We start from the raw sequence: 55,935 nt of genomic DNA on the forward strand, positions 1-55,935 counted from the left end.
CAGGTGGTGGCCGCGATCGTGCGCAGTTCGCCACGCGCGAGCGCCGGCTTGAGCAGATTGGCCGCATCGTTCTGACCAGCCTGACCGCCCGCGCCGATGATCGTATGCGCCTCGTCGATAAACAGCACGATCGGCTGCGGGCTCTTCTTGACTTCATCGATCGCGCTTTTCAGGCGGTTTTCGAACTCGCCCTTCACGCTCGCACCGGCCTGCAGCAAGCCCATATCGAGCACGCGCAGCGCGACGTTACGCAGCGGCCCAGGCACGTCGCCTTCGGCGATACGCAGCGCAAGACCTTCCACCACGGCGGTTTTACCGACACCCGGCTCGCCTGTGAGAATGGGATTGTTCTGGCGGCGGCGCATCAGGATGTCGATGGTCTGGCGAATTTCGCCCTCGCGGCCAATCACCGGATCGACCTTGCCCTCGCGCGCGCGTTGCGTGAGATCGGTCGTATACGTGTCGAGCGCGGGCGATTTCGACGGGCCGGCGGCAACTGGCGCCTGCGCCTGCTCTTCCTGCGCGCTGCCGGGTTCGGCATCGCGCGGCGCGGCTTCGACGGAGCCTTCGGTCAGTTCGTCGAAACGATGCTTGAGTTCGGCCACCGGCACTTGTGCCAGACGCGACGACATGCGCTGCGCGAACTGCGCGAGATCCGGTGCGCTCAGCAGCGCAAGCAACAGGTGCCCCGAACGGATGCGGCCAATCTGCGTATCGAGCGAAGCAATCAGCCAGGCCTGTTCGAACAGCGCGATCAGATGCGGCGAAAACACCGGCGTGCGAGTGTTGCCGGTTTTCAGGTTCTGCAATTCGCGTTCGAGATCGGCGCGCACCGCATGCGCATCGATGCGCGAGGCGCGCAGCGCACACACGAGATCGCTGGCTGGTTCTTCGATCAGCGCGAGAAACAGATGTTCCAGATCGACTTCGTAATGCCCGCGCGACAGGCACGAACTGGCCGCGCGTTCGGCCGCCAGGCGGCAGGTCGTGTTGAGCTTGGTGATCAGGGTCTTGAGAGGCGTGCTCATGTCGTGAAGGCGTTCCGGGCGAGATTCGGTTCAGTCGTCAATGGGTGACATGCAATTCGTAATGTGCGTCGGCGCGGTCGCGATCGGCGGCGTGCGTACAGAGGAAGGCGTCCCAACCCAGCCGCGAACCGCCGCCAAGCTGGCTCTGCCCCACTTCCGAGCGGCGCAGCACGAGACGTACCTCGTATTCGAGCGTCACGCGACCGAGCAACGTGAGCATGCGTTCGAGCGCAATGGCACGTTCGCCGCCGGGCAGGAATGCTTCGTAATCCTTTCTTGATAGCGGGCCGATTACAAGACGCGCGCGCATGTCGCGCTGCCAGACACGCTGCCCCGCAAGCGCCGTCGCGCCCAGCGCGACATTGCGCTGGCCGAGCATCGAAAGCTGATCGGGCGGCACGTCGTACCACTTGCCGATGAACTGCTCGATGCGCACCGGCACGTTGAAGTATTCCGACAACGTGTTCTGCAGATACGCCGCCGAAACGGGCCGATGACGCGCGGCAATCGCATAACCCGCGATGGCTTCGTCGAACAGCGCGCCGCGGCCTTCGTGCAGACCTTCGCGCGATTCGGCATTGGCGACGCCTGCGAGCGAGAGCAGCAAGGGCAGATAGCGCTCGTCGCGGTCGAGTTCGTAATGAAACGGCAGGCGATACTTTTTCCACGCGTTGTAGAACAACGCCGTGGCGCGATTCGAAAACACATCGAAGAATTCACGCGCGGCGCGATCGCGCTTGATCTGCTCGCGCGCGATCAGCTGCTCCGTATAGTGCAGCGGCAGCGCACCCTGCGCGCCCAGCAAGCCAAAAAATGCCGGCGTAATCGATACATGATCGAGGCGACCCGCCTCGATCGCCGCATCGCGCACGTGTTTTTCCGCAAGCGATTCGCCCGCCTCATTGAAGGCAGCGGCCTGCTCGATCTCGCTCGGCGGAAAGCCCAGCGACAGCGTATTGCGAAACGACACGCGCTGCGCGAGCACATCGCGTTGACGGTCTTCGGCCTTGTCGACGAACCAGCGCTCAAGTAGGCGCACCGCCTGAAAAAACTCGAAGCGGTGCGGCTCGTCGAGCAGGCGCTCGATTACACCAGGATCGATTCGCCGCTGCGGGGCTTGCATCGCAGGATCTCCTCGCCGGTGAGTCTGGAAAGCACCACCAGTTGAACAAAGCTGTTGATATGAACGTAGAGCCCGAAGAACACGTCGAGCACGCGCACGAAGGTGCCCAGGCTGGTGCCGACGAAATGATCCTCGTCGATGGTCACGCGAATCTCCACGCCGCGCACGAAAGTGGCGAACGGCTTGCCCGGCAGCCATTGCACGGCGGAGCGCTGCTCCACGTCGACGATACCGTCGATATGCCGCGACGACACCGCCGAGCGCCGCATATCGTAAAGCGCCAGCATTTCCTTGAGGGTGCCCGCGCCGCCGCCCGTAAGCGAAACATGGCTGAGCGACAAATGCGAAATCAGACGCCAGTGCGCAGTCTGGCGGCGCTCGAAGCGCACGCTCGGCGTCGGGCGCGCGAGCAAGGAAATCTGGCTCGTGTTCGAGTTGCCGTCGATGAACAGATCGCCGCCTTCCAGACCCACCGCAAGGCCGGCAGGCAGGTCGCGGTTCGTGCAGGTGAGTTCGAGGCTGAGCGTATCGGTCTGCTCGGCGGCCGGGTCGAAATCGATATCGACGATCGAGATTTCCGTTTCGTAGCCGGGGCTTTTCTGCGCGACCCATTCGTCGCGGCGCGCAAACCAGTAATGGCCTGCGCGTGTCGCCTCGCCATGGCGCAGCGAATAAAACGGCCGGAATTCCACCACGGTTTCCTCAGCGGCGCGCTGCTGCACGAGATTGACCGAATCGATCGAATACACCTCGTAGCCGGATGCACGACGCGCATCGGCAATCACCGGATAGGCGACGGCCTGATGATTGAGGCGGATGGGTTCGCCGTGCTGTTTGAACAGATTGACCACGGGCGTGCAGAACAGGCGCAGATGATGCGCCGCGAGCGTATCGAGCAGACGCGCCTCGTGTGAATCGCCGCGCACTTCCTTCAGCACGATATGCAGCGTGATGCGATGGCAGCGGCCTGCGGCCGCGCTCATGGCCGCAAGATCGAAATCGACGAAATCGAATTTGGCCGGAAACGCGAAGTATTCGGTCAGCAGCCGATAAGCCGGATGCGATTTCGCAGGGAAATCGATCAATGCCTCATCTTCGCCGAAGCCCGCCTGGGCGAACGGCAATTCGCGCAGCGCCGTCCAGCGCCCGTTGCGCTCCGGTTCGACCCACGCGCCAATCGCATTGACGAACAGGCAATCGCCGAGCGCTGCGATAAACGATTGCTCGCCGCTCAAATGCACGCGCAATTGCGGCACCTTTAGCGCGGCAATATCGAATTGCGGCGAAGTCGATTCGAATGTGATCGAGATAACGCCGGTGGCATCGCCGGGCAGCACGATCGAACCCGGCGCCATCGCTACCGGCATATAGCGCGCTTCGGCTATGCGGATGGGCGCGAGCGTGACGTCGTACGCAGTGCGAAAACGGCACTGAAGGCTGCGCAAAGGCCGCGATTTGAGTTCGGTGCCGCGTGGGATGACGGTAGGCGCGGTCAAATTGCTCGATGCCGCCGATGTGCCGAGTTGCGCGACGGAGCACGAGGGAAAGGGCCGCAGATAATGCGGATAGAGGACTTCGAGCAGCGCCTCGGTGAATTCGGGGTAATCGTCGTCGAGCCGCTTGTTGATGCGCGCGCCTAACAGCGCGAACGATTCGATCATGCGCTCGACGTGCGGATCCTCGCAATGCTCGCCCGTCATCGCGAGCCGGGCCGCGATCTTCGGGTAGCGCTCGGCGAATTCGCGCGAATAGCGTCGCAGGAACGACAATTCGCGCTCGTAATACGGCAACAACTCTTCCATCGCGATTCCCCGCCCCCCAGAAACTGCTTTGCGCCGCACCTCGCCAGAACCGCGTCGTCACGCGGCGGCGGATACGGCCTTGCTTATGTCTTCGCGCGCGAGCGCGAGACCGAATACTGCAGCGTGGACGGCTGCAGCAATGCGTCGAAGTTTACCGGCTCTTCGGCCGGATGGACGACCAATAATGCCTGAATAGCGAAATTCAATACGCTGGTCGAACGCGGATTCAATTCGAAAAAAACGTTGACCCGCTGCAGGCGCGGCTCGTGCCGCTCGATGGCCTGCTTGATCGAGCTGCAGATAAACGCCCGGTCGTAATGGCTCGCGAGACTCAAACCCGCGAAATCTTTGAGCCCGTAGGTGAGCACCGATTTGCGGCACTCCGGCAATTGCGCGAGCATCTCTTCCGTCAACGCGATGCGCGAATTCAAAATCGATTCCAGGTCGCGCGCAACCGTGGCTTTCAATTCGTCCAGCGACAATTGCCGCATCGCGGCCGGTGCCGGCGAATGCGGTTCGTCATCGAACAACTTGTCGAAAAAACTAGGCTCGAATCGCTTCATCGATCGCTTCATCGATCGGAATGACGCCGCAGCGCGGCCTCATTCACGGGCAAAGCCCGCCCGGCGCGCGCGAGTCGAATCACGCGTTCCGTGCGGGCTGTTGCGACTTTAAACCGCGTAGGTCTTGTCGTTCTTCGTCAGGCTCCATGCACCCTGAGCGTTGCCGCCCTGGTTGCCGCCGATCTTCTGCTGCGTGTACTTCCACTGCACGGCAGCGTACTTGAGCGAGAACTCTTCGCTCGGCAGGCCTTCGCCCACCACGGACGGCGTGATGCTCGAAATGATCACGTATTTGAGCTTGACCTCAAGGTACTTGATGCGGTTGCCTTCACCGTCCGAACGCATGAAGTCGATGGTGACTTCGTCGAACGTCGTGCCGCCCGAAGCGTGCTGGTACAGCAGCGGGCTGACAACGTCGATGTCCTTGGTGAAACGCATGTCGGCGTGTTCGCAACGCTCGGACGTGTGACCGCCTGCCGTCGAAGCCGTTGCCGAACGCGGCTGGAGAATCGAGTGATTCCACGAATCGATTTCGATCCAGTTTGCATGGTCTTTGTCCTGCGACTCGCCCTTGATCGCAGGGTTACCGAATTTTAGGTAGATGTCCTTCATTTCGTATCGCTCCCCATAAAGGTGGTGTGTACGGCGGTGACAGGCGTGATGACTGTCCGCCAGATGGACCGCAACTCAAGCGCCAAGCCCGGATACCGTCGGAGCCCGCCCCGGATGCGTCAGGCGGCGTGAGTCACGACGGTTGACCCACGCGGCCCGTCTGTGCAGCTCCAGGGCGTCGCCTTGATACGCAACGCCCCGCTGCAACGATTTCTTTACGGCGTAATGCCGATGTCTTTACGAGCCCGCCTGTTTCGGCAGATCCGCCACGAGACGCAGCGAGATCGACAGTTCGTCGAGCTGGAAGTGCGGGCGCAGGAACGCGACCGAACGGTACGAACCCGGACGTCCCGGAATTTCCGCGACCTGGATCGAGGCTTCGCGCAGCGGAAACTGCGCCTTCTGTTCCTGGCTTGCGTTGTCGTCCAGCAGCACGTACTGGGAAATCCAGCGGTTCAGGAACACCTCGACGTTCTGTGCCGAAGCAAAGCTGCCGATCTTGTCGCGCATCATCGCCTTCAGGTAATGCGCCACGCGCGAAACCGAGAAGATGTACTGCAGTTGCGCGGAAAGCACGGCGTTCGCATTGGCGCTGTCGGTGCTGTACTTTTTGGCCTTTTGCACCGATTGGGCGGCGAAGAACGCGGCGTAGTCGGAGTTCTTGCAATGCACGAGCGGAATGAAGCCGAGGTCGCTCAATTCCTTTTCGCGACGATCCGTAATGGCGATTTCGGTCGGGCACTTGAGGGCAATTTCGCCGTCGTCGGTCTTGAAGGTGTGCGTCGGCAGATCTTCCACCAGACCACCGCCTTCCACGCCGCGAATCGCCGCGCACCAGCCGAAGTCGTCGAACGCCGCCGTCAGACGTGCGGCGAAAGCCCAGGCAGCATTGCACCAGAGGTACTTGCTGTGATCGGTGCCATCGACGTCTTCGACGAAATTGAAGCTTTCCACCGTCTGGCCGTCTTTCGGATTGAACGGCAGGCGACCAAGGAAACGCGGCAGCGTGAGGCCGACATAGCGCGAATCCTCAGAATCGCGGAACGACTTCCACTTCGCGTATTCAACCGTGTCGAACACCTTGCCCAGATCGCGCGGTTTGCCGAGATCGGCGAACGATTCGAGGCCCATCAGTTCCGGCGAAGCCGAAGCGATGAACGGCGCGTGTGCGGCCGCGGCGACATGCGACATCTGTTCGATGAAGTACATGTCTTCGGGCTGACGCGTGATTTCGTAATCGCCGATCAGCGTGCCGAACGGTGCGCCGCCGAAGGTGCCGAATTCTTCTTCATAGACCTTCTTGAAGAGCGCGCTCTGATCGAATTCGACCGCGTTCTTGAAGTCGCGCACGACGTCGCGCTTGGGCGCGTGCAGCGCCTTGATCTTGATGGTCTGACCGGTATTGCTTTCCTTGACCAGATAATCGAGCCCGCGCCACGTACCTTCGAGACGCTGGAATTCCGGTGCGTGCATCACCGCGCTGAGCTGCTCCGAGATCAGGCGATCGAGTTCGGCCACGCGCGCGTCGATGGTTGCGGAAAGATTGTTCGAAACGACCACGGTGCCGTCGAGCACCTGATTCACGAGCTCGCCGATCAGATCCTTGGCGCGCGCGTGTTCCGAATCGGATTTCGCAACCTTGCTTTTTTCGACGATATCGTCGAGCAGCGAGGACGAAACTTCGGTTTGCGTGTCGTCGAAGGCCGCGCCTTGCGCGGCTGCAGTTTGCTGGTTCATATGTGCCCCGCCTCAGTCGCCCTTGGGTTCGTGGTCATCCGACTGCGCAGACTGATGTGCATCCGGCGCATCGACGGACGACTCCGTGCGCGTGCCGCCCGCGAGCGTCTGCAGGTGCTGCGTATTCGAAAGCACTTCGCTCAGCAGGTCTTCGAGCTTGTCGTTGCCCGCGAGCTTGTTGCGCAGGTCGGCGAGCTTGGAGCGCGCTTCCAGCAGACGGCGCAGCGGCTCGATCTGGGCCACCACTTCGTCCGGGTTGAAATCGGCCATCGACTTGAAGCGCAGATCGACGGCGAATTTGCCGCCTTCCGGGCTCAGGCGGTTTTCCACCTGAAACGCGGCGCGCGGCTCGATGCCTTTCATCACGTCGTCCAGGTTATCGCGGTCGATATTGATGAACTTGCGGTCGCGCAGCTTGGGCTGCTCGATTTCCGATTGACCGGCCAGATCGCCCATCACCCCGACGACGAACGGCAATTCTTTCACTTCGATCGCATCGCCGCGCTCGACCTCGTAGGTCAGCTGGACGCGCGGCGGCCGCACTTTCTGCAAGCGCTTCTGGATGCTTTCTTTCTTTGCCATCGTCGGCTCCCTGCTTCTTGTTATCGACTGATGCTACGTAGCGGTGTGGTTGCTCGCCGCGCTTTAACGCAGTGCGCTGAACGGGTCGGCACCGTTACCCGAAGCCTTCGCCGCGGGCGCTGCCGGAGCCGGCGCCGGTGCGGCGGGCGCTGCCGGCGCAGCGGCTGCGGCCGTATCGGCGCTGTCCTGCGCCTTGGGCGCGGCCTTTGCAACCCGCTTCACGAAACGTGGCTTTTTGTAGGCCGGTTTTTTCTGCTCGGGCGGGAACAGCGAATCTTCGCCGAGCGTATCGCGCAACTGCTTTGCAAGCGCCTGGGCATCGGACTTTGCATCGCCTTGCAGCGAAGCGTCCTGACGCAGTTCGCCGAGCGATTCCGTCGCCACGCGCAAACCCGCCACCGCGAGCACGCTCTTCGCGCCGCGATCGGTCTGGTCGCGCTGCAGCGCTTCCTGCGCCGCGACGATCGCCTGACCATAGTGTTGCTGCTGGAACTGCACCTGCGCGATGCGCGACCACGGTTCTTCGCGCGTCGGGTCGGCGGCCGCGAGTTTCTGATAGGCCTCAAGCGCGTCGTTCTGATTGCCCGCCTTGGACAGCGCGTCCGCGTCGGCGAGCGCCTTATTGAATGCGTCGGGCGATGCAGCGAGAGGATTGGTCGGGGTCGTGGTGCAGCCTGCCATTACGCCGCAAGCGATCGCAGCCCCCGTGAGCATCGAAAAGACCCGCTTTTTCATCGTTCTTTCACCGCCATTTGATTTTTAATTCAAGGAGAGAAGCCAGAGTTTTACTTATCCCCCAGCGCGCGGGTATAGTACAGGCCAATTTTCTATAATTCAACTGGGTTTGAAAAGACAAAGAAAGAAAAAAGGTGGCTGAGTGGAAACGTAGAAGCCGCTGACAAGCGTTTGAACGGAAAATAAGGCAATTATTGCCGGAATGGCTATTGAAGCCGCATTCAGAGAAGCAAAGTTTTCCGCATTTTATTAAAGCGAGCTTCACGGGGATAATGCTCACGCAATGCACTTCGCATTACCCGTGACCATGCGTATTTAACAAAGCTGGAGAGTCGGGCCTGAGGTCCGAGATAAAAATGACTGCGCGCATTATTCAAATTGCATCGATTACGGTCACGCTTTGCGCCACTGCTGCCTTGCTGGCCGGGTGTGCCGCGGCAGTGCCTGCGATTGGCAGCGCGGCTTCGGCCGCCCTGCAAGTCGTGGGTATCGGCAAGCCCGACGTACCGGACGCGCAAAAGCCGCCGCGCAATCTGGGCGTTACGCTATACGCCGCGCGCAATCTCAACGCCGCCACGGACAACAAGCCGCTCGCGCTAGTGGTTCGCCTCTACGCGCTCAAGGAACCAACCTCATTCCAGCAGGCGCCGTTCGATACGTTTACGGATCCGGCCAGGGAAAAAACCACGCTGGGCGCGGATCTGTTGAGCGTGCGCGAAATCACCCTGATCCCGGGGCAACGTTATAGCGCCACCGAAAAAGTCTCGCGTGAAGCGCAGGCATTCGGTATCGTCGCGTTATTCAGGGACCCGGCAATGCAGCGCTGGAAGTTCGCTTTCGATCCGGCGAAATCGGAGAAATCCGGCATAATGGTCGGGCTGCACAACTGCGCGATGACAGTGACGAGCGGCACGGTGATCCCGGTCGATTCGGCACAAATGGTGCAGCCGCTCAATCTTCTTTCATCGGTATCGTGTGGGTGAATGACTGGCCTATGTTCGTGTTCGACAAGCAATATGAAGCGGGCCGCAAGCAACGCAATACGGATGCAATAGAAAGAAAGTAAAGCAGAATCAGGCAACAAACACGCAACAACGAGGCAGCAAACAGTCGAAGTAGAAACGGCAGTCAACCGGACCACTTCAACCAACAATCCAGTCCGCCGGCTTGCATGGCGAGACACGATCGACGCATAACGCTGAATCATCATGAGCTATTCCTCGAAAGTGCTTTGGGGGGAAGGCCTGTTCCTCAGGCCTCAGCACTTCCAGCGGCAGGACGCCTATCACGAAGCCCGGCTCTTCGAATCGATCCAGGCTATCCAGCCATACAACTGGGGCGTGCGTTCGATCCGCATCGATCACGATTCGCTCGGCAGCAATATCCTGCGCCTGAGCGAACTGTCGCTGGTGTTCCCCGACGGCACGCTCTACTCCGCTCCGCAAGCCGACGAACTGCCGCCGCCAGTCGCGCTCGACGCGCTGCCCGAAGGCATCAACGAATTCACGTTCTATCTCGCGCTGCATCAGGTGCGCGAGAGCGGTTCGAATTACGCGGCCGATCGCAACGAAGGTTTCGTTGCGCGCTACGTGAGCGAACAGGCGAGCGTGGCCGATCACTACACGGATGCCGCGCAAGCCGACGTCACGTTCCTCAAGAACAACGTGAAGCTGGTCGCGCACACCGAACCACGCGATCAATTGCTCTCGGTGCCGGTCGTGCGCGTGCGCCGCACCGCGTCCTCGGGTTTCGAAGCCGATGAAAGCTTCGTGCCGCCGAGCCTCGCCATCGAGGCTTCGCCGCTGCTGCATCAGCGCCTGCGCCGCCTGATCGACGCCTTGCAGGCCAAGGTCAACGCGCTCTACGGCTTCCATCGCGAGCCGACCAAGAACATCATCGAATTCCGCTCGGGCGACATTGCTTCGTTCTGGCTGCTGCATACGGCCAGCGGCGCATTCGCGACGCTTGCGCATCTATATCAGCATTCGGCGCTGCATCCCGAACGGCTCTATCAGGAACTGCTGCGTCTCGCGGGCCAGTTGCTGACGTTCTCGAAGAACCACACGCTCGCCGACCTCCCCGCCTATCGTCACGACGATCCGGGCCCCGCTTTCGCGCGTCTGGATGCGATCTTGCGCGACCTGCTGGAAACGGTGATCTCCACGCAGTACTTCGCGATCGCGCTGGAAGAAGTGCGTGCGTCGTTCCATATCGGCCGGCTCGATTCCGGCAAGATCGACGACAAGACCACTTTCTATCTGGCCGTGTCCGCCGACATGCAGGCCGTCGATCTGGTGGAAGCCGTGCCCGCGCGCTTCAAGGTGGGGGCGCCCGACGACGTCGACAAGCTCGTGCTCTCCGCCATGCCGGGCGTGCGCCTCGTCTACACGCCGCAAGTGCCGCCGGCCATTCCGGTGCGTCCCGGCGCGTGCTACTTCGCGCTCGAATCGCGCAGCGCGCTCTATGAGCGCATGATTCAGGCGCAATCGGCGATGGTGTATACGCCCTCGGGCATTAACGATCTCAAACTCGAACTGATTGCGGTGACGTCATGAGCAACGCGCCTTCCCTCTTTGGCGACGCACCGCCGCTGTCCGTCGCCCCGCAGACGCCGGCGAGCGATCCCGCCTATCAGGTGCGCTCGCTGCTCGATTTGCTGTACGACGGTTTCTTCATGCTGTTTTTGCTTAAGAACGGCCGCGAGCCCGGCGACGCCGCTGAATTCAGCGCCCGTGTGCAGCAGTTCCTGGGCGATTTCGAACGCGGCGCGAAGAAACTCAATGCGTCCGCCGAAGATGTCTATGCGGCGAAATTCGCATTCTGCGCGGCGGTGGACGAATCGGTGCTGTCCTCGCAGTTCAAGATCCGCTCGGACTGGGAGCGCCGGCCATTGCAACTCGCCCTTTTTGGCGAACAACTCGCGGGCGAAAAGTTCTTCCAGTACCTGGAAGATTGCCGTGCACGCGGCGCGGCGCGGCTGCAATCGCTCGAGGTTTTTCACATGTGCCTGCTGCTGGGTTTTCAGGGCAAGTACATGCTCGAAGGACCGGAAAAGCTCGCCTATCTCACGGCGCGCGTGGGCGACGAAATCTCCCATATCAAGGGCAAACGTGCGCCGTTCGCGCCGAACTGGCCGCTGCCAGATCAGGTCGCGCACCGCCTCAAGCGCGAAGTGCCGCTCTGGAGCATCGGCGCGGTGTTCGCACTGGTGGGCATTCTCGCGTGGACGGGGCTCAATGCCTGGTTGCGCGACAGCACGGTGCGTACGCTCGCGCCGTACACGAACATCGTGAAGCTCGGCCCGCAGTCGGCCAATCTCACGATTTCACTGCCGTAATTGCGCCGCCAGTTCGGCAAAGCAATCAATCGGGGGAGCGCGCTTCAAATGTACTGAAGCGCGCTTATGCCGTAACTACGCCGTCACTACGCGGTCACGTCCCGTCATTTTTGCGCGATACAGGCTGGCGTCCGCCAGCTTGAGCCAGGCCGCGTGATCCATCATCGACTCGTCGCATTGCGCCACACCCACGCTCACCGTGCAGGGGCATTGACCGCCCGCCTCCTTGTTTTTCTCCCGCACCGTCGCGACGAAACGCTCCGCAACCGAACGCGCTTCAGCCAATGTCGCGCCCGGCAGCACGATGCCGAATTCCTCGCCGCCATAACGCCCGATGCAGTCGCTCACGCGAAAATGTTCGCGCAATAGCATCGCGAAGGCGCACAGCACGGCGTCGCCTGCCTGGTGGCCGCGCGTGTCGTTGACCACCTTGAAGTGATCCAGATCGAACAGCAGCAGTGACGACGCATACCGAGTCGCGCGGCAACGCTCGAATTCGTCGGCGAGCAGGATTTCCCATTGGCGGCGATTGAGCAGCCCCGTGAGACCGTCGGTGCGGCTCAGCCCTTCGAGCGTACGCGTCTGTTCCGCCAGCTTCCTTGAAATGCGATACGTGCTCCAGCCCAGCGCAATCGGATAGACGATCAGAAACGGCAGACACGCGACGATGGTGGCCATGCGCGTCTCGGGCTCGACGACGAAACCGAGGGTGAGCCAGCCAATCGCCAGCCCGAGCAGATGCGCGGCCACGCCGCGCAGGAACAGTCTCAGCCCGCCCGCCGCGATGTTGTCCATGCTCAGCATCACGAGGATCAGGACGCAGGGCAGCAGATTGAAACGCATCGCGACAACCCAGAAGCCGCCCATTGCCGCGTCGATCATCAGATTGAAGCGCTCGCCGCGATACGGCACGACACAGGCGTGCGCCGCGCGCCGCGCCACATGCGGCCAGATAAAGCCGTGAAAGACCAGCAGCGACCACAGGACTGCGCCGCGTTGCTGCTGCAGGAACACCGAAGCCACGCAGAAGAAACCCAAGGCCAGCCCCACCATGCGCAAACGCCACGTACGTTCGACAAAACGCCTGCCTTTGCCGGCCATGGGATGCGTACTCGGTTTCATTGTTCGGATCGAATCCTGCCGGTAAGGGGTTCTGGGGCGTCGTAAGGCTTCGCAATGCTTCGTATTGCGCAGTCCTGCTCAACCTGCCGCGCCCGCTGCACGGTATGAAAGCGGAAAGCGGCCATTGTGCCATTGCATGCGCCATGCGTAGAGGCGTTTTCAGACGCTTTTTCGCCGCTTGCGACAGCGCCTGTGACAGCCCGATGAAAGCGCCCCATTCCGCACGCCAAGTCCCGCCTTCTTACCAACCGTTACAGAAGCGACGCCGTCGTTGCACCTGTACGCGCGCTGACTTTCTAGAATTCCTCAGACCGTTGCGCGGCAAACCTGCCGAACGGTCGTGCCGCTGTTGAAACATCGATACCAATCGCGTGGAATATCACGCAGAACAGGAGTTCCTATGATTCGCCTCTCGCTTGCAACGCTCGCCAGTGCTTCCGCCGTGGGTCTTCTCGCGCTCTCGATGAACGCCAAGGCACAAACCGGCGCGCCGGCCGCCGCCTCGCCGGAACTGCATGCCGCCGACAAAACCTTCATCTCGAACGGCACGCAAACCGTCGCGACCCAGCGCGACGCGGCCCGCATCGCAGACTCGCGCTCGACCGACCGCGAAGTGAAGGCCTTCGCGGAACAACTCGTCGCCGATTATTCGAAGCTGTCTGATTCGATGCGCGCCGCCAGCCCGCGCGGCGTGGACGTGCCGCGCAACGATCCCGACACCGCGGTGATCGACGGCATCAAGAATCTGCGCGGCGCCGATTTCGACAAGGCCTATATCGAACAGGTCGCGCTGGGCGGGCAGCAAAAGACGCTCTCGGCCTTCCAGGCGGAAATCGCCTCGGGCCGCGACGCGGGCCTCAAGAAGGCCGCCAGCGCCGCTCTGCCTGTGATCCAGGCCGATATCGCCAAGGCAAAGGAGCTGGCCCAGCGCAAGCATATCGCGGGCTGAATACAGCGTTAGACGATTGACGACAGGCGCGGCGCTTTGCTGGCCCGCGCCTTTTTGCGCTTACTCCTCGTTATGCTCCGCGGTCGCCGTCACGAGCCGCTCCATGCGACGGTCTGGAATCAGCCACAGCAGCGCGACCAGCACGAAGAACAGCGCGCCGATATGCGGCCAGTCCAGCGCCGCCAGCACGATCCCCAGCAGATAACCGGCCACCGAGGCCTTGCCCTTCAGGTCGCGCCCCAGTGCGCGCGCCAGCGGGCTTTGCAGGCCGTGATAGCGAACCAGCGTCGCCTGCAGGACGACGTACGCGATCGCACAGAGCAACAGGTTGAAGCCATACAGCATGGTGGGCCAGCGTCCGAAATGGTTCTCGCCCATCCAGCCCGTGGTGAACGGCAGCAGCGAGAGCCAGAACAGCAGGTGCAGATTGGCCCACAGCACCGACCCGTTGACGCTGCGCGCGGCGTGCATCATGTGATGATGGTTGTTCCAGTAAATGCCCACGTAGACGAAGCTGAGCACATAGCTCAGGTAAGTCGGCCACAACGGCGCGAGCGCCGTGATGTCCTCGCCGTGCGGCACCTTGAGTTCCAGCACCATGATGGTGATGATGATGGCAAGCACGCCATCGCTGAATGCTTCGAGCCGGTTTTTGTTCATTTGCTTCGCTTGAGGCGGAGGGTGACGTCGTGAAGGCGGCCAGCTTGCGCACGCCTGGAAAGGCAACCGAAAGTATGGCCGAAAGTGCGTAGGGACGCCATTAAGCGCCGGACGCCCGCACCGGAACAAAGGAATCGCATGAATATCGAACCCTCCTCGCCCGTACGCTCCGGCCCAGCCGGCGAGTGGCGTCGCGTGCGGGTCTGGGATCTGCCCACGCGGCTCTTTCACTGGCTCGCGGTCGGGCTGGTGGTGCTTGCGTGGCTGTCGCAGCGCATGAACTGGATGCAGCTTCATGTGCGTGCGGGCGAGACGCTGCTCGCGCTGGTGCTGTTCCGTCTGCTGTGGGGCTGCTGCGGCAGCGAGACCGCGCGCTTTTCACGCTTGCTCGCTTCGCCGGCGGCGGCGTGGCGGCATCTGCGCCAACTGGCGCGCCGCGAACCCGACACCCAGGTGGGACACAATGCGGCAGGCGGCTGGATGGTGGCGTTGCTGCTCGCGCTGCTGTTGGTCGAAACGCTCAGCGGCCTGTACGTCAACAACGATATCGCCGATGAAGGCCCGCTCTCGGAGATCGTGCCCGCCGTCATCGCCAACGCGATATCGGCGATTCACGCGTACGGATGGGATGTGCTGGCCGCCGCCGTCGTGCTGCATGTCTGCGCCATCGCTCTTTACGCGCTGCTCAAAGGCCACAACCTCGTGCGGCCGATGGTGACAGGCGTGAAGCCCTTGCCCGCCGCAACGCGTGCGCCGCGCAGAGCCTCGCTCTGGCTCGCGGCGCTGTTGATGGCGTTCTCGGCGCTGGTAACGGCGCTGCTCGCCTTCTACCTCTAGGCGCGCCCTGGCACGCCGGCACCGTCAGGATCGGCGCGTTCTGGTGCTGATTGGCCTGCGAGAGCGCGATCTGATTCTGCAGCACCGTGGCGGCGGCAATCAGACGTCGCCGGGGCAGCACGCGAGAGGAAATCATGGCAGGCAGGCAGGGAGAGTGCGCACAGCCCACCCATTTAGCTAGCGCTATTGCCCGCCAGGCACGCGCCATGGCGTAAAATCGGCGCTCCCCTTCACTCGACTCGACAAAACGCGTAGATGGCTACCTACCTCGAATTGCTCGCCGAAAAACGCGCCCTCGACGCGCGCATCGAAGCGGCGCGTGCCGAGGCGGCTCAGGAAGCGCTTGCCACCGCCCGCGCCGCCATCGCCGAATTCGGCTTTACACCCGAGGATCTGTTCGGCAAGCCGCGTCAGGCCAAAGCGGCTAAAACGTCAAAAGGCCCGCGCGGCAAGCACAAGGCCGCGCAGGACGCCGCCAACGCCAACGCAGGCAACAACAATTTCGACCTGTTCGGTCATTGAGCGCAAACCAGCCGCCGGAAACAACAGGCCCGCGAGCCGTCAAAGCTCGCGGGCCTGTTGCAGGATTACCCTCTTGCCTGCGCTGCCTTACTGCGCGCCCAGCTTCTTGATCAGCACGTCGAGCTGCGCGAGTTCTTCCTCGTTCAGGTCGATCAGCGGCGCACGCACCGGGCCGGCATCGTGGCCCACAAGCTTCGCACCCGCCTTGACGATGCTCACCGCGTAACCGGCGCGGCGGTTGCGGATCGCCAGATACGGCAGGAAGAATTCGTCGATCAGCTTGCCGACCGTTGCGTGGTCATCGGCTGCAATCGCGCGATAGAAGTCCATCGCCGTCTTTGGAATGAAGTTGAAGACCGCCGACGAGTAAACCGGCACGCCCAGCGCCTTGTATGCGGCAGCGTAGACTTCCGCCGTGGGCAGGCCGCCCAGGTATGAGAAGCGGTCGCCCAGACGGCGGCGGATCGTCACCATCGCCTCGATTTCGCCCACGCCGTCCTTGAAGCCGATCAGGTTCGGGCAGCGGTCGGCGAGCTGTTCGAGCATGTCGGCGTTGAGCTTCGAATTGGCGCGGTTGTAGATGATCACGCCCATCTTCGGCACGGCCTTGCAGACCTCTTCCGCGTGCTTCGCAATGCCTTCCTGCGACGCTTCCGTGAGGTAATGCGGCATCAGCAGAATGCCCTGCGCGCCGTTACGCTCCGCTTCCTGAGCGTACTCGATCGCCACGCGCGTCGCGCCGCCCGCGCCCGCCAGAATCGGCACCTTGCCCTTGCAGGTCTCCGTCGCGGTCTTGATGACCTGCGAATATTCGCTCCTGGTCAGCGAGAAGAACTCGCCCGTGCCGCCCGCGGCGAACAGCGCGCTCGCGCCGTACGGAGCCAGCCATTCGAGGCGCTCGGCATAGGTGTCGGCGCGGAAGTTGCCCTGTGCGTCGAAGTCGGTGACGGGAAACGAAAGCAGGCCTTCGGAGACGATTTGCTTGAGTTCTTGCGGAGTGGTCATGGTGGTGATCCTTTGAATCTGTCGATTAATCGGTGAATCTGTTCAGCGTGGCCTTAACGCACGAGGCACGGACGCTTGTTGTCGAATTTCCAGTCGGGAATCAGGTACTGCATTGCGACGGCGTCGTCGCGCGCGCCCAGGCCATGCTGCTGATACAGCGCATGCGCCTTGTCCAGTTCGTCGAGATCGATCTCAATACCCAGACCTGGTTTGTGCGGCACCTGCACCTTGCCGCCGACGATCTGCAGCGGATCGCGCGTGAGGCGCTGGCCGTCCTGCCAGATCCAGTGCGTATCGATCGCTGTGATCTTGCCGGGCGCAGCAGCGGCCACGTGCGTGAACATCGCCAGCGAGATATCGAAGTGATTGTTCGAGTGCGAGCCCCAAGTGAGGCCCCAGTCGTTGCACATCTGCGCGACGCGCACCGATCCCTGCATGGTCCAGAAGTGCGGGTCCGCCAGCGGAATGTCGACCGACTGCAACTGGATCGCGTGGCCCATCTGACGCCAGTCGGTGGCGATCATGTTGGTGGCCGTGGGCAGACCGGTGGCGCGGCGGAACTCGGCCATCACCTCGCGGCCCGAGTAACCGTTTTCCGCGCCGCACGGGTCTTCCGCGTAGGCCAGCACGTCGTGCTTGTCGCGACACAGGCGGATTGCTTCCGCCAGCGACCATGCGCCGTTCGGGTCGAGCGTCACGCGCGCTTGCGGGAAGCGCTCGGCCAGCGCCGTGGCCGCCTCCATTTCCGCGTCGCCCGACAGTACACCGCCCTTGAGCTTGAAATCGTTGAAGCCGTAACGCGCCTTCGCGGCTTCGGCCAGGCGCACCACGGCTTCAGGCGTCATGGCCGCTTCCGTGCGCAGGCGCTCCCATTCGTCGCGGCCATCGGCGCCGCAAGCGTACGGCAGATCGGTCTTGTTGCGATCGCCGATAAAGAACAGATAGCCGAGCATCTCCACTTCGCTGCGCTGTTGCCCTTCGCCCAGCAGCGCGGCGACGGGCACGCCCAGATGCTGGCCCAGCAGATCGAGCAGCGCCGCTTCAAGCGCGGTGACCGCGTGAATCGTGGTGCGCAGATCGAATGTCTGCAGGCCGCGGCCGCCCGAATCGCGCTCCGCGAACTGCTTGCGCACCGTGTTGAGCACGGCCTGGAGATTGCCGATCGACTGGCCGACCACGAACGCGCGCGCGTCGTCGAGCGTCTTGCGGATCGCCTCGCCGCCCGGCACTTCGCCAATGCCCGTGTTGCCCGCGCTGTCGCGCAGCAGCACCACGTTACGCGTGAAGAACGGACCGTGCGCGCCGGAGAGGTTCATCAGCATGCTGTCGCGGCCCGCGACGGGCACGACGCGCAGTTCGGTCACGACGGGAGTCGCATTCGGCTGGACGTTTTGTGTGGTCATGAAAGCATTACCTGTTTAGAAGCGGCGCAAGCGAAACACCCGCGCCAGTCGATCAATCGAATCAATTCAAGGTGCGGCGACGATCTCCACCCAGTTCGCGCCATGCCCGCCCGCGCAGCGCGCAGCCAGCGTGAGCGCGCCGCTCTGGCTATCGACGCGATACAGCGAGACATGCGGAGACTTCTCACCGCACGCCACCGCGAAGCGGCCCGACGGATCGAGACGGAAACCACGCGGCTGGGTTTCGGTATCGACACAACCCGCATAGTCGAGTGAGCCATCGAGCTGCACGGCGTAGGTCAGCAGACGGCTGGTGGTGCGCTCCGATGCATAAACAAAGCGGCCATCGGGCGAGACGTGGATATCGGCGGCCCAGATCAGCTTCGCGAGTTCGGCGGGATCGGGCTGCACCGGGTCCGACGAACTGGGGCGCGCAAAGCCGTCGTTCAGATGCGCGAGATCGGCGGCACGCGGCGAGACATGGCGCAGCGTGAGTTCGCCGCTGTGCGCGTCGCGCGCCAGCGCCGCTACCGTCGCGCGGAATTCGCTCAGCACATAAAGCGTGTTGCCGTCGGGCGACAGGCACAGATGGCGTGGCCCGAAGCCCTTGCCCAGGTCCATCGCGCCGATCTCGCGCAAACGCCCTTCGTCTTCCAGCGCAAAACAGAACACGCGGTCACTGCCCAGCGACGAGGCGTAGGCGAAACGACCATCGGGCGAGACGATCACGGCATGGGCGTTCTGGATGCCTTCGACGGTTTGCAGCGGCGCGCCCTGGCCGTTTTCAATGTCCTTCACGCGATACAGGCAGACGCGATGCTCGCCGTACGAAGCGCCCAGCACGAAGCGGCCTAGCGGATCGGCGCACAGATAGGCGAAGCTCGAATCGAGCGGCGCGCGACCGAGCGTGGTCAGCGTGCCGTTGCCCGCATCGATGGCGTAGCGATACAGATGCAGATCGGTGCCGCGCGTGACGGCGTAGAGATGCTGGCGGTCCGGCGTGAGCGCCAGCGGCATGACGGTGGGCGCGATGGTCGTGCGTGCGTGCGGCGTGAGCGTGGCGGCGTTGGCGTCCAGATGCAGCACGTCGATCTCGCCGTCGTTGGCGTTCGAAACATAGACGAAGTAGCGGTCTTGCATGAGTAGTGTCCTTTTCAGTTCAGTCGTGGGCCGGATGCATCACGAAAGCATCAGTGTGCGCCACGATGGACCGATTCCGCATCGTCGTTGAACGCGCGCCGCGACGGCTTGTTGCGCGCGAGGAAGGCGGCCGCTGCGGCGATCAGCGAAGTCACGCCCAGGCCATACAGACCGCCGGTGATCGAACCGGTGTGCTGCTGCAGATAACCGAAGGTAGCCGGGGCGAAGAAACCGCCCAGATTGCCAAGCGAATTGATCAGCGCGATCACGGCAGCGGCGACGCGGGCATCGAGATAGCCTTGCGGCAGCGGCCAGAACAGCGAAGACGCCGCCTTGAAACCGATCGCCGAAAAGCAGATCGCCACGAACGAGAACACCGGGTCGGCGGAAGTCGAAGCGAACAGCCCGCACGCGGCAATCACCAGCGCGAGCGCCAGCCAGCGTTGCTGATGGCGATACTTCGCGCAAAGCAGCGCGAAGCAGTACATCGCGACGATGGCGATCATCCACGGAATCGCGTTGTAGAGCCCCACCTGGAAGTCCGTCAGCCCGCCCATCTTGCGGATGATGGTGGGCAGCCAGAACGTGGCCGCGTAGATCGTCAACTGGATCGCGAAATAGAGGAAGCAGAACAGCACGATCTGCGGATCGCGCAACAGACGCATGACCGGCACATGTGCGCCCGTGGCGGCTTCACGGTCGGCCTGCTCGCGCGCCATATAGGTTTCGAGCGCACCCTGCTCGTCGCCCGTGAGCCAGTGCGCGTCGCGAATGCGCGACTTGAGGATCAGCCAGCTGGCCGCGCACAGCGCGATGGAGAACGCGCCTTCGATCAGGAACATCCACTGCCAGCCCGCGAGACCCAGACCGCGCACCGAAAGCAGCGCGCCCGTGACCGGCCCCGACAGCACCGAAGCGAACGCCGATCCCGCCAGGAAGATCGCCACGGCCTTGCCGCGTTCCTTCTGCGGCAGCCATTGCGCAAAGTAATAGACCACGCCAGGAAAGAAGCCCGCTTCCGCGATGCCCAGCAGGAAGCGCAGCAGGTAAAACGAGGTGTCGTTGCGCACGAAGGCCATCGACGCCGCGACGATCCCCCACGTCCCCATGATGCGCGTGAGCCAGGCGCGCGCGCCGAACTTCTGCATCAACATGTTCGACGGCACTTCGAACAGCGCGTAGCCGATGAAGAACAAGCCGCTGCCCAGACCATACGCCGCTGCCGAAAGTCCCAGATCGGCTTCCATGTGGGTATTGGCGAAACCGACGTTCACACGGTCGATATAGTTCGCGATGAACATGATCAGGAACAGCGGCAGGACATGCCGCATGACCTTGGCGCTGGCTGAATCCAGCAGCTCGTCATAGCGGGTGATGGAAGCGGACATCGAGGTTGTCTCCTGTCGGTGTCGGGCACCGTGGTACGTTGTCTGATGACATAATAGCCAAGTCATCGGACGACTCCAATGTGGTGTTTACCCTCTATTTCACGATTTAATGCCTTGTACAAGGCTTTGATCCGTGGCGATTGTAACGCTTCACGCTTATGTTGTACGATGACATAACTCACCTTACTGCGTCAGGAGACGACATGCAGATCACCGGCGACATGCTGATCGGAGGCCATGCGGTGCGCGGCTCGAACCCGCCCCTGCTGGCCTTCAACCCCTCCACCGGCGAAGACATCGCCACGCCGGCCTTCGGCGCCGGCAACGCCGACGATGTCGCGCTGGCCTGCGAACTGGCTGCCGCGGCGTTCGACCCGTATCGCAAGCTGCCGCTCGCCACGCGCGCGGCCTTTCTCGAACGCATCGCGTACGGCATCGCCGCCCTTGGCGACGCGCTCACCGAACGCGCGCAGATGGAAACCGGCTTGCCGAAAGCCCGCCTCGAAGGCGAACGCGGCCGCACCGTCGCTCAGTTGAAACTGTTCGCGCAGGAAGTCCGCCAGGGTCTGTGGCTAACCGCGACGCTCGATTCCGCTCTGCCCGATCGCAAGCCGCTGCCGCGCTCCGATCTGCGTCTGCAGAAGATCGCCGTCGGTCCGGTCGCGGTGTTCGGCGCGAGCAATTTCCCGCTGGCGTTTTCAGTGGCGGGCGGCGATACGGCGGCGGCGCTGGCTGCCGGCTGCCCGGTGGTCGTGAAAGCGCACGGCGCGCATCTGGGCACCTCGGAAATGGTGGGCCGCGTGATTCAGCAGGCCGTCAAGGCGATGGGCCTGCCCGAAGGCGTGTTCTCGCTGATCGTCGGCGCGGGCCACACGGTGGGCGAGGCGCTGGTCGCGCATCCGGCCATCAAGGCGGTGGGCTTCACCGGTTCGCGCGCAGGCGGCACGGCGCTCATGCGCATCGCCGCACAGCGTCCCGAACCGATTCCCGTCTACGCCGAAATGAGCAGCATCAATCCGGTGTTCCTGCTGCCGCAGGCGCTCGCTGCGCGCGCTGCGGCCATCGCGCAGGGTTTCGTCGATTCGCTGGTACTGGGCGCGGGGCAGTTCTGCACGAACCCCGGTCTCGCGATCGCCATCGACAGCCCGGCGCTGGCGCAGTTCGTCGATACGGCAACGGCGACGCTGGCCGGCAAGCCCGCGCAGACCATGCTCACGGCCTGCATCCACGCGGCGTATGAAGAAGGCGCGCAGCGCCTGGCACAAACGCCCGGCGTGAACGCGCTCGCGCACGGCCAAGCGGAAAGCGGCCCGAATCAGGCATGCGCCGCCCTCTTCGTGACCGATGCGCCGACCTTCCTCGCACAGCCCGCGCTTGAAGACGAAGTGTTCGGCCCGGCTTCGACGCTGGTGCGCTGCAAGGACGAAGCGCAATTGCTGGCGGTGGCGGAACATTTCGCGGGCCAGTTGACCGCGACGATCCAGATGGACAACGACGATCTGCCCGTTGCGCAGCGCCTCGTCACCATCCTGGAACGCAAGGCGGGCCGCCTGCTCGTCAACGGCTTCCCGACCGGCGTTGAAGTCACGCATGCGATGGTGCACGGCGGCCCGTTCCCGGCGACTTCCGATAGCCGCGCGACCTCGGTTGGCACGAGTGCAATCGAGCGCTTCCTGCGCCCGGTGTGTTACCAGGACTTCCCGGCGGGCCTGCTGCCCGAAGCACTCGCCGATGGCAATCCGCTTGAATTGTGGCGGCGCAAGAACGGCGAACTGGTACGCGGCTAATCCGGCACGCTCGGCGCGTAAACGACAATCGGCGACCGGATGTTCACTATCCGGCCGCCGATTTTTTATGAGCTTTTGTGCGCTTCAGGCCGTTTCGCCCGCCGCCAGCGCAGCGCGACGCAGTCGTTCGCGACTGCTCGACAGATGCATGCGCATCGCGGCGCGCGCGCCTTCGGGATCATGCCGCGCAATGGCTTCGAAAATGCTCTCGTGCTCGCGATTGACGAGTTCGGCGTAGGCCTTGGGATCGCTGTGCGCGATGCCGGCCGAGTCGATGCGATGACGCGGGATCAGCGCCGCGCCCATCTGCGTGAGGATATCGACGAAATAGCGATTGCCGGTGGCGCGCGCCACGGAAACGTGAAACTGCAGATCCGCGCCCGCGCTGTCGCCACCCGCGCGCGTGGCCGACGAAATCGCGTCGAGCGCCGTGCGGATATTCGCGAGATCGCGCTCGCTGGCGCGCTGCGCGGCCAGACCCGCGCATTCGGTTTCCAGGCTGATGCGCAATTCGAGCACTGAAAGCAGATCGTTGAGCGTGCTCGCGGGCACGACGTCGAGATCGAGCGGCTCGCGGCGCGGCTCCAGCACGAAGCTGCCGATGCCGTGGCGCGTCTCGATCACCTGCATGGCCTGCAGACGTGAAATGGCTTCGCGCACGACGGTGCGACTCACACCCAGCAGGGTCATGAGCGAGCTTTCGGTCGGCAGCTTGTCGCCGGGTTTGAGCGAGCGCGAGGCAATCTGCTCGTCGACGTAATTGACGACGTGTTCGGCAAGATTGCGATTGCGGGGCGGACGGTTGTTGAGCATGGGCGCGGCGAGCGGATCGGCCATCGTCCTCTCCTTGGTATGCGGGGTTCGCTCCATTATACGTCGTCGGACAACCGGGTGAGCGGGCACGCTGTACGCATGCTTTCAAGGGCGTAAACGCGCATGCGCCAGCGCGAAAGACATCGGACAACCTGCCGTGCGGCACGCGAGGCCATGATCGGCCTGACGCCTTTTTGCTTGACCGGCGCGCAATGAATAAATAGTTAGGAATCCACGTCAATTGATGCCGGCCGTCTATCGCAAATCCAGCCGACGCGTTAGCAAACCTCTATTTTCAAGGGCTAAACGTAAATAAACGCTCAACAGCGTTTGTACACCTTCGCCTCGACAGAACGCTTTTTTGCCCATAATCTGCCATCAGAGGATGCGCGCCAGGTTCCCCACCCATACCGGACGACGCCTCAACTGAAACCGAATCGCTTTGCGTTTGTGCCCGCCACATTCCGCCACGAGGGAAGCATTGAGAAATCGCATCGCCCGCGTTGTTCTCGGCGCTCTCACGCTGGCGCTTGTGCTGCCCGGCGCGGCGTCGCATGCCGCGCCGCCCGCCGAGCCCGCGCCCGACACCATGCAGGCCCGCGTGATGGGCTGCGCCGCATGCCACGGCGCGCATGGCGAAGGCACCGACAACGACTACTTCCCGCGCCTATCCGGCAAGCCTGCGGGCTATCTCTACAACCAGCTCATCGCGTTCCGCGACGGCGGCCGCAGCTATCCGCCGATGAACTATCTGCTCGCATATCTGCCCGACGCCTACCTCAAGCAGATCGCCGCATTCTTCGCACAGCAGCATCCGCCCTATCCGCCGCCTGCAACCTCCAAGGTAGACGCCGCCACGCTCGCGCTCGGCAAATCGCTGGTGATCAACGGCGCGCCCGAACGCAACGTGCCCGCCTGCGCGGCCTGCCACGGCGCATCGCTGACCGGCATGCAGCCCGCGATTCCGGGTCTGCTGGGGCTGCACGCAGAGTACATCAGCGCGCAACTGGGCGCATTCCGCTACGGCACACGCCGCGCCGCCAGCCCGGACTGCATGCACGACATTGCCTCGCATCTGGCCGAACACGACATCACCGCCATTGCCGCCTGGCTTGCCGCGCAGCCCGCACCCGCCGATCCGACGCCTGCCGCGCCCGCGCCGCTGCCGATCGCGTGCGGCAGCGTCCCTCACTAGCCGAGGCCTCGACGTGCGAAAAGTACGAAAAGTGCGAAAACTTCGATCCCTCATCGCTTCGTGCTTCACGCCGCTGGCCGTGTGCGCGATGTACTTTGCCATCGCGCTGAACGCCCACGCGCAAACCGCCGCGCCCACGGCCAACGCCACCGATGCAGCCAGCGCCGCAGCCGCGAACGCCAAACCCACCACGGCCACGGGCGCGATGCAGATCGCGCGTGGCGAATACCTCGCCCGCGCCGGCGATTGCATCGCCTGCCATACGGTGCCGTCGCAGCAGATGTTCGGCGGCGGACGGCCGATGGAGACGCCGTTTGGCACGCTCTACACGCCGAATATCTCGTCGGACAAAACCGACGGCATTGGCGCATGGACTGCGGACGAGTTCTTTCGCATGCTGCACGAAGGCAAATCGCGCGACGGCACCTTGCTCTATCCCGCGATGCCGTTCGCCTCGTACACCAAGGTCAGCCGCGCCGATTCCGACGCGATCTACGCCTATCTGATGTCCACGCAGCCCGTGCATCGGCCCAATCGTGCGCATACGCTGCGCTTTCCCTATAACCAGCGCTCACTGCTGATCGGCTGGCGCGCGCTGTTCTTCCGCGCGGGCGAATACACGCCCGATCCGAAACAATCGGTCGAGTGGAACCGCGGCGCGTATCTGGTTGAAGGACTCGGGCACTGCACGATGTGCCATACGGAAATCAACGCGCTGGGCGGCAATTCCGCTTCGAAGGAATTCCAGGGCGGCCTGATTCCGCTGCAAAACTGGTACGCGCCCTCGCTCACCTCGAACAAGGAAGCGGGTCTGGGCGACTGGAGCATCGCCGATATCGTCGATCTGCTGCACGCAGGCGTGTCGAATCGCGGCGCGGTCTACGGACCGATGGCCGAAGTCGTCTACGACAGCTTCCAGTACCTCAGCGAAGACGACGTGCGCGCGGTAGCCGTCTATCTGAAATCGCTGCCGGGCCATTCGAACGAAGTCGATAAATCGCCCAAGAGCCAGTTCGTGAACGAAGAAGCGAACCGTCTCGCGCCGCTCGGCAAGAAGATTTACGAGGCGCAGTGCGCCGTCTGCCACGCGGCCGAAGGCCAGGGCAAGCTGCCGCATTTCCCGCCGCTGGCGAACAATCAGTCGATCCAGATGAATTCGGCGGTCAATCCCATCCGCATGGTGCTCAACGGCGGCTATGCGCCGGGCACGAACAAGAATCCCATGCCCTATGGCATGCCGCCGTTCGCACAGTCGCTCTCCGACGAGGAAGTGGCCGCCGTGGTCACCTATATCCGTACGGCGTGGGGCAATCACGGTGCGCCGGTGTCGGTGAAGGAAGTCAATGCGCTACGCAGCGCGCCGCTGTTCTGACCTGCATGGAAGCGAGGCCGCGATGATCGAAACACCCGTTCCCGAACAGCCCGGCGAGCGTGCGCAACACGAGCAGGTCGCCGAGATCGTGCGCCAGGGCCCAGGCGGCGCACTCGCGCTTGCCAGCATCGCCACCGCCATCGTGGCGGCGATCTGGTTTGCGTTCTACTTCCTCGTGTTCCTGCCGCGCGGCGTGATCCAGTAAGCCCTTTCGCACATCGACCCCATGTCCACGCATCCAACCGATCCCCACGGCAGTCATGCCAGCGCCGAAGTCGCCGCGCGCGTGGAGCGCCGCTGGGCCACGCTCATGGTGGCGCTCGTTCTCGTGCTGGTGGCGATGGTGATTTTCACCGGCCTGCACTGGGCGATGATGCCGCCCTCGCGCGTCGAAACCATCAATCCGCAAACGCTGCATCTATCGGGCGAATTCGTCGAAACCAATCTGGGCAGCGCGCTCGAACCCGACGGCTCCGTCACGGTGCGCGTGCTCGCGCAGCAGTATTCGTTCACGCCGCAATGCATCGTGGTGCCCGCAGGCGTGCCCATCACCTTTCGCGCCACCAGCGCCGACGTCGTGCACGGTTTTCTCGTCACCGACACCAACCTCAATTCGATGGTCGAACCGGGCTACGTCGCCACCTTCCGCACCACCTTCGCGCGGCCCGGCGATCACCTGATGCCTTGCCACGAGTACTGCGGCGTAGGTCATCAGGGCATGTGGGCGCATGTGAAAGTCGTCGATCGCGACACCTTCATGCAGATGGCGGCGCTGCCGGAGAACCATTCGGGGAGACTGAGCTGTGTTAAATAACAAGCGACTCGTGCTCGCCCACTTCTGGCTCGCGTTCGTGCTGTTCGGCGTGGCGCTGCTGCTGGGCGCGTGGCAGATGCTCGTACGCAGCCCGCTTCATCCGTGGCTTAAGGATCCCGAACTTTATTATCGTTCCGTCACGGAACACGGCACGGTGATGGGCTACGCGTTCCCCACGCTGATCGCCATGGGCTTTGGCTACGCGGTGAGCGAACTCGCGCTCAAGCGCCCGCTGGTGGGTGTGCGCTTCGCGTGGCTCGGCTTTATTCTGCTCGCGCTGGGCGCGCTCACCGCCTCGGTGCCGGTCGCGCTCGGGCGCGCATCGGTGCTTTACACCTTCTATCCGCCGATGATCGGCAACGTGTTTTATTACATTGGCGTGGTGCTGGTGGTGGTGGGATCGTGGGTGTGGGTCGCGCTCATGAGCGTCAATCTTGCCGCATGGAAGCGCGAGAATCGCGGCAAGCCGGTGCCGCTGGCGATGTTCGCCACCACGGCGGGCGCGTACCTGTGGGGCTGGACCGCCGTGGGCGCGGCCATCGAAGTGCTGTTCCAGATCCTGCCGGTGGCATTGGGCTGGCGCAACACCATCGACGCGGGGCTCGCACGGGTGTTCTTCTCCTGGACGCTGCACGCAATCGTCTACTTCTGGCTGATGCCCGCGTATATCGCCTACTACACCATCATTCCGCGTGCGATTGGCGGGCGACTCTATAGCGATTCGATGGCGCGCATCTCGTTCATCCTGTTTCTGGTAGTGGCGATGCCGATCGGCCTGCATCACCTCTTCACCGATCCGCAGGTGGGCGCGGGCTTCAAGTTCCTGCAATCGGTGTTCACGGCGCTGGTGGCGGTGCCCACGCTGCTGACCGTATTCACGATCTGCGCGTCCGTTGAAATCGCGGGACGGCTGCGCGGCGGCAAGGGCACGTTTGGCTGGATCGCGAAACTGCCGTGGCACAACCCGCAGATGCTCGCGCTGGCATTTTCGTTCGTGATGCTGGGCTTTGGCGGCGCGGGCGGCCTCATCAACATGAGCTACCAGCTCGACCAGCCGATCCACAATACGCAATGGATCACGGGCCATTTTCATCTGATCTACGGCGGTGCAATCGTCATCATGTACTTCGCCATCGCCTACGATCTGTGGCCGCAGCTCACGGGTCGCGCGCTCACCAACTGGCGGCTGATGCGCTGGCAGTTGTGGCTATGGTTTATCGGCATGATCGTGACGACATTTCCGTGGCATCTGGTCGGCCTGATGGGCATGCCGCGCCGCATGGCGTATTTCGATTACAGCGATCCCGCGCTGGCCGCGCAGGCAAGTCTCGTGACGATCTCGGCGATTGGCGGTTTTATTCTGGTGATTTCCGTGGTGCTGTTTTTCGTGGTGCTCGTGCAAGGCCATCGCAGCGCGGTGCAACCCGTCGAGGACTATCGCTTCAGCACACCAGTGCACGAATCTCCGACGCTGCCGGTGGCGCTCAACAGCTTCGCCTTGTGGATCGTGCTGATGGTCGCGCTCACGGTCGCGAACTACGGCTACCCGATCGCGCAACTGCTCGCAACGCCGGATACGGCCGTGCCCGCGATCCCGATCGGAGCACCGCGATGAGCGACGAACGCCTGTTCTCGTTGAGCAACGTCTGGCTGCGCGTCAGTGTGGGCGCGACGATACTCGTGCTCGTGGTGTCGGCGCTGATTGGCTTCGTCTGGCTGCCTTCCGCACAAACCGACCCGCAATTTCAGGGCCTCTGGAACGCGATCTGCAGCGCCGCGGGCGTGCCGCGCCAGTGGCATCAGGCGAGCGCGACCGTATCGCCCGGATACAAGGTCAGCACGGTCGAGCTCGCGCCGCATATGCTCGACGATGCGACGGCGCTCTCGGTCGGACGCGGCGCGACCCTCTCCTTGCGCTGCACGATGTGCCACGGCCCGCACGGCATGAGCGACGCGAATTCGCCGAATCTCGCCGGGCAATATGCCAGCGTGGTCTACAAAGAATTGCTCGACTTCCAGAGCGGCGCACGCCAGAACGCCGTGATGTCGCCGATGGCGCAGCATCTTTCCGATCAGGATATGCGCGACCTTGCGGCGTATTACGCCTCGCTCGCTCCGTTCGCGCACCTGCGCGGCGACTCGCCCGCAATCGTCGCGCACGGCGCGCCGCTGCGTAATATTCCTGCCTGTGCAGCGTGCCATGGCGGCGTGGACAACAAAGTGGGCAGTCCGTGGCTCGACGGTCTGCCTGCTGCCTACACAAAGGCGCAGCTCGCCGCGTTCGCGAACGGCACGCGTCATAACGACATCTCCGGGCAGATGCGCAATATCGCGCGCAACATGAGCGCCGAGGAAATCGACGCCGCCGCAGCATGGTATGCAGGCAATGCGAATTCACAGTGATCCGCAGTAATTCGCGCGGTTAATTCGCGCGGTTAATTCATATTCGATCCAGCAGACAAGCCCTTTCCCTCGCGCGCGGCACGCCGCTTGCGCGCGCTTTCACTCCCCCCATCGCGGAGAGACATCATGCAAAAGACTGCAAGCGCCAAATGGCACGGCGGCATCAAGGACGGCCAGGGCAGCATTTCGACCCAGACAGGCGTGCTACGCGACGCACCGTATGGCTTCGCCTCGCGTTTCGAAGGCGGCCCCGGCACCAATCCCGAAGAACTGATCGGCGCAGCGCACTCGGGCTGCTTCACGATGGCGTTTTCGCTGTTCCTCACTGAAGCCGGCTTCAAGGCCGACAGCATCGAAACGAAATCGACCGTCACGCTGGAAAAAGTGGGGGAAGGTTTTTCAATCACGGCATGTCAGCTCGACATGACCGCGAAAATTCCCGGCATCGATCAGGCGACTTTCGAAAAACTCGCGACGGACGCGAAAGAAAATTGCCCGGTTTCGAAACTGTTTGCGAACAACGCGAAAATCACCTTGAACGCGAAACTGGCAAGCTAGATTGAATTTCCTAAAGTTGCTTGAGGTTGCTTGAAATTGCCTGAGTTTGCTTGAAGTCATCAAGCGCCAGACCGGCCCTGATTACCCGCGCCGGTCTGGCCGCTCTGGCGGATTGGTCGCTTGGGTGCATTGAAAGGAATACCTCAGCGCCCAGTCTGCAACTGCCCCCAGCTCACGAGAATTTTCTGGATGCTGCGTGCGTAGGAATCGCGCTCGCCCGGCGATTCCGAGTGATACGCACCAATCGCGCGCCACGTATTGCCGTAACGCACCATCTTCTGTTTCAACAGCCACGCGGCCACGAATATATTCACGCACGGATCGGTCAGCGCGCGATGCGGAATACCCTGCCGCGCCAGCTCAGGAAAATGAATCGAATTGATCTGCGCCTGGCCAACGTCGATCGAACCGTTGTTGTTGCGATTCACCGCAGCGGCATCGCCCTTCGACTCGCGCCAGGCGACTGCGCGCAATATGAGTGGATTGACACCTTGATACGCGCCGGCTTTTTCAAAGCAGTCGTTTTCCGAACTGGCGGCCTGAGCCGAAGTCGCGCCAAACGCCGTCGCGGCGAGAGCCAGCGCAACGATTGCGCCAAGACGCGCGCGACCCGCGCCACCTGAGTTGTTTTCAGCCATCGATCAATCTCCCGGACCGGCGTCAGTGCGCCAATGCGACGTCGAGCTGGTGCTCGATGTCCTTGAGGTAGGTGCGCGACGCATCGGACACCACGAGGCGCGCCGTCGGGCCAACCGGATGCACATCATGCGGGCGAAGTTTCTTCTTGCGCGAGGACGCGTGCGGCGCGGGCACGTCATCGTCGTCGCCGCCCGCGCTACCCGAAGGCGGCAGCATGGCGAGCGAAGGCAACGGCGGATAAACCTTGTCCGTGGCGGGCGATGCGGAAAATCCCGTCGACGCCTGCAGGCTCGCGCCTGCTGCATCGGGCTGAGCTGCCCAGCCCGCAGTGGCGGCAGTGGAAAGGAGCCATGCGGCTCCTGCAAAAGCGATCATGCGCATGACGTCAGCCTCCCGATTGCAGCGGCTCGATCGACACGCTGTACGTCTGGTTGGCGCCGGCCGTGAGATTTTCCAGCACCGGCTTGTTGGCCTGATGCACCGGCACGCCACGCCAGATCGCCTCGTTGATATAGCGAAGATCCTGACCGAGCGCGGTCACGCGAATCAGCGCCGGATGCTTTTGTGCGGCGGCAAGCGCCCCTGCCTTGGCGAGCACCGCGCTGAGTTGCGGATCGCGCGCGCCCAGCGCGTCAGCAGGAATATCGAAGTGCAGGATCGCATTCGACACGGCGGCCTGACCGGCCTTCGCCGTATCGGCCGGATGCAACTGCGCGCAGCCGGTCACGGCAATAGCGGCGAATACGGCGAGTAAGAAGACAACGCGCTTCACGTCCCAATCTCCATAGTTGCGTGGCTACATGCGCGTTTTCGGCCATTTTTACGTCGACTTGATAGCCAGGTCGCAAACGTTTGGCAAAAAGGGAAAACTCGCTCGCGAGGCTCGCAGCGGGGAAAATTTGCTGCGCGAGAGCTGCGCTCCGTGCAGAGAACTGCTTCGTCAATCGGCTGGATGTGACTGTCGCGCGTGAGCGACTTCAGCGTCGAAACGGTAAAAATGACTTGTGCCCGGCGCAGCGCCGTGGTTGGGCAAAGGGGCTTCCATTCGCCCGCAATTTGTCTAATGAAAACACAACGGCCCGCGTTTTCAAGGCGCGGGCCGTCGATAAAACACTCAACCGATCACGCTCAATTCGACCCCGGCGGTTCGTCGTCGAGCGTCTTCAGGAACGCCTCGATATCGCGGATATCGTCGGCGGTCATCGCGGGCTTGTCGCCGAACTTGCGATCGAACGGCGCATCGGTCACGTCCACGTTCTTCTGAAGGTGCGCCGGAATGTCGTCGTATTTCTCGACCTTGCCGTCCGCGCCGTGCGGATAGAACTTGCCAGGATCGGTATTGCGCTCGTTGTAGAACGCCATCACCTGATCGAGGTTGTGATAGATGCCGTTGTGGAAGAACACCGTGCGCGTGCTCGTGTTGCGCAGCGTCGGCGTGAGGAACATGCCGCAATATTGCGTCTGATCCTTGAAGTCCGTACGGAACGGCCCGCACACGCCCAGATCGAAGAACTTCGGGTCCTTGTTCTGCGCGAGCCTGGTGTTGCGCGGCACACCCAGTGCCTCGTACTGATAATCGGTAAACATCGGCGGCAGACCGTCCTTGCCCGGCTTGGACAAGTGGCAGCCGGCGCAATTGGCTTTGTCAGGATCGTTGAAGAGGCGCAGCCCGTGAAGTTCGGCCTGACTCAAATGCGCACGGCCTTCGAGCCAGCGATCGTACTTGCTGTTGTACGGATGGAACGACGGGTCTTCCACCTGATAGCGCGAGATTGCGAACATCGCTTCGGCCACGGTCAGCTTGCGATCGTCAAAGATTCGGGATCCGAACAATTCGTTGAAGCGTTTTGCGTACGGCGCGTTTTTCAGTTTGTCGGCCACCACATCGACGCTCGTATTCGCCATTTCCACCGGGTTGAGCAGCGGACCGTAGGCCTGTTGCTGCAGCGTGTCGGCGCGGCCATCCCAGAACAGGCCGCCCTGCGGCACCATTTCCACCGATGTCGAGGGACCGCCGGCGGTCTTCTGCGACTTCACCACATTGGCCGAGGCGCTCGCCTGCTGGGCGAGCGTGGGCGCATCGTCGTTTTCGCCCGCATCCGGGCCGATGCTGAAATTCGGCTGGCGATACAGATACATCAGCGAAGGCGGCGGGCGATAACCCTGCTGCGTCATCGCCAGACCGCCATTCTGCACGTCGAGCCCATTGGGCGGCCCGTAAGCGTGGTCGGGGCTATGGCACGAGGCGCACGACTGCTTGCCCGAGGCCGAAAGCGTCGGGTCGAAAAAGAGTTGTTTGCCGAGTTGCGCCATCGCCGAGAGCGGCGCGACGGCCGGGCGCTGCAGCACGACCGGATGCGGATTCGCGCCGGTCAGATTTTCGACGACCTCGCCCACTTTCTCGGGCACATCGGCGGGAAACGCTGCGGCGTAGGCACAGAAGCCCAGCGCGGCGATCACCACGGCAGCAGCAGCGCGCAGCACGAGGCGCGCGGGCTTCGCGCCCGCGCGCGGCGAGGGAGAAGACGGAGTGGGCGATGCGGAAAGCTCGGACATGAAGCGTTCTTCCTGGCGGGACAAAAATGCCGAAAGCCGTGGGCGCCCGGCATTGACCGGTGGCGCACGACACGGCGTCGGGCTCTACCTGCGCCGGTTCGACTTGCCTGAACCGGCCTGAAAAACGGCGAAAATCCGGCGCGGGAACCGGGTTCACACACTCATCGAATCATGCGCGAATCATGCGCGAACCATGAAAATTCGATGCGTGCGCAACCAGTCCCGCGCCGGGCAGCAATTAAATCGCCGGTGCGGAGCTCAGTGGCGTGCCGAGCGTTCCGTCGAGGTACAGCGGCGTCGTGACCGGCGTGCCCGTCAGGTTCAGCATGCCGCGCAGATCGCCCGCCGTGGCGTCGAACGAACCGCCGCCCAGACGTGCGCCGCCGAGCCAGTTGTCTTCGATGAAGCGAACCACCGAAGCCTGGTCGATGAACGTGTGATCGACATAGTTCGTCTTGGCGTACGGCGAGATCACGACGAACGGGATACGCGTGCCCGGACCGCAACGGCCGTTGACCGGCGCGCCCGTCACACCCAGCGGCTGCGTACCCGAACCGCACACGCCGTTGCCGCCGAGTTGGTCGGCTGCAGCCGCCGACGAGTGGACCGGCGCCATGTACTGATGGTCGTACCAGCCGTCCGAATCGTCATAGGTCACGACGACGAGCGTGTTCTTCCAGTCCGGCTGTTGCATCAGGAAGTTCACGACCTTCGTGACGAAAGCCTGTTCGTCGAGCGGGTCCGAATAGCCAGCGTGCCCGTCCTGTGCAGCCGGAGCCTTCAGGAAGTTCACCGACGGATAGTTGCCGGCCTTCACAGCGGCAAAGAAGTCGTCCGAGTCGTACTGGTGGTTCGCCGGTTCAGCCGTCTTGCCGTCGGTTTCGAAACTTGAACCGATGGCAGCCGTCGAGCTCGGACGCGTGTGCTGCGGGTTCGACGTCGACTTGAAGTACTGGAACCAGTTGTGGTGGGGGATGTAGTCGGCCGTTGCAGCGTTGACTGCGGTTGCCGTCGTGCTGCGCTTGCAGCCCGTCGTGCCGTTGGCGTTCACCGTCTGCAGGTTGAAGCCGCCCATGAAGCCGCCCCAGGTGATCTTCTGGGCATTCAGCAGATCGCCGATGTTGGTCGCGTTGATCAAGCCCGAATCCGTCGTGCTGGAGCAGATGTCGTAGCCCGGATCGACGTCGTTGATCATCGTGAGGCCGCCCGCGCCGTCCTGGATGTAGTAGGACGAAGTCGTGGCGGTAGCCGGCTGCTTCGACGTGTTGACGATTTCGAAACCGTTGGTCTGGCCCGCCACCACTTCGAGCGCGCCCGGCGTCGACGGACCATAGGTGGTCGTCCACGCGTTGTCGCTCATGGCGTACTTCTGCGCGTAGTTCCACAGCGCCGTGACGGTGTTGCCGTCAAAGTAGCCCATCACCTGGCCCTTCGTGCCGAAGGCACCCGCGCCGCCGCTCGTGCCATTACCCGTGTACTTCGGGAACAGGTCGAGTGCGCCGGCGTCGCCGGCTTCCTGCTCGGCCGTGTAGGCGTGGTTCTGGTCAGCCGTGGCGGCCTGCGAACGGTCCAGACGGAAGGGATTGACTGCGCCCGTGCCGTTGGCCGTGTTCGTGAAGTTCGGGTTCGACGTCAGCAGCGAACCTGCCAGGCCGTTGATGCTCGGCGTGCCCGAAGCGGCCGTGAAAGACGGCTCGCCCGACGGGTTCGTCGAGTTCGGGTAGGTGGCGAAGTAGTGGTCGAACGAGACGTTCTCACCGTAGATCACCACGAGATGCTTGATCGGCGTGCTGGTCGTGAGAGCGTCTTGCGCGGACACTGCCGCGGTAGCCGACGCAGGGTTCGAGTTGTTGCTGCTACCGCACGCGAACAGTGCGGCGGCAAGGCCAGCGCACGGCACGGCGAGTAATGCTCGGCGATACATGTTGTTGGGCTCCATCGATTCTTCGAGTTGGTTTTAGAGTCCTGGACGCGTCCAAAAGACGTGTGGGCCTGCCTTTGTAACGAGCGCGTTTCAGGTAATGCGCCAAACATCGGGGCGAGCGAATTACAACATCGCAACATGACTACACGGCGACCATTCCATTTCCTTAAGCTTTCGCTACATTTCAACCCAGAAAGATTTGGGAGGAAAAAACAACAAGTGGGAAGGCTGCGTTTTGCACTCTCGGGCGCGCGAGCTATAACTGGAATTGCAGCGTGGACCTTCTCTGCGCGCCCGCTCCATCCCCTCTTTCTTGCGCCGCGCCTCGCTGCGCCGCCTCCCGATCCGGCGGAGGCGTCCACTGCGTAAGGCCTTTAGTAAGGCTTTGACTAACACGTTGAGCGCCGGCATTCCGGCCTTCCTCTCGAACTCGCACGGCGCGGCAGTGCGCGTCGTGCGTGCGTCGGGGCTCGTCGTTCGACCGCTCCGGCGTTCAAGAAGGAGTGTGGAGATGAAGATCCGATTGGCGTTTATCGCCGCCTTCGTGACGGTGGCGACCGCAACCGCGCCGGGCACCGCCCAGGCGAAAGACGAGCCCATTTCGCAGGACCGCGCCCATCAGACGATGACAAACGACGCGAACGCGTCCGCCCAGGCGGGCACCGATATGTCGTACGGCGGCGTGCCCGATACCGCCAGCGCGTCAGGGCATCGCACCGGCAAATCCTGCTGGCCACGTTCGGACTGCGATATTTATTTCGGGCAGTAAGCGCCGTGCGATGAAGGCGCGCTCGCGAGCCCGCGAAAGGCCTTCAAAAAAGGTGTTTTAGCGCTGCGGATGGCATGCGGCGCCGGGCGGCGCGCCTTGCTCAAGTCGGGCGCGGGTTGAGTGCGCGTCCTCACAACTCAACTTGGGAAAGAGGCTTTGGGTTCGCCTGGAACTGCCCGGCAATCAGGAACCCGGCCGTCCATCGTGCGGTCGGGAAATGGGTATGTTGGGCCTTCGATATATGGGCCAGGCGTTGCGCCGAAAACCGCCGATGGCCTGATGGTAGGTGAGCGTGCCGTTGAAGTGCGCCGCGCCGAATTAGTGCCGGTCGGTCGCGCCGAGTTCGAGAAACGCGTTGCGGGCCTAGGTCGGTATTGTCGTGTCGTCGATGAAGCTGTCGCCGAATCGCTTCGATAGCTGCACATACACCCGCGGCAATGTTGGCGGCAAGGCCAGTCGCGTAATCCAGCGCCTCCGGGCTCTATTTGAGCATGCGGTGATAGGCGTCGGCCACCTCCGGGCGCATCAAAGCGAGAATCCGCACCGAGCCGCCGCTTTATCCGTGGATCAAGCTCTCGGGGCGATGGCTTGAACTCGCAGGATTCGAGGCGGGGCAGCAGGTGAGGATCGAGGTCCAGCACGGCAGGCTGGTCATCACACACGATTGAATTGCACTGCAAACAATAAACCCGGCCAGCGCCGGGTTTATTGTTTGTACATCAACTGTTCATGCCCATCATTTTCCCGGCAGTCTTCAATGATTCCGGGTGAACCCTCTGCTGCTTGTCAAGAACGCAAGTCAGCAGTTCATAAGCCACTCCATACTCACCGAAGTCAATATATTCAGCAACGTCGTTGCGATCTTCCTCGGAGATTTCTCTCTCAACCTGCGCAAGAGCTTCACGCATCAATCGCTCAATCTCATCATAAGGGTCTTGTTGCTTCGTCATTTCGGACTTCTGGGAACATTTGTTGGGAACGCCGTAACGATTCCACCGCCTTTACTAGCTGGTTCGATAACCACACGAATGGCAATGCCATCGACAGAGCCATTTTTAACTATTCTGCCGTTGGCTTGAACCGTTTCAGGAACGGACGGATCTGTGGCGATATCTGAGACGGCACTCATGATCTTCGACGATGACCAATCCTGTGGAAACACCGACTTACCAGGACCACCTGGCCATTGATGACCGCCGCCCGTCGCGTCTCCGGTCAGTATATGGGTTGTTCGATCTGGTGACGCCAAATTAACATCGTTTTGGGGCGCGACCTTTCCAGCAGCAGCCCCCGCAGCCAGCGCCGTCGATTGCACGGTAGCGGCCTGGGCGCCAGACGGCACCTTCGCAGCACCCTGGCCCAGCGCCGCGCGCTCCTTGTCGAGCGCCTGCTTCAGCTCCTGCGCCTCCTTCTTCGCTTCGGTGTCGTTCTTGTCGTTCGCTGCGTTGTACAGGTTCACATTGGATGCCGTTGCGGCGCCCGCCGTGCTACCCACCGCCGCGCCTGCAAGACCCGATGCGATATTCCCGGCGAGGTTGCCGATCAGCGCACCAATGCCGCCTGCGAGGATGTTGGCCGCAACGTTGCCTGCCAACTGCGCCGCATCACCGCCGCCCAGCGCATCGCGTGTGCCATTCGCAAGACGGTTCAGATCACCGGCAGCCCAGGCAGCAACTCCCGCACCGGCGGCCCCATGCGCCGCACTGCCGATGCCACCGCCACCCAGACCAGTTACCATGGCTCGCCGCCCGATATTACCGTGACGCTGTTCGCGCCATTCACATGCGACGCATTCTGGATCGACGCATCGCTGTTGGCGTCGCCATGCGCGTTCGCCATCGCAGCAGAGACGCCAAAGCCGCCGCCGAGGGTGTACTGCACGCCAATGCTCGCGCTGCTCGAACTGTTTGAACTACGCGTTGAATCCGTGTTCGTCGTGTTGATGACGTTCACCTGGTTCTTCGCAGCAAGGACGACATCTTTCGCGCTCACGTTCGACCCGGCAATAGTCAGGTCTCCGCTCGTCGCCACGAATCCCGCAGTGCCGCCTGCCTGCACGCTGGAGCCGTGCTGCGTCGTCTGGTCTTCGGACGACTGGCTTTCGCTCTTGCTCGACCCGATGCTGACCTTGACTCCGATATCCGGCTTGCCGCCCGCAGTCACGCCCGCCGATGTCAGGCCGGTCAATGCGACATCGCCCGCCGCCGCAATGCTGTGCAGGGCGGCGGCGCGGTCGTTGCCCGTGCTGGTCGAATTCTTCGCCGTCTGACTTTCCGAATACGCGTTATTGATCGCATCGCCGAGCGAACCCGCCAGACCAATCGCCAGGCCGCTGCTGCTGGTCTTCTGCGTCTGCGCCTGGTGCGACGTATCGGTTGCCGAGTCGATGATGACGTTCGCCGCCGTACCCGCAAGGTTCTTGCCCGCGACAAGATCGCTGCCGGTAACGTGCAGCGTGTTGCCGGCATTGATCGACAGGTCGCCGTTCAGCGAGCCGACCGTGCTTGCGTTGTTCGTGACGCTCGACGCTTCATTCGTCGTCGCGAGTTTGTTGGTGCCGACAGTCACGGTCAGGCCGCTCGTCCCCAGGCCCGTGCGCTTTTCCTGGTAACTGCTGGACGACTGCATGGTGTCCTGCGTCGTCGTGATATTCACGTCATGCGCTGCACTAAGCGCGACATCGTTCGTGCCGACAATCGTGCTGCCCTTGACGTTGATGTCGTTGCCGCTGCTGATCGCCACGCCGTCAGCCGAAACCATGCTGCCTTGCGCGAGCGTGGCGGTGCTGTTGCTCGAACTCGCCACTTCCTTGCCGCTCACGACATTGCTGTGCTTGTGCTGTTCCTGCGTGTTGTCGACGTGGGTTTCCGTTGCCGCGCCGATGTTGACGTTGCCCGCTGCGGCAAGCGTCGCGGTCCCCATGTCGAGACTGATTGCGCTACCCGTGACGTTGATGTCCTTGCCCGGCAGGGTAAAGGACAGGTCGTGACCGGCGTTGAACTGCACATCGGGCGTGGGTGCAAAGTTGCCTTGCACGCTGACCGCAACATCATTGGCGGCGCTGTAGCTGCCGCCGCCCGTCAGCGCTGCCGCGTTCACGGACAGATTGTGAGTCGAGCCAATCTGGCCGTTGGCGTTAGTGACTGCGCCGGTCGTCGTAACCGACACATCGCCGTTCGATCCAGCAAGACTGCCAATCTGGCCGCTGGTGTTATCGACCGTATCGCCTTGCACCGTGACGCCCGCGCCGCTAATCTCGCCGTTCTGCGTGTTCGAGAGCGCCGACGTATCGACCTTGACCGCGCCGTTGCCCGTGATGACGCCGCCGCTGTTGACCGTCTGGCTGCCGCCTTGCACGGTTGTATCGCCCGTGCCGAGATTGCTGACGAGGCCGCTCGTGTTGTTGACGGACCCGGCTTGCACCGTGAGCGTGCTCGTATCGCTGGTGTTACCTGTGGCGCCCGTGCCAGCCTGGATTTGCCCGTTGGTGTTCGTGAGCGTGCCGCCATCCGAGAGCGACAGCGAAGAGAGCGAACGAATCGAGCCCTGTGTGTTGTTCACGTCGCCCGCGAAGTTCGCGTTCATCGCGCCTTTGGCCGCGAGTACGCCGTTCGCGTTGTTCAGGCTTGCAGCCTGCGCCGCAATCGCGCCTGCGGAAATGATCCTGCCGCCGACATTCGAGAAGCTGCCCGAACCGTTGCCGGGTTTGATCGTCAACGTGCCGGTTCCGGCGTCAAGAATCGAGCCACCATCGTTGTTCAATGCGCCGGGCGCGAGCGTGAAATCGGTGCTGTTCGTTTGCAGTGTGCCGCCGTTCGAATTGTCGAACGTGCCACTCACGTTAAAGCCCATCGCCGACGCGCCGTACTGCGTGATGGTGCCGCTGTGATTCGTGAAGTTTGCGGCTGTGAGCGATAGCTGGTTCGCTTCGATATCGCCGCCGCTGTTATCCAGCGTCGTACCTGTGAGCGTGAGATTCGGCGCGACAATCGAGCCGCCGTTATTGGTCAGTGAGCCTGTGCTGATGGTCTCGTTCGTGCCTGCACCAATCTGGCCGCCGCTATTGTTCAGCGCGCCGCTGGTGATGCCCGTATCCGCGTTCGACAGGAGTTTGCCGTTCGTGTTGACCAGCGTGCCGGCGACAGTCGCCGTCAGCCCGTTCTGGCCGGAAACCGAACCCGCCGTGTTATTGAGCGCGCCGCCCTGGAGCACGACTGTGCCATTACTCACAATCGTGCCGGCTACGTTTGAAATCGAACCCGCGCCGTTGCCTGCGTCGACCGTCAGCGCGCCCGAGCCAGCGTGCGTAATCGTGCCGCCATCATTGTCGAGCGTGCCGGGTGCAAGCGCCAGGTCCGTGCTGTTGGTCTGGAATGTACCGCCGTTCGAATTGTCGAGCGTGCCGGTCACGTCGAGCGTCATCGCGCCGGTTCCGGTTTGCGTGATCGTGCCGCCGTGGTTCACGAGACTGGCGGCGTGAAGCGTGAACTGGCCCGCACTCGCCGAACCGCCGCTGTTATCGAAGGTGGCAGCAGAAAGCGCAAGCGTGCCGCCCGACTGCGTGCTCGTGTTGGTCAGCGTCGTCCCGGCAGCGAGCGAAACCGCACCATTGGCAGCGAACGTGCCGCTGTTGAAGAGCGTCTGCGCCGCGCGCGCGATCAGCGTCTGCACTTCTGTAATTGAACCGGCGTTCGCGATCTGCGAGCCTTGCAACGTGACGTCACCGTTGCCGTCAATACTGCCGCCCGCGCCGTTGTTGAGCAGTCCGGCCGTCGCGAGGGAAACGCCATCTGCGTTAAGCGACGCGATGGTGCCGCCAGAGTTGTCGAGCGAACCACTCGACGAGGCAAGCGCCCCTGTGGCCTGCATCGTGCCGCCCTGGTTGTTCGTCGCGCCGGCAATGTTTTCGGTCAGCGTGCTACCCGATACGATTTGACCGCCGCGATTCGAGAGCGCGCCCGCCGTGATGGTCTGCGCGCCGCCCGACGACATCGCTGCGTTATCGTTCGTCAGCGTGGCGCTCGCGCTTGCGTTGAGCGTGCCGCCAGCGGTCGTGGTCGCGCCCGACAGGTTCAGGTCGCCGCCGTTCGCAGTGAGTGAGAGTGTGCCGTTCGCGGAGTTGGTCGCGCCCGCGAGATTGACCGATGCGCCGCTCACGCTCGCATTGCCGCCCGCCACATTGCGGCCGGATGCCGTAACCGCGCCGGACGCATTCACGTTGAGGTCGCCCGACTGCGCAAGCGAACCGTCGTTGTTCACGCCCGCCGCAAGCGTGCCGGTTGAACTGACTGAACCGGCGCTTGCAATCGTGTTCTGCTGCGCGGCAACCGTGCCGCTGTTGGTCAGCGCGCCGGATGTAGTCAGGTTGACGTTCTGCTGCGCATAGGTCGTCCCGGTGTTATCGATGCCGCCCGTTGCATTCGCAACGATATTGCCGCTTGCATTCGTCTGACCCGCGAGTACGAGCTTGCCCGCCGATGTCAGCACAAGGTCGCCCGCCTGCGCCGCCGTGACGCCCTTGAGCGACACCCCGACGCCTGCCTCCGTGCCGACAAGCACGATGCGATGGGCGTACATGCCACCGAGATTGCTCACGTCGATCGACACGCCCGGTGCTGCGCCGTCGCCCGCAATCGGCGTGGCATTCAGCGTGTTGTAGTCGACGCTGTTCGCACCGGTCACGACGTTCAGGTTCGTCTTCGCGTAGATCGCGGCATTGGCCTGCACAGCGCGCGAGAGCAGATCGACCTGATCGACGCCCGATGCGTTCAGCCCTGCGCCGCTGATCGCGATATTGCCGCCTGTGATATTGAAACCCGACAGCGATCCGTCCGCCGCATAGTTCGGCGTACCGGTGGTCAGCGTCGCGCGACTCGTGTTGATGAACGTGCCGCCGTTGACGGAAATCCCCGAAGGATTGGCCAGAATCACGTTCGCCCGCTGGCCGGCGACCTCAAGCGCACCGTTGAACTGCGACGGGCTCGCGCTGTTGACCTGGTTGACAATGACCCTGGCAGCCTGTCCCGGCGCGAAGTTCGGATTGCCGTTAATCATCCCGCCGAGTTGCGACTGAACCATCGTCGGCGAGTTGTTCAGGATCGCGCCTTTCGACTGCACGTCGAACCGGTTGTAGGTATTGACCGAAACGCCAGCCCCTGACGCACGGTTAATGTTTACCTGGTCGATCCCGTTGGGCGCCTGGATAACGTTCGGCCCGTGCGCGCCGCCCGCAACGATCTGCGCGAACGACAGCATGGGCGCAAGCGCAATCAATGCAGCAGGAAGGAGACGACGCAACGAGTGTCGAAGACCAGACGGACGTGAGGCGCGCACGGCTGCCCGTGCTTCCCCCGTCTTGCCTGCTGCCGTTGCCGTTTCCTCAACGGCAACGAGCATGTTGCGCGCGCAACTAAAGACCAGCCTGTAACTGCGATTCATCGAACCCAACCCGGGGAATTTTATTTTTTTAATTCTTACCGCGTAAGGAAACCGAATCTGTCAAACAGTGTCACATCTCACAGTCTTTAATCATCGTCTGATAAATATTCAAGCGGACGAAATGATTTCGTCGCTTTTAGCCCACAGAGGGCAATAAGCGACCCGATTTAGCGGATGCGAGCCGGAAAATTTTCAACCACACGGCGAAACCGTGCAGCGAACCAACGGCAGCGCTCCGGGACTGGTGTGATTGCGCCGCGTCGACGCGACGCGATGCGATGCGATGCGATGCGATGGTGTACAGGAAAACGCGTCTCTTATTGCCAAGAACCGCCCATGCTTACAACGCGCTCATTGCACCGTGTTCTGCAACAACCCGGTCATGCGTTGCAGTGGTGCGAGCAATTCGGGCGCGATGGCGTAAAGCGGCCCAAGCGTCTGCGACACATCGCGATAGTCCACATGCGTATGGCCCGTATCGTCTTCCCAGACCACAAGACGCAGCGGCAATTCCAGCGCCGAGTGGGGATTGGCCGCCATGATCGGCGTGCCCGCCTTCGGATTGCCGAACAGGATCAGGCGTGTGCGCCGCAGATCGAGGCCCGCGAGCCCGGCGGCCTCGCGCTGGTCCACGTCTGCGAACACGATGGCGCCCACGCCATCCAGCGCGGTTTTGATACGGGTGATCGTCGTGTCGAAGTCGTGGACGCTCTTGAGCGTCACAACGGATGAGGGGTGTTGCCCGTGCCCGATCGTCATGGCTTGTGCTCCGAAATGGACGTCACGCATGGGTGCGTGCTCTCGCACTGTAGTCCATAAAACAGCACACCGAAAACCGAAACGGCGCATTGCGCACCAGCCGCTCGACGCCCTTCGCGTGATAGATGGGGCCCATTTCGCGTGCCGAATACAACACGCGCGCCGCGCGGAATACGCGCCTTTTCGCGGATCGCGAGAGCATTTTCGAAGTCGCCGTCCGATGGCCGCGCAAAGCGCCGCCACGAAGCCGGTCGATCGAGCATCTGGCGCGGCTTCGCACGCACGGCCTCGGCCGCGCCGATCACGCTGCTCGCCTGCACGACCAGCTCGCGGATCTGCGCGTAGCGCCGGTGCGCGGGCTGCTCAATCAACCCGAGCTGCTGGGCGTGGCGTCGCATCGCGCGGCCACGCGATAAGAGGCGACGCTCGACCGGGCGCTTAAAGCATCGGCGCGATCTGCTGGACCTGTTGCGCGAAATGCTGCCTGTCGTCGCCTTCCAGCACGGTGCGCACGGGCAGATCGACGCTCAGCGGGTCTTGCGCGACATTATCCACGTGCACCTCGTAGTGCAGATGCGGGCCGGTCGCCCAGCCGGTCTTGCCGACGTAGCCGATCACCTGGCCCTGCTTCACCTGCTGTCCCGCGTGCAGCGACTTCGCGAAACGCGATAGATGCGCGAAGGTCGTTGAGTAGTCGCCGAAATTCTGGATCTTGATCACGCGTCCGTAACCGATTTCCCAGCCCGCGAACGTGACTGTGCCCTGCGCGGTCGCGCGCACCGGCGTGCCGATGGGCGCGGCGAGATCGACGCCTTCATGCGCCGCCCAGCGATGCGTGACGGGGTCCAGGCGCAGCGGCGAAAACTCCGACGACACGCGCGTGAAGTTCACTGGGTAACGCAGGAAGGTCGGCGCGGCGGGCGTGCCGTCGGCGGAGTAATAGAACGCCTTGCCGTCGAGCTTGCTAAACAGGAACAGGTCGTGCGATTCCTTGCCGGTGGAGATGCGCATCGCAACGGGCGTGGCGCTGGCGTCCGAAACTGCGGGTGCCGCGGACGTTGCCGGCGCAGCGCCTGGCTTGTCGCGGAACACGAAGCGCACCTCGCTACCCGGGCGCAGGTCGCGGCGCAAATCCAGCCGCCCTTCCAGCGCGTGAGCGAGCTTCGCCGTGGTCGCGGCATCGATACCCAACTGATCGGCGGCTTCGGAGAAGCTGTGCGTGACCCGCACGGTTTCCACATGATAGGCCGGTGCCGAAGGCACAGGAGCGGGAACAGAAGCGGCAGCGGGTGCTAAGGCACGGCGCGCCAGTTGTTCGGGCAGGTCGTCGGATGCGTGCAGCGAAACATCGACGGACTGGCTCGGCATCTGGTGCGAAAGCCATGCTGTGCAGGCCGTGCTGAGAGCGGCGACGATGAACGCTTTACCCGCGACTCCCGAAGATGTCGTCGATACGAGCTTGGGCATCTACTGGGTACGGATTACTTGGCAGAAAACCGCGCACGAAGCGCCGCTTTCAAAGAGACATCAGCGCCGTTGCAGCGCCGATGAGCGAAGGCACCGAGACTAACGGACGATTCTTAAGCGAGACTTAAAAAACGTCAAAAACGGTGAATCCCTGTTTTTAATGGGTGAATCGCCGGAATTTGCAGAGGAATGACAGCCGTTGCTGCAACCCCGGCGATCTGCATTATGCGGGCCGGATCGGTTCGAACGCCAGGCAGCCGAAAAAACCGTCGATTTCCTCGATCCACCGGTACTGCAACGCCCGCGCGCCCACACATCCGTGCACGTCCTTGAGCACCTGCGGCGGCGCGGGAAACGCACCCGGCGTCTGCACGCACAGATCGACCCTCAGCGCCTGCAAACCCTCGGTGATGCCCAGACCCAGCGTCTTTAGCAGCGCTTCCTTGGCCGTCCAGCAGCGGAAAAAATGCGCGGGCTGCAACGCGTGTGGCGCGCCTTCAATCGCCTGCCGTTCTTCTGGAGTGCAAACCAGTCGCGCAAGCCCTCGCCAGTCGATTGCCTCGTCGATGCGCTCGATATCGACGCCCACGCCGCGCCGCTGCGATAGCACGATCAAGGCGTGATCGCCCGAATGCGAGACGTTGAAAGAAATAGCTCCGCCAGACGTATCCGCCAGCATCGGTTTGCCCCGCTCCGAGACCACCAGCGGCACATCGCGCGGATCCATCTTTAGCGCCTCGCCCAGCAACGCGCGCAAGGCCGAGCGTGTCGCGGCGAAGCGCACCTGGTCGGCTAGCCGCACGTAACGCGCCGCTTTCGCACGTTCGGTGGCATCGAGAAAAGGCATCGAATCGGGGCTCGCGTTGTCGAAATCGAAGTGCAGATGCCACACGTCGATATCGTCGGGCCAGCGTCCGTTCGCATACACACGCAACCTGCGCGCGGAGTCATTCAATGGATGGGTCATCGCAGCAGCATAAATTAATCGGGCATGCTAGTCGGGCATGCAATAATATTAATGAGAATCATTTGCAAATGAGCGAATTTTTCATCATCATAGGAGACGTCTCTTTCATAGGATCGTGCCATGGACATGCCTGCTACATCGACGCCGGCGACGGCCACTACGAACGCAGCAACGCCCGCTCAGGCGGCGTTCTTCGAAACCTTGCTCGCACGACAATCCGCATGGCCGCTGGTCGAACCCGGTCCCGGCGACGCCGAACTCGAACTGATCTTCGACGCCGCGTTGCGCGCCCCCGATCACGGCCGCCTGCGCCCCTGGCGCTTCGCCTTCATTCGCGGCGAAGCGCGCGCCGAACTCGGCGAGATTCTCGTCGATGTCGCCGCCGCGCGCGACCCCGGCACGCCGCGCGCGGCGCATGAACACCGCCGCGACAAAGCCTTCGCCGCGCCGCTCATCATCGCGCTGGGCGCATCGGTGGCGCGCGACAGCTCGATCCCCGAACTTGAGCAGATTCTAAGCGTAGGCGCGGCCACCATGAACATGCTCAACGCCATTCACGCACTCGGCTACGGCGGCTTCTGGGCGACCGGGCCGGACGCCTACGACGAAAAGCTCAAGCTCGCGCTCGATTTCGAAGCCGACGACAAACTACTCGGCTTCCTGTTCGTTGGCACACCGAAATCCGCGGAACGCGCAGCCGCGCGGCCGCCACGCACGCATTACTTCCGGGAATGGCTGGGCAGTTCGTCGATCTGATTGCCCGTTCATTTGTCCCGTTATCGACGGGCAGCGAGCCCCACTACCCCGACCGCCGCTTTACCGATTCTTACCCCAACGCGCGCCTGAAGGCGCCCGACAATCCCTGCCAATCACCCCTTTTCCGTACCGGCGTGCGACCGTTTAACTGTACCGGTACTGTACCGCGATCTGTCGTTAAACTGGCTCGACACGATCGTCAGGATCGCCATTGTCCCCGGAGCCCTTAGCCCATGCTGCCCGAAATGCTCAGCGCCCTGCCCGCCGGCATGCTGTTCGTGCTCGTCACATCGATCACGCCCGGCCCCAACAACACCATGCTGCTGACCTCCGGCGTCAACTTCGGCTTCCGTCGCACGGTGCCGCATATGCTGGGCATTAGCGCGGGCGTAGTGGTGCTGATGCTGTCCGTCGGTTTCGGTCTGGGCGAGGTGTTCCGGCGCGTGCCAGTGCTCTATACGGTGCTGGAAACGGCGAGCGTGGCTTATCTGTTGTGGCTTGCTTGGAAGATCGGCACGTCTGGCGACCTCAAGGTCAAGACCGGCGAGCGTCGTCCCATGCGCTTTCACGAAGCCATCGCGTTTCAGTGGATCAATCCCAAGGCGTGGATGATGGTGCTTACGGCCGCCAGCACGATTCGCCTGTCGACGGACTTCGGCATGAATACCGTGGCGATGGCGGTGGTGTTCTACGTGGTCGGCCTGCCCTGCATCTGCGTTTGGGCGGCGTTCGGCACCGGTATGCGGCGCTTTCTGGCCGATCCGCGCCGCCTGCGCGCCTTCAACATCCTCATGGCGCTGTCGCTGGTCGTATCGATGTATCCGCTGGTCGCGCATCTGCTGCAACACTGAGCCACTTCATCAGGATTGCCGATTAAATTCCCTTCGTCCTGTTAGCCCGTTTTGCTGGCGCGCTCGATGAAACGCCACAGCGCGTCGTCGAGCGAATAGGGCGCGTTGAAGCGGAACCACGCGCTGGCTTCGTCGTCGGGCCGGAAATAGGAGCCTGGCGCGAGCCAGATGCCGTCGCGCAGCGCCGCCGTGGCAATCGCGGCCGCGCGCGATGCCTCCACCGGCAGGCGCACCAGCATGAACAGGCCTGCGCGCGGCCTGCAGAACGGTTCGAGCCCCAGCGCATCGATGCGGTCTTCCAGCGCCGCGTGCGCCGCCTTCAACTGCTCGTTGACGATTTCGACATGGCGCGTGTAGCGCCCTTCCACCAGCACCTTGTCGACGATGCGCTCGATCGTTTCCGACGAGGTCAGGCCCACTGCCATCTTCGCGCGCGCGAGTTCGCGCAGCACGTCGCGTTCGGCCACCACATAGCCGCAGCGCAGCGATGGCGTCACCGTCTTCGAAAAACCACTCACGTACAGCACGCGACGCAGCCCTTCCATCGCGGCCAGCAGCGGCGCGCCCGGCGGCGCGAGTTCGCGGCTCACGTCGTCTTCCACTACCCACATGCGCTCGCGTTCGGCGATCTGCAGCAGACGGAAGGCGTTCGCCATCGAATAGGTTGCGCCGGTGGGATTCTGCAGCGTGGTGTTGACGAAAATCGCTTTAGGGCGATGCGCGGCAACCTGCTGTTCGAGCGCGTCGAGATCGAGGCCGGCGGGCGTGCGCGGCACGCCGTGCACCGTGAGGCCGGCGAGCTTGAGGATCTGCAGCAGGTTGCAGTAGCCGGGATCTTCCACCAGCACGGCGTCGCCGGGGCGCAGCAGCGTGCGCACGATCAGGTCGAGCCCCTGGGTTGCGCCTTGCGTCAGCAGCACGTTCGACACGTCGATCGGCAGGCCTTGCCGGTCCAGTTGCGCCGCAATGCGTTCGCGCAGCGGCGCGAAACCGTAGGGGTGGCCGTAATCGCCCAGCCGCGCGGCCGGCACGCGACTGGTCGCGCGCAAGGCGTGGTGCAGGCCGGTTTCGTTGATCCATTCGGTGGGCATCCAGCCGCAGCCGGCCTTGATCGGCACGGAATGGTCCGCGTAGACGTCGGATAGCAGCCAGGTGGCGGTGAGCGCGGGCGGTTGCCAGCCAGTGTCGGCGGCGCGGGGCGCGGGTTGGCGCGGCGCAACGCGATAACCGGAGCCACGCCGCGCCACCACCAGGCCCATCGACACCAGACGGTTGTAGGCGTCGGTGACCGTATAGGTGGACAGCTCGTGCGATTGCGCCAGCTGACGCACCGAGGGCAGCAGCGCGCCCGCGCGCAGCGAGTTCGACTCGATGGCCTGGGCAAAGGCTCGCACCAGTTGCTCGACGAGCGTTGAGGCGGCGCCGCGTCCGCGTTCCAGTTCGAATTCGATCATAGGGAGGGAAGTCGGGTTCAAGCGGACTTGAGCGCGCCGACCAATACAGTTGCGTCAGATTGTCCAGCACGGTTATCAGCGCAGTATAGAGACTGTATATGCCGCCCTTCAAGCCCGGACGCTACATTCTGTCCAACCACTTTGGAGGAGAACACACATGACTTCGCGCCCCGTCATCGACGATCTATCGTCGTTCTGGATGCCGTTCACGGCCAACCGCCAGTTCAAGGCCGCGCCGCGCCTGCTCGAATCGGCCAAGGGCATGTATTACCGCACGACCGATGGCCGCGAGGTGATGGACGGCAGCGCGGGCCTGTGGTGCGTGAATGCCGGGCACGGACGCGAGGAAATCGTCGCGGCGATTGCCCAGCAGGCCGGCAAGCTCGACTTCGCGCCCACTTTCCAGATGGGTCACCCGCTCGCCTTCGAAGCGGCCAGCAAGATCGCGCAGATCATGCCCGAAGGGCTCGATCGCGTGTTCTTCACGAACTCGGGTTCGGAGTCGGTCGATACGGCTCTGAAGATCGCCCTCGCCTACCATCGTTCGCGTGGCGAAGGCCAGCGCACCAAGCTGATCGGCCGCGAGCGCGGCTATCACGGCGTGGGCTTCGGCGGCATTTCGGTGGGCGGCATCGGCGCGAACCGCAAGACGTTCTCGGGCCAGCTGCTGCCCGCCGTCGATCATCTGCCGCATACGCACAATCTCGAACACAACGCCTTCACCAAGGGCCAGCCGGCCTGGGGCGCGCATCTCGCCGAAGACCTCGAACGCATCGTCGCGCTGCACGATGCATCGACCATTGCCGCGGTGATCGTCGAGCCGGTTGCCGGTTCGACTGGCGTGCTGATTCCGCCGCAAGGCTATCTGCAACGCCTGCGCGAGATCTGCACGAAGCACGGCATCGTGCTGATTTTCGACGAAGTGATTACGGGCTTTGGACGTCTTGGCAAAGCCACCGCGAGCGAATACTTCGGGGTGACGCCCGACATCATCACGATGGCCAAGGCGATCAACAACGCGGCCGTGCCGATGGGCGGCGTGGCCGTGAGCCGCAGGATCCACGACGCGGTGGTCAACAGCGGCGCGCCGGGCGCGATCGAACTGTTCCACGGCTACACCTATTCGGCGCATCCGCTGGCTGCGGCTGCCGCCATCGCGACGCAGGACCTGTATCGCCGCGAAGGCCTGTTCGAACGCGCGCACAGCCTTGCGCCAAAGTTCGAAGCTGCCGCGCACGCGCTGCGCGATGCGCCGCACGTCAAGGATGTGCGCAACCTGGGCATGGTCGCCGGTATCGAGCTGGATTCGCGTGACGGCGCACCGGGCGCGCGCGCTTACGAGGTGTTCGTGAAGTGCTTCGAAGCAGGCGTGCTGGTCCGCTTCACGGGCGACATTCTGGCGTTCTCGCCGCCGCTCGTCATCACCGAAGAAGAGATCGGGCGCCTGTTCGGCACGGTGCGCGAAGTGTTGGCGAAGGTCGCCTGAGTTCGCGCCAGATCACGGCGCACTAGCGGCCCGCTCGTTTCGAGCGGGCCGTTTCGCTTTCGGCGGGCCGTCTTTCGTCCGCTCATCATGCGCGCATGGCGAGCGCCATCGGCGTATCGTTGGCTGATGGAAACCGCAAGGCGGGAGAGACGGCGATGAAAACACCGATTCGTGTGGGCGCGCACATCGAAGGCGTTCACTGGGTAGCGGAATACACGGCGGCGACGCACGAGATTCGCGTGTTCCGCGAAGGCCACGCATTCGAGACGATTGCCGCGCCGCCCGCTTTACTGGGCGAAGAGGATGAAGCGGGTTCGGCCAGCGACGAAGCGAGCCGCGCTGAAGATGCCGCGGTGCTCGCCGTGTTGCGCCAGTATGTGGCGGAACACGACGCTGCAGAGTAAGCACGGTAAGGAGATCGGGGGCACGCGCGATGCATGCCCTTTCACGCAAAATCAGGCTGGCTTGTCGCCTGCTGCCTGCGCGTCCTGCTCGCTGAAGATTTTATCGGCGAGGTGGAAAGCCGAATTGGCTGCGGGCACGCCGCAATAAATCGCGGTTTGCAGCAGCACTTCCTTGATTTCATCGCGCGTCACGCCGTTGTTTCTCGCCGAGCGCAGATGCAATGCCAGCTCTTCGCTGCGGTTGAGCGCGACCATCATCGCGATCGTCAGCAGACTACGCGTGTGACGCGGCAGACCTTCGCGCGTCCAGATTTCGCCCCACGCATAGCGCGAGATCAGCTTCTGGAATTCCTCGGTCAACTCGGTGCGATTGGCGATCGAGCGATCGACGTGCGCATCGCCCAGCACCGCGCGACGCACTTTCAGTCCGGCTTCGTAGCGATCGTCTTCGTTCATTTCGACTCCAGCAGGAAGCTCAGGACCGTCTTGTTGAATTCGTCGGTAAGTTCGACGTTCGAGATGTGCGAAGCGTTCAGCTCGACGTAACGGCCACCCTGCACCGATTCGGCCAGTTCGCGGCCTTGTGCGGGCGTCGCGGCCAGATCGTGCGTGCCCGAAATCACCAGCGTGGGTGCCTGGATCGACGAGGCTTCGCCGCGCAGGTCGGCCGCGTTGATTGCTTCGCAGTTCGAAGCGTAGCCATCTTTGTCCGTATGCACGAACACGTCGCGGGCCTGGGCGATCACGAGCGGATTGCGCTCCATGAATTCCGCCGTGAACCAGCGCGGCAGCACCGCGTCCGCCAGCGACAGCATGCCTTCGTTGCGGGCCTTCGCTGCGCGCGGCTCCCACACTTGCGGCGTGCCGATCTTCGCAGCCGTGTTGCACAGCACGAGACGGTCGATGCGGCTCGCGAAACGCGCACCCAGACCCACGCCCGTGAGGCCGCCCATCGAAACGCCGCAGAAATGCGCGCGCGCGATGCCCAGGTGATCGAGCAGGCCGATCACGTCGCCCGTCAGTTGCTCGATCGTGTACGGGCCTTGCGGCGCGGCCGAGTGGCCGTGGCCGCGCGTGTCGTAGCGCAGCACGCGGAAGTGCTTCGAGAATTCGACGAGCTGCGGCGTCCACATCGACACGTCGCTGCCGAGCGAATTCGACAGAACCAGCCACGGCGCGTTGGTGTTTTCGGCACCATCGACGCGGTAGAACAGCTGCGTGTCATTGACGGCTGCATAAGGCATGCGGTTACTCCTGGTGAGTCTGCGATGAAGAATGGGGCGTGCGCTGCTGCGATTGCGCGTATGGCGCGAGCACCGCGTCGACGAACGCATGCGCTTCGCCCACGTAATTGGCGGGATCGAGCAACGCCTTCAGGCGCGCGTCGTCCAGATGTTGCGTGACAGCGGGTTCGGCCGCCAGCACGTCGTAAAGCGTGCGGCCCGATTGCACCGCCGATTTCGATGCGCGCTCAACCAGATGATGCGCGTCGAGACGGCCGATCCGGTCGCCCAGCGCGAGCATCACGGCCTCGCCCAGAATCAAACCGTGCGTGACGTCGAGATTGGCTGCGAGACGCTCGGGCCTCACTTCCAGACCGCCCGCAATCTGCTCGATCTGCGCGAGCGCGCCCGCCGCCAGGCGTGCGAGTTCGGGCAGCGCGTCCCATTCGGCCTGCCAGCCGCCGAGCGCGCGTTCGTGCTCCTGCACCATGCCCGCGAACACCGTGGCCACCAGCCCCGGCGCGCGCGTGGCGGCGGTCAGCACGGCGGCGCAGCCCACCGGATTGCGCTTGTGCGGCATGGTCGACGAACCGCCCTTGCCTGCCGCGGCCGGCTCGCCCAGTTCGCCGATTTCGGTTTGCATCTGCAGCGAGATGTCGCGCGCAATCTTGCCGAGCGTGCCGATCAGCATGCCGAAGAACGCGGCAGCTTCCGCGATGCGGTCGCGTTGCGTGTGCCACGGCAGCGCGGGCTGCGCGAGGCCCAGCTCTTTGGCGAGTTCGGCGCTAACTTGAGCAGCGGCGTCGCGCAGGCTCGCGAGCGTGCCCGCCGCGCCGCCGAATTGCAGCACCAGCGCGCGTTCGCGCAATGCGGCCAGACGCTCGCGATGGCGCAGCAGCGTGTCGAGCCATTGCGCGAACTTGAGCCCGAGCGTGATCGGCAGCGCTTGCTGCAGCCAGGTGCGGCCCACCGCAGGCGTCGCACGATGCGCGCGGGCGAGTTCGGCGAGGTTCGCGCAGGTCGCGTCCAGGCTGGTTTCGATCAGCGCAAGCGCATCTCGCAGTTGCAGCACCGTGGCCGTATCGATGATGTCCTGGCTCGTCGCGCCCCAGTGCACGTATTTGGCGGCTTCGGGGTCGGCGTCCTTCACGCGCGCCGTCAATTGCTTGACAAGCGGAATCGCCAGATTGCCGCCCAGCGCGGCGTCGCGCGCGAGCGCTTCGGCGTCGAGCCTGTCGGCTTTGCAGGTCGCCTCGATCGCGGCCACGGCGCTGTGCGGAATCACGCCGTGGATCGCCGATGCGCGTGCGAGCGCCGCTTCCACGTCGAGCATGCGCTGCAGCGTGGCGTCGGGCGACCAGACGGCGTTCATCGGCTCGGTGCCGCAGATCAGGCTCGTGAGGCGTTCAATCATGGATCGATATGAAAAAAGTCGGGATGCACGCGGGTGCAGATAAACGCAGATGGCGCGACGCCCGGCGACAGTTGCCGCCAGAGGTCGCGCCACGCGGGATTCATCTGCGAAAAAACGCGCGCTACGGCAGTTTACGCCGCGCGGCGGCTCTGCGTCGCGTCGATCAGCGGCACGGCGGCGAGCTTTTGCAGCGCGTCGAAGTCGATATCCGAATAGATCTCGCGCACTTCCAGGCCATCCGGCGTGACGTCGAACGCGGCCAGATCGGTATAGATGCGGCCCACGCAGCCCACGCCCGTGACCGGGTACGTGCAGGCGTTCACGAGCTTGCTTTCGCCCTGCTTCGTGAGCAGTTCCATCATGACGAACACCTGCTTCGCGCCCAGCGCCAGGTCCATTGCGCCGCCGACGGCGGGGATCGCATCGGGTGCGCCGGTATGCCAGTTGGCGAGGTCGCCCTTCACCGACACCTGGAACGCGCCCAGCACGCAGTAGTCGAGGTGGCCGCCGCGCATCATCGCGAACGAGTCCGCGTGATGGAAGAACGCGCCGCCAGTGAGCAGCGTGACGTGCTGCTTGCCTGCGTTGATGAGTTCGTCGTCTTCTTCGCCAGCGGCGGGCGCCGGACCCATGCCGAGCAGACCGTTCTCGCTGTGCAGGAAGATTTCCTTGCTCGGATCGAGGTGGTTGGCCACCAGCGTCGGCACGCCAATGCCGAGATTCACATAAGCGCCCTCAGGAATGTCCTGAGCCACGCGTTGAGCCATTTCGTCGCGATTCAACCGTTTCATTGCTTAACTCCGTAGCGTCCGTAGCGTCAGGCGGCCTGACCGGCTTGCTGCGCCAGATGCGCGGCCTGCGGCACTTCAACGACGCGCTGCACGAAAATGCCCGGCGTCACGATGTTTTCGGGGTCCAGTGCGCCGAGTTCGACGACTTCCGACACCTGCGCGATGGCGACCTTCGCCGCGCTCGCCATGATCGGGCCGAAGTTGCGCGCTGTCTTGCGATAGACCAGGTTGCCCCAGCGATCGCCCTTGTACGCCTTGATGAGCGCGAAGTCCGCATGCAGCGGCGCTTCCAGCACGTAATGGCGGCCGTCGATCAGGCGCGTTTCCTTGCCTTCGGCGAGCTTGGTGCCGTAGCCGGTGGGGGTGAAGAAACCGCCGATGCCTGCGCCCGCTGCGCGGATACGCTCGGCCAGGTTGCCTTGCGGCACGAGTTCGAGCTCGACTTCGCCGGCGCGATAGAGGCCGTCGAACACATACGAGTCGGTCTGGCGCGGGAACGAGCAGATGATCTTGCGCACCCGCCTGGCCTTGAGCAGTGCGGCCAGGCCCGTGTCGCCGTTGCCGGCGTTGTTGTTCACGATCGTCAGCTCTTTCGAGCCTTGCGCGATCAGCGCGTCGATCAGTTCCGCGGGCATGCCGGCCGTGCCGAAGCCGCCGATCATGACCGTGGCGCCGTCCTGAATATCAGCGACAGCGGCTTGAAGCGAATCAAAAATCTTGTTGATCATGCCTGTTCCTGAAAGCGATGCGCATCGCGGAAAGCCCACGCCACCCGATCGCGAAAAGTTCTATATACGAACACTGATTCGTTTAGCGAACGTCCAGCGCATTATCGGAGCGTGAATGCGCGCTTGTCAAGGCGGGGTCAACCCCATGCGCTCCTCATTAACCCGGCTGTGCCCCGGCTGTGGGCCGCCTGTGCGCACATACCCCAATATCGTCAATCCGGATTCATCGACTATGGTTTATCGCGTTTCAGCATAGTCCTTCTCTTCCCGTTCGCCCGCCGCCTATGCAAGACCTCGACCTGAACCTGATCCCTTATCTCGTCGCGATGGAAGAGGCGCGCAACGTGAGCCGGGCCGCCGAACGGCTGGGCGTGAGCCAGCCGCGCGTGAGCACGGCGCTCGGCAAGCTGCGCGAGTACTTCGGCGATCCGCTGTTCGTGCGCACCTCGCGCGGCATGGAGCCGACACCGCGCGCACTCGCCCTGATTCCGGCGGCGCGCGACGCGCTGGTGCGCATCGAGAAAGGCATGCTCGAAGCCCAGGACTTCGACCCGGCCACCAGCACGCACACGTTCTCGATTGCGCTTTCGGATGTCGGCGAGATCGTATTCTTGCCGCGTCTGCTGCAACTGTTCGCGCGGCGCGCGCCGTTTGCGAATCTACGCTCGGTATCGTTGCCGCCAAACCAGGTCGAGCGCGGTCTGGAATCGGGCGACGTCGATCTGGCCGTCGGCTTCTTTCCGGATCTGGGCGGCAACAACTTCTTCCAGCAGCGTCTCTTCACGCACCGCTTTATCTGCCTGATGCGCAGCGGCCATCCGCTAGCGGGCAAGCAGATGACGATGGAACAGTTTCTCGGCCTGGGCCATGCGGTGGTGCGCGCCGAAGGGCGCAGCCAGGAGGTGCTCGAACAGTATCTGGAGAAGCATCGCCTGCGTCGGCGCGCGGTACTGGAAACGCCCCACTTCATGAGCTTGCCGTTCATACTCACGCGCACCGATCTGATCGCCACGGTGCCGCACGCGATCGGCTTTGCCTATGTGTCCGAGCACGCATCGATCACGCTGGTCGAGCCGCCCCTGCCGCTGCCCCGCTTCGATCTCAAACAGCACTGGCATCGCAAGTATCACAACACGCCGCGCGGCGCGTGGCTGCGCAGCGTGGTCGCCGAGTTGTTCAACGATGCGATGGATGAATGGCCAAAGTAAGCCCAAATAAGGTGAGCGCGCAGCGAAGCTGCGCGGTCGGGCGCGAATCATGAAACAATGCGCGTTCGTGGTGCGCCTCGCAGCGGCGCGGGCCACCTGACAGGAGCCTCTGCATGAGCGACGAAAAGAACGCGGAAAAGAAGAAACGTAAGCCGAAGTCCAACATCGCGACGACGCCCGCCAGCGTTGCGCGCCCCTCGCGCGAAGAAGCGGAAGGCGCGGTGCGCGTGCTGCTGCGCTGGGCCGGGGACGATCCCTCGCGCGAGGGTCTGCTCGATACGCCGGCGCGCGTGGTGCGCGCCTACGAGGAATTTTTCGCGGGCTATGACCACGATCCGCGCGAGATTCTGTCGCGCACGTTCTCGGAAGTCGACGGCTACGACGAAATGATCGTGTTGAAGGACATTCGCTTCGAGAGCTACTGCGAACACCATATGGTGCCGATCATCGGGCGCGCGCACGTGGCCTATCTGCCCGAGCATCGCGTGGTGGGCATTTCGAAGCTCGCGCGTCTGGTCGACGCCTTCGCCAAGCGCCTGCAGATCCAGGAGAAGATGACCGCGCAGATCGCCGACACGCTCAACGAAGTGCTGCAGCCCAAGGGCGTGGGCGTG

The 55,935-nt window shown here is 63.2% G+C and carries 55 protein-coding genes and 1 pseudogene (2 of these 56 cut by a window edge); 23 read left to right on the forward strand and 33 right to left on the reverse strand.

Annotated features, from left to right (window positions below):
• The 8 genes from tssH to F4827_RS12725 all read right to left on the reverse strand — a co-directional run.
• Window positions 1–1,028, reverse strand: partial view of a type VI secretion system ATPase TssH gene (tssH, locus tag F4827_RS12690; protein ID WP_183724279.1) — the beginning only. Its footprint begins 1,639 nt before the window's first position; only the first 1,028 of its 2,667 coding nucleotides appear in the window; the start codon lies at window positions 1,026–1,028; its stop codon lies beyond the left edge, outside the window.
• 37 nt (window positions 1,029–1,065) lie between these two features.
• Window positions 1,066–2,151 carry a type VI secretion system baseplate subunit TssG gene (tssG, locus tag F4827_RS12695; RefSeq protein WP_183724280.1) on the reverse strand — a complete coding sequence of 362 codons (1,086 nt, stop codon included), beginning with the start codon at window positions 2,149–2,151 and terminating at the stop codon, window positions 1,066–1,068.
• Window positions 2,115–3,953: a type VI secretion system baseplate subunit TssF gene (gene tssF / locus F4827_RS12700; RefSeq protein WP_183724281.1), complete on the reverse strand. Its 1,839-nt coding sequence runs from the start codon at window positions 3,951–3,953 to the stop codon at window positions 2,115–2,117. Before tssF ends, tssG begins: the two co-directional genes overlap by 37 nt.
• A gap of 83 nt (window positions 3,954–4,036) precedes the next feature.
• Window positions 4,037–4,516, reverse strand: coding sequence for a type VI secretion system baseplate subunit TssE (tssE, locus tag F4827_RS12705; RefSeq protein WP_183724282.1), 480 nt, complete (start codon window positions 4,514–4,516; stop codon window positions 4,037–4,039).
• A 108-nt stretch (window positions 4,517–4,624) separates the two neighbouring features.
• Entirely contained in the window at window positions 4,625–5,128 is a 504-nt protein-coding gene (locus F4827_RS12710) for a type VI secretion system tube protein Hcp (RefSeq protein WP_027815282.1), read from the reverse strand.
• A gap of 237 nt (window positions 5,129–5,365) precedes the next feature.
• Window positions 5,366–6,865: a type VI secretion system contractile sheath large subunit gene (tssC, locus tag F4827_RS12715; RefSeq protein WP_183724283.1), complete on the reverse strand. Its 1,500-nt coding sequence runs from the start codon at window positions 6,863–6,865 to the stop codon at window positions 5,366–5,368.
• Window positions 6,866–6,877: 12 nt separating this feature from the next.
• Window positions 6,878–7,447, reverse strand: a complete 570-nt coding sequence (gene tssB / locus F4827_RS12720) for a type VI secretion system contractile sheath small subunit (protein ID WP_233178387.1) — start codon at window positions 7,445–7,447, stop codon at window positions 6,878–6,880.
• Between the two features lie 63 nt (window positions 7,448–7,510).
• The gene (locus tag F4827_RS12725; protein WP_183724284.1) at window positions 7,511–8,182 is read right to left on the reverse strand and encodes a hypothetical protein; all 672 of its coding nucleotides are present in this window, start codon (window positions 8,180–8,182) and stop codon (window positions 7,511–7,513) included.
• A 356-nt stretch (window positions 8,183–8,538) separates the two neighbouring features.
• Here F4827_RS12725 and tssJ point away from each other — a divergent pair, with 356 nt between their 5' ends.
• From tssJ to icmH, 3 genes are all read left to right on the forward strand, one after another.
• Window positions 8,539–9,165 carry a type VI secretion system lipoprotein TssJ gene (gene tssJ / locus F4827_RS12730; RefSeq protein WP_183724285.1) on the forward strand — a complete coding sequence of 209 codons (627 nt, stop codon included), beginning with the start codon at window positions 8,539–8,541 and terminating at the stop codon, window positions 9,163–9,165.
• Between the two features lie 225 nt (window positions 9,166–9,390).
• Window positions 9,391–10,737 carry a type VI secretion system baseplate subunit TssK gene (gene tssK / locus F4827_RS12735; protein WP_183724286.1) on the forward strand — a complete coding sequence of 449 codons (1,347 nt, stop codon included), beginning with the start codon at window positions 9,391–9,393 and terminating at the stop codon, window positions 10,735–10,737.
• Entirely contained in the window at window positions 10,734–11,519 is a 786-nt protein-coding gene (gene icmH, locus F4827_RS12740; RefSeq protein ID WP_183724287.1) for a type IVB secretion system protein IcmH/DotU, read from the forward strand. The genes tssK and icmH overlap by 4 nt, the downstream gene beginning before the upstream one ends.
• Before the next feature lie 75 nt (window positions 11,520–11,594).
• Here icmH and F4827_RS12745 read toward each other — a convergent pair whose 3' ends face one another.
• Window positions 11,595–12,641 carry a diguanylate cyclase gene (locus tag F4827_RS12745; protein ID WP_260175155.1) on the reverse strand — a complete coding sequence of 349 codons (1,047 nt, stop codon included), beginning with the start codon at window positions 12,639–12,641 and terminating at the stop codon, window positions 11,595–11,597.
• Between the two features lie 400 nt (window positions 12,642–13,041).
• Between F4827_RS12745 and F4827_RS12750 the strand changes: the two genes are divergently transcribed.
• The gene (locus tag F4827_RS12750) at window positions 13,042–13,590 is read left to right on the forward strand and encodes a DUF4142 domain-containing protein (protein ID WP_183724288.1); all 549 of its coding nucleotides are present in this window, start codon (window positions 13,042–13,044) and stop codon (window positions 13,588–13,590) included.
• 60 nt (window positions 13,591–13,650) lie between these two features.
• On the opposite strand, the gene F4827_RS12755 is transcribed toward F4827_RS12750, so the two are convergent.
• Window positions 13,651–14,250, reverse strand: coding sequence for a TMEM175 family protein (locus F4827_RS12755; protein ID WP_183724289.1), 600 nt, complete (start codon window positions 14,248–14,250; stop codon window positions 13,651–13,653).
• Window positions 14,251–14,388: 138 nt separating this feature from the next.
• Between F4827_RS12755 and F4827_RS12760 the strand changes: the two genes are divergently transcribed.
• On the forward strand, window positions 14,389–15,087 hold the full coding sequence (locus tag F4827_RS12760; protein WP_183724290.1) for a cytochrome b/b6 domain-containing protein: 699 nt from the start codon (window positions 14,389–14,391) through the stop codon (window positions 15,085–15,087).
• A gap of 255 nt (window positions 15,088–15,342) precedes the next feature.
• Window positions 15,343–15,609: an H-NS family nucleoid-associated regulatory protein gene (locus F4827_RS12765; protein ID WP_183724291.1), complete on the forward strand. Its 267-nt coding sequence runs from the start codon at window positions 15,343–15,345 to the stop codon at window positions 15,607–15,609.
• An 87-nt stretch (window positions 15,610–15,696) separates the two neighbouring features.
• On the opposite strand, the gene kdgD is transcribed toward F4827_RS12765, so the two are convergent.
• The 4 genes from kdgD to F4827_RS12785 all read right to left on the reverse strand — a co-directional run bounded on the left by kdgD (window position 15,697) and on the right by F4827_RS12785 (window position 20,545).
• Complete coding sequence (gene kdgD, locus F4827_RS12770) at window positions 15,697–16,614, reverse strand: 5-dehydro-4-deoxyglucarate dehydratase (protein WP_183724292.1); 918 nt, start codon at window positions 16,612–16,614, stop codon at window positions 15,697–15,699.
• A 53-nt stretch (window positions 16,615–16,667) separates the two neighbouring features.
• Window positions 16,668–18,017 carry a glucarate dehydratase gene (gudD, locus tag F4827_RS12775; protein WP_183724293.1) on the reverse strand — a complete coding sequence of 450 codons (1,350 nt, stop codon included), beginning with the start codon at window positions 18,015–18,017 and terminating at the stop codon, window positions 16,668–16,670.
• A gap of 66 nt (window positions 18,018–18,083) precedes the next feature.
• On the reverse strand, window positions 18,084–19,157 hold the full coding sequence (locus tag F4827_RS12780; protein WP_183724294.1) for a beta-propeller fold lactonase family protein: 1,074 nt from the start codon (window positions 19,155–19,157) through the stop codon (window positions 18,084–18,086).
• Window positions 19,158–19,207: 50 nt separating this feature from the next.
• On the reverse strand, window positions 19,208–20,545 hold the full coding sequence (locus F4827_RS12785; RefSeq protein WP_183724295.1) for an MFS transporter: 1,338 nt from the start codon (window positions 20,543–20,545) through the stop codon (window positions 19,208–19,210).
• Between the two features lie 203 nt (window positions 20,546–20,748).
• Between F4827_RS12785 and F4827_RS12790 the strand changes: the two genes are divergently transcribed.
• Window positions 20,749–22,332 (forward strand): aldehyde dehydrogenase (NADP(+)), encoded by a 1,584-nt coding sequence (locus tag F4827_RS12790; protein WP_183724296.1) that lies wholly within the window; start codon window positions 20,749–20,751, stop codon window positions 22,330–22,332.
• 84 nt (window positions 22,333–22,416) lie between these two features.
• Here the strand turns inward: F4827_RS12790 and F4827_RS12795 are convergent, their stop codons facing one another.
• Complete coding sequence (locus F4827_RS12795) at window positions 22,417–23,169, reverse strand: FadR/GntR family transcriptional regulator (RefSeq protein WP_183724297.1); 753 nt, start codon at window positions 23,167–23,169, stop codon at window positions 22,417–22,419.
• 565 nt (window positions 23,170–23,734) lie between these two features.
• Here F4827_RS12795 and F4827_RS12800 point away from each other — a divergent pair.
• The 7 genes from F4827_RS12800 (at window position 23,735) to F4827_RS12830 (ending at window position 29,487) form a co-directional block, all read left to right on the forward strand.
• Window positions 23,735–24,340 (forward strand): c-type cytochrome, encoded by a 606-nt coding sequence (locus F4827_RS12800; RefSeq protein ID WP_183724359.1) that lies wholly within the window; start codon window positions 23,735–23,737, stop codon window positions 24,338–24,340.
• 88 nt (window positions 24,341–24,428) lie between these two features.
• Entirely contained in the window at window positions 24,429–25,712 is a 1,284-nt protein-coding gene (locus F4827_RS12805; RefSeq protein ID WP_183724360.1) for a cytochrome c, read from the forward strand.
• 22 nt (window positions 25,713–25,734) lie between these two features.
• A complete protein-coding gene (locus F4827_RS12810) occupies window positions 25,735–25,917 on the forward strand; it encodes a hypothetical protein (protein ID WP_183724298.1) in 183 nt (60 codons plus the stop codon).
• 21 nt (window positions 25,918–25,938) lie between these two features.
• Window positions 25,939–26,526 (forward strand): cytochrome C oxidase subunit II, encoded by a 588-nt coding sequence (locus F4827_RS12815; RefSeq protein ID WP_183724299.1) that lies wholly within the window; start codon window positions 25,939–25,941, stop codon window positions 26,524–26,526.
• The gene (locus F4827_RS12820) at window positions 26,516–28,141 is read left to right on the forward strand and encodes a b(o/a)3-type cytochrome-c oxidase subunit 1 (protein WP_183724300.1); all 1,626 of its coding nucleotides are present in this window, start codon (window positions 26,516–26,518) and stop codon (window positions 28,139–28,141) included. The genes F4827_RS12815 and F4827_RS12820 overlap by 11 nt, the downstream gene beginning before the upstream one ends.
• Window positions 28,138–28,929: a c-type cytochrome gene (locus tag F4827_RS12825; protein WP_183724301.1), complete on the forward strand. Its 792-nt coding sequence runs from the start codon at window positions 28,138–28,140 to the stop codon at window positions 28,927–28,929. Before F4827_RS12820 ends, F4827_RS12825 begins: the two co-directional genes overlap by 4 nt.
• A gap of 126 nt (window positions 28,930–29,055) precedes the next feature.
• Window positions 29,056–29,487 (forward strand): OsmC family protein, encoded by a 432-nt coding sequence (locus F4827_RS12830; RefSeq protein WP_183724302.1) that lies wholly within the window; start codon window positions 29,056–29,058, stop codon window positions 29,485–29,487.
• Between the two features lie 143 nt (window positions 29,488–29,630).
• Here F4827_RS12830 and F4827_RS12835 read toward each other — a convergent pair whose 3' ends face one another.
• From F4827_RS12835 to F4827_RS12855, 5 genes are all read right to left on the reverse strand, one after another.
• Entirely contained in the window at window positions 29,631–30,125 is a 495-nt protein-coding gene (locus F4827_RS12835; protein WP_183724303.1) for a lytic transglycosylase domain-containing protein, read from the reverse strand.
• 22 nt (window positions 30,126–30,147) lie between these two features.
• Window positions 30,148–30,507 carry a hypothetical protein gene (locus F4827_RS12840; RefSeq protein ID WP_183724304.1) on the reverse strand — a complete coding sequence of 120 codons (360 nt, stop codon included), beginning with the start codon at window positions 30,505–30,507 and terminating at the stop codon, window positions 30,148–30,150.
• A gap of 4 nt (window positions 30,508–30,511) precedes the next feature.
• Complete coding sequence (locus F4827_RS12845; protein WP_183724305.1) at window positions 30,512–30,898, reverse strand: hypothetical protein; 387 nt, start codon at window positions 30,896–30,898, stop codon at window positions 30,512–30,514.
• Between the two features lie 356 nt (window positions 30,899–31,254).
• A complete protein-coding gene (locus F4827_RS12850; RefSeq protein WP_183724306.1) occupies window positions 31,255–32,682 on the reverse strand; it encodes a cytochrome-c peroxidase in 1,428 nt (475 codons plus the stop codon).
• Between the two features lie 238 nt (window positions 32,683–32,920).
• Entirely contained in the window at window positions 32,921–34,606 is a 1,686-nt protein-coding gene (locus F4827_RS12855) for a phospholipase C (protein WP_183724307.1), read from the reverse strand.
• Between the two features lie 511 nt (window positions 34,607–35,117).
• On the opposite strand from F4827_RS12855, the gene F4827_RS12860 reads away from it, so the two are divergent.
• Together F4827_RS12860 and F4827_RS12865 are read left to right on the forward strand one after the other, a co-directional pair.
• Entirely contained in the window at window positions 35,118–35,375 is a 258-nt protein-coding gene (locus F4827_RS12860) for a hypothetical protein (RefSeq protein ID WP_183724308.1), read from the forward strand.
• A 566-nt stretch (window positions 35,376–35,941) separates the two neighbouring features.
• Window positions 35,942–36,043 carry a SymE family type I addiction module toxin gene (locus tag F4827_RS12865; protein ID WP_311673314.1) on the forward strand — a complete coding sequence of 34 codons (102 nt, stop codon included), beginning with the start codon at window positions 35,942–35,944 and terminating at the stop codon, window positions 36,041–36,043.
• A gap of 51 nt (window positions 36,044–36,094) precedes the next feature.
• On the opposite strand, the gene F4827_RS12870 is transcribed toward F4827_RS12865, so the two are convergent.
• The 5 genes and pseudogenes from F4827_RS12870 to F4827_RS12885 form a co-directional block, all read right to left on the reverse strand.
• Window positions 36,095–36,325 carry a hypothetical protein gene (locus tag F4827_RS12870; protein ID WP_183724309.1) on the reverse strand — a complete coding sequence of 77 codons (231 nt, stop codon included), beginning with the start codon at window positions 36,323–36,325 and terminating at the stop codon, window positions 36,095–36,097.
• The gene (locus F4827_RS12875; RefSeq protein ID WP_183724310.1) at window positions 36,322–37,113 is read right to left on the reverse strand and encodes an EndoU domain-containing protein; all 792 of its coding nucleotides are present in this window, start codon (window positions 37,111–37,113) and stop codon (window positions 36,322–36,324) included. The genes F4827_RS12870 and F4827_RS12875 overlap by 4 nt, the downstream gene beginning before the upstream one ends.
• Complete coding sequence (locus F4827_RS12880; protein WP_183724311.1) at window positions 37,107–41,672, reverse strand: S-layer family protein; 4,566 nt, start codon at window positions 41,670–41,672, stop codon at window positions 37,107–37,109. Before F4827_RS12880 ends, F4827_RS12875 begins: the two co-directional genes overlap by 7 nt.
• A gap of 39 nt (window positions 41,673–41,711) precedes the next feature.
• Window positions 41,712–41,813: pseudogene (locus tag F4827_RS35950) on the reverse strand (ESPR domain-containing protein); the annotation flags it as partial.
• Between the two features lie 351 nt (window positions 41,814–42,164).
• Window positions 42,165–42,572: a DUF302 domain-containing protein gene (locus tag F4827_RS12885; RefSeq protein WP_183724312.1), complete on the reverse strand. Its 408-nt coding sequence runs from the start codon at window positions 42,570–42,572 to the stop codon at window positions 42,165–42,167.
• A 125-nt stretch (window positions 42,573–42,697) separates the two neighbouring features.
• On the opposite strand from F4827_RS12885, the gene F4827_RS12890 reads away from it, so the two are divergent.
• Window positions 42,698–42,988 (forward strand): hypothetical protein, encoded by a 291-nt coding sequence (locus F4827_RS12890; RefSeq protein WP_183724313.1) that lies wholly within the window; start codon window positions 42,698–42,700, stop codon window positions 42,986–42,988.
• 22 nt (window positions 42,989–43,010) lie between these two features.
• Here F4827_RS12890 and F4827_RS12895 read toward each other — a convergent pair whose 3' ends face one another.
• Window positions 43,011–44,039 (reverse strand): peptidoglycan DD-metalloendopeptidase family protein, encoded by a 1,029-nt coding sequence (locus F4827_RS12895; protein WP_183724314.1) that lies wholly within the window; start codon window positions 44,037–44,039, stop codon window positions 43,011–43,013.
• 223 nt (window positions 44,040–44,262) lie between these two features.
• Window positions 44,263–45,006: a 4'-phosphopantetheinyl transferase superfamily protein gene (locus F4827_RS12900; protein ID WP_183724315.1), complete on the reverse strand. Its 744-nt coding sequence runs from the start codon at window positions 45,004–45,006 to the stop codon at window positions 44,263–44,265.
• Between the two features lie 120 nt (window positions 45,007–45,126).
• Between F4827_RS12900 and F4827_RS12905 the strand changes: the two genes are divergently transcribed.
• Both F4827_RS12905 and F4827_RS12910 read left to right on the forward strand, forming a co-directional pair.
• Window positions 45,127–45,762: a nitroreductase gene (locus tag F4827_RS12905; RefSeq protein ID WP_183724316.1), complete on the forward strand. Its 636-nt coding sequence runs from the start codon at window positions 45,127–45,129 to the stop codon at window positions 45,760–45,762.
• Window positions 45,763–45,995: 233 nt separating this feature from the next.
• Entirely contained in the window at window positions 45,996–46,613 is a 618-nt protein-coding gene (locus tag F4827_RS12910) for a LysE family translocator (RefSeq protein WP_183724317.1), read from the forward strand.
• Window positions 46,614–46,654: 41 nt separating this feature from the next.
• Here the strand turns inward: F4827_RS12910 and F4827_RS12915 are convergent, their stop codons facing one another.
• Window positions 46,655–48,067, reverse strand: coding sequence for a PLP-dependent aminotransferase family protein (locus tag F4827_RS12915; RefSeq protein ID WP_183724318.1), 1,413 nt, complete (start codon window positions 48,065–48,067; stop codon window positions 46,655–46,657).
• 157 nt (window positions 48,068–48,224) lie between these two features.
• Between F4827_RS12915 and F4827_RS12920 the strand changes: the two genes are divergently transcribed.
• Together F4827_RS12920 and F4827_RS12925 are read left to right on the forward strand one after the other, a co-directional pair.
• Entirely contained in the window at window positions 48,225–49,553 is a 1,329-nt protein-coding gene (locus F4827_RS12920) for an aspartate aminotransferase family protein (RefSeq protein WP_183724319.1), read from the forward strand.
• A gap of 155 nt (window positions 49,554–49,708) precedes the next feature.
• A complete protein-coding gene (locus F4827_RS12925; protein ID WP_167058715.1) occupies window positions 49,709–49,957 on the forward strand; it encodes a hypothetical protein in 249 nt (82 codons plus the stop codon).
• A gap of 51 nt (window positions 49,958–50,008) precedes the next feature.
• Here F4827_RS12925 and pcaC read toward each other — a convergent pair whose 3' ends face one another.
• From pcaC to F4827_RS12950, 5 genes are all read right to left on the reverse strand, one after another.
• Complete coding sequence (pcaC, locus tag F4827_RS12930) at window positions 50,009–50,413, reverse strand: 4-carboxymuconolactone decarboxylase (protein ID WP_183724320.1); 405 nt, start codon at window positions 50,411–50,413, stop codon at window positions 50,009–50,011.
• Entirely contained in the window at window positions 50,410–51,201 is a 792-nt protein-coding gene (gene pcaD / locus F4827_RS12935; protein ID WP_183724321.1) for a 3-oxoadipate enol-lactonase, read from the reverse strand. The genes pcaC and pcaD overlap by 4 nt, the downstream gene beginning before the upstream one ends.
• Window positions 51,202–51,205: 4 nt before the next feature.
• Window positions 51,206–52,594 (reverse strand): 3-carboxy-cis,cis-muconate cycloisomerase, encoded by a 1,389-nt coding sequence (locus F4827_RS12940; RefSeq protein ID WP_183724322.1) that lies wholly within the window; start codon window positions 52,592–52,594, stop codon window positions 51,206–51,208.
• A gap of 131 nt (window positions 52,595–52,725) precedes the next feature.
• Window positions 52,726–53,385, reverse strand: coding sequence for a 3-oxoacid CoA-transferase subunit B (locus F4827_RS12945; protein ID WP_183724323.1), 660 nt, complete (start codon window positions 53,383–53,385; stop codon window positions 52,726–52,728).
• A gap of 26 nt (window positions 53,386–53,411) precedes the next feature.
• Window positions 53,412–54,113 (reverse strand): 3-oxoacid CoA-transferase subunit A, encoded by a 702-nt coding sequence (locus F4827_RS12950; RefSeq protein WP_183724324.1) that lies wholly within the window; start codon window positions 54,111–54,113, stop codon window positions 53,412–53,414.
• A 284-nt stretch (window positions 54,114–54,397) separates the two neighbouring features.
• Here F4827_RS12950 and F4827_RS12955 point away from each other — a divergent pair, with 284 nt between their 5' ends.
• On the forward strand, window positions 54,398–55,321 hold the full coding sequence (locus F4827_RS12955; RefSeq protein WP_183724325.1) for a LysR family transcriptional regulator: 924 nt from the start codon (window positions 54,398–54,400) through the stop codon (window positions 55,319–55,321).
• A gap of 113 nt (window positions 55,322–55,434) precedes the next feature.
• On the forward strand, window positions 55,435–55,935 hold the 5' portion of the coding sequence (gene folE / locus F4827_RS12960) for a GTP cyclohydrolase I FolE (protein WP_221303668.1). The gene runs 168 nt beyond the window's last position; 501 of the gene's 669 nt are visible here — the first part of the coding sequence; its start codon is at window positions 55,435–55,437; its stop codon lies off the right edge, out of view.

The organism is Paraburkholderia bannensis (assembly GCF_014200455.1).
GTDB classification, from domain to species: Bacteria; Pseudomonadota; Gammaproteobacteria; order Burkholderiales; family Burkholderiaceae; genus Paraburkholderia; species Paraburkholderia bannensis_A.

Bases quoted from the DNA above. Each gene is read 5' to 3' on its own strand.
- tssB (WP_233178387.1), bottom strand. From the start codon at position 7,447: ATGGCAAAGAAAGAAAGCATCCAGAAGCGCTTGCAGAAAGTGCGGCCG.
- F4827_RS12905 (WP_183724316.1), top strand. From the start codon at position 45,127: ATGGACATGCCTGCTACATCGACGCCGGCGACGGCCACTACGAACGCA.
- F4827_RS12780 (WP_183724294.1), bottom strand. From the start codon at position 19,157: ATGCAAGACCGCTACTTCGTCTATGTTTCGAACGCCAACGACGGCGAG.
- F4827_RS12885 (WP_183724312.1), bottom strand. From the start codon at position 42,572: ATGACGATCGGGCACGGGCAACACCCCTCATCCGTTGTGACGCTCAAG.
- icmH (WP_183724287.1), top strand. From the start codon at position 10,734: ATGAGCAACGCGCCTTCCCTCTTTGGCGACGCACCGCCGCTGTCCGTC.
- F4827_RS12710 (WP_027815282.1), bottom strand. From the start codon at position 5,128: ATGAAGGACATCTACCTAAAATTCGGTAACCCTGCGATCAAGGGCGAG.
- tssJ (WP_183724285.1), top strand. From the start codon at position 8,539: ATGACTGCGCGCATTATTCAAATTGCATCGATTACGGTCACGCTTTGC.
- F4827_RS12945 (WP_183724323.1), bottom strand. From the start codon at position 53,385: ATGAAACGGTTGAATCGCGACGAAATGGCTCAACGCGTGGCTCAGGAC.
- F4827_RS12835 (WP_183724303.1), bottom strand. From the start codon at position 30,125: ATGGCTGAAAACAACTCAGGTGGCGCGGGTCGCGCGCGTCTTGGCGCA.
- F4827_RS12855 (WP_183724307.1), bottom strand. From the start codon at position 34,606: ATGTATCGCCGAGCATTACTCGCCGTGCCGTGCGCTGGCCTTGCCGCC.
- gudD (WP_183724293.1), bottom strand. From the start codon at position 18,017: ATGACCACACAAAACGTCCAGCCGAATGCGACTCCCGTCGTGACCGAA.
- F4827_RS12790 (WP_183724296.1), top strand. From the start codon at position 20,749: ATGCAGATCACCGGCGACATGCTGATCGGAGGCCATGCGGTGCGCGGC.
- F4827_RS12890 (WP_183724313.1), top strand. From the start codon at position 42,698: ATGGGGCCCATTTCGCGTGCCGAATACAACACGCGCGCCGCGCGGAAT.
- F4827_RS12825 (WP_183724301.1), top strand. From the start codon at position 28,138: ATGAGCGACGAACGCCTGTTCTCGTTGAGCAACGTCTGGCTGCGCGTC.
- F4827_RS12760 (WP_183724290.1), top strand. From the start codon at position 14,389: ATGAATATCGAACCCTCCTCGCCCGTACGCTCCGGCCCAGCCGGCGAG.
- F4827_RS12920 (WP_183724319.1), top strand. From the start codon at position 48,225: ATGACTTCGCGCCCCGTCATCGACGATCTATCGTCGTTCTGGATGCCG.
- tssC (WP_183724283.1), bottom strand. From the start codon at position 6,865: ATGAACCAGCAAACTGCAGCCGCGCAAGGCGCGGCCTTCGACGACACG.
- F4827_RS12910 (WP_183724317.1), top strand. From the start codon at position 45,996: ATGCTGCCCGAAATGCTCAGCGCCCTGCCCGCCGGCATGCTGTTCGTG.
- F4827_RS12950 (WP_183724324.1), bottom strand. From the start codon at position 54,113: ATGATCAACAAGATTTTTGATTCGCTTCAAGCCGCTGTCGCTGATATT.
- F4827_RS12810 (WP_183724298.1), top strand. From the start codon at position 25,735: ATGATCGAAACACCCGTTCCCGAACAGCCCGGCGAGCGTGCGCAACAC.
- F4827_RS12955 (WP_183724325.1), top strand. From the start codon at position 54,398: ATGCAAGACCTCGACCTGAACCTGATCCCTTATCTCGTCGCGATGGAA.
- F4827_RS12915 (WP_183724318.1), bottom strand. From the start codon at position 48,067: ATGATCGAATTCGAACTGGAACGCGGACGCGGCGCCGCCTCAACGCTC.
- tssE (WP_183724282.1), bottom strand. From the start codon at position 4,516: ATGAAGCGATTCGAGCCTAGTTTTTTCGACAAGTTGTTCGATGACGAA.
- F4827_RS12860 (WP_183724308.1), top strand. From the start codon at position 35,118: ATGAAGATCCGATTGGCGTTTATCGCCGCCTTCGTGACGGTGGCGACC.
- F4827_RS12785 (WP_183724295.1), bottom strand. From the start codon at position 20,545: ATGTCCGCTTCCATCACCCGCTATGACGAGCTGCTGGATTCAGCCAGC.
- F4827_RS12925 (WP_167058715.1), top strand. From the start codon at position 49,709: ATGAAAACACCGATTCGTGTGGGCGCGCACATCGAAGGCGTTCACTGG.
- F4827_RS12765 (WP_183724291.1), top strand. From the start codon at position 15,343: ATGGCTACCTACCTCGAATTGCTCGCCGAAAAACGCGCCCTCGACGCG.
- F4827_RS12805 (WP_183724360.1), top strand. From the start codon at position 24,429: ATGTACTTTGCCATCGCGCTGAACGCCCACGCGCAAACCGCCGCGCCC.
- tssF (WP_183724281.1), bottom strand. From the start codon at position 3,953: ATGGAAGAGTTGTTGCCGTATTACGAGCGCGAATTGTCGTTCCTGCGA.
- F4827_RS12900 (WP_183724315.1), bottom strand. From the start codon at position 45,006: ATGACCCATCCATTGAATGACTCCGCGCGCAGGTTGCGTGTGTATGCG.
- F4827_RS12745 (WP_260175155.1), bottom strand. From the start codon at position 12,641: ATGAAACCGAGTACGCATCCCATGGCCGGCAAAGGCAGGCGTTTTGTC.
- F4827_RS12840 (WP_183724304.1), bottom strand. From the start codon at position 30,507: ATGCGCATGATCGCTTTTGCAGGAGCCGCATGGCTCCTTTCCACTGCC.
- F4827_RS12815 (WP_183724299.1), top strand. From the start codon at position 25,939: ATGTCCACGCATCCAACCGATCCCCACGGCAGTCATGCCAGCGCCGAA.
- F4827_RS12755 (WP_183724289.1), bottom strand. From the start codon at position 14,250: ATGAACAAAAACCGGCTCGAAGCATTCAGCGATGGCGTGCTTGCCATC.
- tssK (WP_183724286.1), top strand. From the start codon at position 9,391: ATGAGCTATTCCTCGAAAGTGCTTTGGGGGGAAGGCCTGTTCCTCAGG.
- F4827_RS12725 (WP_183724284.1), bottom strand. From the start codon at position 8,182: ATGAAAAAGCGGGTCTTTTCGATGCTCACGGGGGCTGCGATCGCTTGC.
- F4827_RS12750 (WP_183724288.1), top strand. From the start codon at position 13,042: ATGATTCGCCTCTCGCTTGCAACGCTCGCCAGTGCTTCCGCCGTGGGT.
- F4827_RS12830 (WP_183724302.1), top strand. From the start codon at position 29,056: ATGCAAAAGACTGCAAGCGCCAAATGGCACGGCGGCATCAAGGACGGC.
- F4827_RS12850 (WP_183724306.1), bottom strand. From the start codon at position 32,682: ATGTCCGAGCTTTCCGCATCGCCCACTCCGTCTTCTCCCTCGCCGCGC.
- F4827_RS12895 (WP_183724314.1), bottom strand. From the start codon at position 44,039: ATGCCCAAGCTCGTATCGACGACATCTTCGGGAGTCGCGGGTAAAGCG.
- F4827_RS12870 (WP_183724309.1), bottom strand. From the start codon at position 36,325: ATGACGAAGCAACAAGACCCTTATGATGAGATTGAGCGATTGATGCGT.
- tssG (WP_183724280.1), bottom strand. From the start codon at position 2,151: ATGCAAGCCCCGCAGCGGCGAATCGATCCTGGTGTAATCGAGCGCCTG.
- kdgD (WP_183724292.1), bottom strand. From the start codon at position 16,614: ATGACCACTCCGCAAGAACTCAAGCAAATCGTCTCCGAAGGCCTGCTT.
- F4827_RS12940 (WP_183724322.1), bottom strand. From the start codon at position 52,594: ATGATTGAACGCCTCACGAGCCTGATCTGCGGCACCGAGCCGATGAAC.
- F4827_RS12800 (WP_183724359.1), top strand. From the start codon at position 23,735: ATGCAGGCCCGCGTGATGGGCTGCGCCGCATGCCACGGCGCGCATGGC.
- F4827_RS12795 (WP_183724297.1), bottom strand. From the start codon at position 23,169: ATGGCCGATCCGCTCGCCGCGCCCATGCTCAACAACCGTCCGCCCCGC.
- F4827_RS12875 (WP_183724310.1), bottom strand. From the start codon at position 37,113: ATGGTAACTGGTCTGGGTGGCGGTGGCATCGGCAGTGCGGCGCATGGG.
- pcaD (WP_183724321.1), bottom strand. From the start codon at position 51,201: ATGCCTTATGCAGCCGTCAATGACACGCAGCTGTTCTACCGCGTCGAT.
- pcaC (WP_183724320.1), bottom strand. From the start codon at position 50,413: ATGAACGAAGACGATCGCTACGAAGCCGGACTGAAAGTGCGTCGCGCG.